Consider the following 56,605-nt stretch of genomic DNA (forward strand, 5'->3'; position numbering starts at 1 on the left):
AATCTGAGATTAGTTCACGAATCGCCGGTTCTTTTCCATCTAGATAATAACCGTAATGACTACTTTTGACATGAACCCCGTACTTAGGCAGTTCAGCCGCCATTAACAGAAAATCATTAAAAATCGTATTTTGACTGACCGCCAGCTTCTCCGAGAAATAATAAGCTGTGAGCGCACGCTTTGACATAAACAAATCAATCATCATCTGCTTCATCCGCATCCGCTGGTTCATCGGTGAATTCAGACGCTCCTTTGACTGAAGCAGCTGCCTGAGCTCGTGCCGCCTCTCATCTGAGCAAAAAATACAATAACCTTTTCCCCTGCGAGCACTTAGCTCTTCCCCTTGTTCACGCAGCCAGCACCGAATCTGCTCCATTTCGCTCTTGATTGTCCGGACACTGAGCGCAAATTCCTCCGAAAACTGCTTTGAAGAGGTAAACCCGTCCAATTTTAATAGAGAAATAAGGATACTGATTTGACGCGGCGTCAATCTGGTTCTGTACATAAATATATATTTCTCCCTGGAATTTCCATTCAATCGCTCCATTCTCCTCGTGCGCCGTCACCTGTCTAGGCTAAGACAATCAAAGCACGGCAGAGGCTATTTTCATTATTTTTTAATTCTTTTATATTTTATTATAAACTAATTATACAATGAATGCCTGTGAATTAAAATACAAAATTTCTGCACTTGTACTAGTGCAAATTTGCCGGCTTTTTAAACACATGAAGTCATTCTGACTTTTTTGATAGCTTGCAAGAAAAAAACTCGCCCAAAAAGCGAGTTTTTCAAAAGAAAATCTGAATAATCTGGCCAAATACGCAAGCCTGTCCTGATTTCAAACAAAATCTTTCAGTTTTTTCCGAGAATTTTCGACAATCTCCTTCGGATAGTCTAATTTCTCGAGTGTGACGATTGCATTTGTCTTATTGGAAATTCCTGACCTGATTTTGTAATCATTTTTCCCGTCACCGTTGAAATCACTTGTAAAATAATAATTGCTGCTGAATTTTTTTCCTGTTTTTATTAATTCGATGTCATGTGTGGTAATCATATATAAACAATTTTCACGGCTCAGCCACTCCATCAGGCTCACGCCGATAGAAACGCGTTCAGCCGAGTTGGTTCCGCTGAAGATTTCGTCCAGAAATAAATAGTGAAACTCTGAATCTGAAATTTTATCTAATAATTCTTTGATGCGTCTTCCTTCTGCTACAAAATGGCTTTCTTTCACGAGCACATTGTCGCCGATATTCATTGAAGTGGCTATGCCGCCGTAGGACAGTGAAAATTCTTTTGCTAGAGCAAAGTTCAAGCTTTGAGCTAAAAGGAGATTGACGGCGATTGTCTTCATAAATGTTGATTTTCCGGAAGCATTGTCACCGCTAATCAGGATATTATCTGTGAAATCTATCGAATTACTGACCGGTTTCTCCAGCAGAGGATGATAAATTTCTGACGCTTTCACGCCTTTTGTCTCTGAGAATTCCGGGATGCAGTAACCATTGTCACAAAATTCCAAAAAACTGAGCGCCGCGACTGCAACATCAATATCAGCAATGATTTTCAGCATTTCTTTTATTGACGAATTATGTTTGTTTAATTTCTTTTTCAGCTGTGAAGAAGCAATAAACGGAATCATGAAAATGGCATTGAGATACTCAAATAAAACCGAAGTGTCCGAAAAGTCATTTTTATAATTAAATGCATAGCCTAAAACGTTCAGAAATTTGAAATATTTGAAATCTTGAGCAAGTTTATCCTTGTAGGGAAAGTCTATTTCGCTCATTTTCTTAGAAACATGAATCATTTGAACCAAATAGGACATCCGCTCTAATTCAAGTTCTAGAGTGTATTTTCTAAACAAATAGAAAATAATGTTAAATAAAACACTCGCAATAAACAGCGCCAAGCCCAGCATACCGTTGACAAGAGTCAGTAGAAGAGAAAGCAGCGGAAGAATTCCGAAGAAAACATAAAGTTTGTCATACTTCACATTTTCCGAGCCGGAATCGCTCACAATTTGAAAAGCCTGATTATTATTTTTCTTGCCCAGCCCGGCTAAAATAAACCTGAGCTTTTCCCTTTCAGCTTCATGACCTGAGAAATACGTTTTTAGGCTTTCAAAGTCATTGTCCTGAGAGAATTGAAGCAGGCGCATCCTCGAATAGAGCCGCTCAGCCCCGAGACTCGTCTGCGTATTATTGAGCTGCCAGTATACTTCCTGCAGATTCAAATTCTCCCAAGTTTCATCATCCACAAAAGAGTCAAAATCTTGACGGCTTTTTTGAGCAATAAGGCTGAACTGCAAGCTCTCCACGCTATCCTTTTTATGTCGCGTATGATGCAGATTTCCCCAGCTTTCGCTCAAATACTTCTTTAACTTTTTCTTCTCTAGCTGATGCATGAGCAAAAAAAATACTGCTAACGCAGCACCAAACAAGACAATTACATAAATCCATGGATACATTTTTATTTCCTTTTACTTCATTTCATTACAAAAAGCTGGCCGAGAAAAAAGCTTGTTCCAAGCAGAACAACGATATTTGCCAGAATTAGGACAAAATCTAAAGTTTTGTTGAAATATTTAGAGCAATACCTCAGGGCAGCTGAAGCCAGCAGCATTGTCACAGGTAACGCAAGCACATTAAATTTACTTCCGGAAGAAGCTTGATTTGTCAATATGAAACCAAAATTGATTTTTATCGTTTTCGGTAATATCAGCAGCAGAACAGCTGCAACCACAAATTCAAAGACTGTCCAGGCTACAAAGAAATTAATGAGGTACTCTCTTTTTATCATTTTTTAATCACGCTTGATTTGTCCTTATTTTACGAAAATCTGGGCATGTTGTCAATGAAATTTTGTTCGTTATACTTGAAAAAACTTCGTTTTTAAGTCGCAATGTTCGATATACTGAACACAGGTGACAAAATGATAAAAAGAACAAACTATATCGAACAGCTTAAGCCGAATTTACTAAAATAAAAAATTTACTTGGAAATTAGAATTTGTTTTAAACAAACACAGCCAGACCCACAATTCCGCTTAAAAGGCACTTGAAGAATTTTGTCAATGAATAGCGTTTGATTTTGCCATGATTGTACGATATAATAACTATATACCGTACAAAGGAGAAACATTATGACATTAGCAACCAGCCAATCAAACTTTCGTGCCAAAATGAAAGATTACATGGACTATGTCGTGCGTGAAGCACAGCCAGTCTATATTACCCGTGCAGACGACGAGAATGCTGTCGTTTCCAAACAGGAAATTTACAATAAACTCGTTGCTTTTGCTAACAGTGTCCCCGGAACAGCTTTACACGCCGGCCTTGAGGCAGACTTGATTGAAGCAGGCATTATCCGCTGGGAGGGGAAAGCGTATGACTCAGTTCAGGACATGATGGAGGAGATTGTAGACGAAAAACATGCAGCTAATCGTCCTGCCTCTCCAAAATAAATTACTAAAAAAGCACTCAACGCGCTTTTTTAGTTTTAAACAATCGGGACCAGAAGCCGCGATTCTGCTCTTCACGCAGCTCCAGCATCAATTGCTGCTTATCCTGCAGCGCGGCCGCAGTGAGCTGCTGCTGCTGGTCGAGTTGCTTGTCTTTCTGGGCAATCTGGCGGTCTTTAGCCTCTATCTGATTGCCCAGCATCTGCAGCTGCTGGTCTTTGGCCACGACTTGTTCGTGCAGGCGCTCGATTTCGGTGTCTTTGCCTTCCATCAGGCTTGACAGCATGGCGAAAATGGTCTTGTCCTGGCCGCTCGCGAGAGCGGGTTTGTCGACGACTTCCTGCTTGGCTGTCACAACCTTGCCGTAAAGGCGCTCAAGCTCAGCCACCCCCTCAGAGTTGACCACGGTGACGCCTCGGTCGTTTTTCTCGACAAAGTCGTCTTCGAGCGCACGGACACGGTTGTTCATGGCCTGACGCGAGACCCCGAAAAGCCCCGCAAGTTCAGTAACTGTTTTTGTTTCCATTATTAGTATTATATCCAGCTGGCTCGGGCTTGTCAAGCTGCTGTCTTTCTGCACCGTTTCACGGCGCCAATGTTCCATTATCTGCAGAATTTCGCAGAAAATTCAAAGCAAACAAGAATAAGTTCTCAGAGCTTCTCCAGTTCTGCGTTCAAAAGCTGCTGCGCCACTTGCGGATTCGCCTGCCCTTTAGTCGCTTTCATCAGCTGGCCTATCAGCGCTTTGGCTGCGTTCTTGTTTCCGCCTTTGTAGTCATTGATTGACTTTTCGTTTGCGGCGAAGACTTCCTGGATGATTGGAATCAGCTGGGCTGGGTCTGAAATCTGGACAAGTCCGGCCTTTTTGACGAATTCTTCAGCGGAGCCGCCGTTTTTCGCCAATTCGACAAAGACGCGCTTGGCAATTTTGCTGGAAATAGTGCCGTCAGCAATGAGTTTCAGCATTTCGGTCAGGTTGGCCGGTGTCAGCTGGATGTCTTTGAGCTCAAGGTTTTCTGCATTCAAATACTGGGCAATGTCGCTCTGCAGCCAGTTGGACACGAGTTTGGCGTCGCCGCCCAGTTTCACGGATTCTTCAAAGAAGTCGGAAACCTGCTTGGAAACGGTCAGCTGGCGGGCATCATAATCGGACAGGCCGAATTTCTCTACGTAGTCGGCACGACGTTCAGCGGCGAACTTCGGTAAAGTCGTTCTGACACTGGCAATCCAGTCATCTGAAATCTCAAATGGGCCAAGGTCGGGCTCCGGGAAGTAACGGTAATCGCTGGAGCCTTCTTTCACGCGCATCAAGATGGTCTCGCCAGTTTTTTCATCGTAACGGCGAGTTTCCTGACGGATTTCTCCGCCTGCACGTAAAACTTTTGCCTGACGCGCCACTTCAAATTCCAGGCCTTTACGCACGTAGTTAAAGGAGTTCAGGTTTTTCAGCTCGGTCTTGACGCCGAACTCGTCCTGTCCGTAAGGGCGCAGGGAAATGTTGGCGTCGCAGCGCATGGAGCCTTCCTCCATCTTCACGTCGGAAATGCCTGTATAAAGTATGATTTCACGCAGAGCGTTCAGATAGGCGTAGGCCTCTTCAGGCGAGCGCATGTCGGCCTCGGACACGATTTCAATCAGCGGTACGCCTTGACGGTTCAAGTCGACAAAGCTGTAGCCGCCCGTGCCGTGCGTGTTCTTGCCGGCATCTTCTTCCAGATGGGCACGCTCAATGCGAATCAGCTTCTTCTCGCCGTCGGGTAGCTCGATTTCAATCTTGCCGTCATAGCCGATGGGCTCGTCAAACTGTGAAATCTGGTAGGCCTTGGGATTATCAGGATAGAAATAATTCTTGCGGTCAAAGTGCATGCGCTGGTGAATGTCCATCTGCAGCGCCAGAGCGGCTTTGATGCCTGACTCAATCACGCCTTTATTCATCATCGGCAGCACACCCGGCAGGCCCCAGTCAATCAGGTTCGTGCTGGTATTGGGCTCCTGTCCGCCGTAGGGCGTGGGGCCGGGGCTGAAAATCTTCGAGTTGGTATTTAGCTCAACATGGACTTCAAGTCCGATAATTGTTTCAAAATTCATGTGATATTACACTCCCTCCTTGAAAATCAGCGGTTTCTCTGTGTGAAAATCAGTGGTCTGCTCAAAAGCGTCCGCCGCCTGGAACATGGTCTCTTCGTCAAACGGCTTCGCCACAAGCTGCAGGCCAATCGGCAGACCATTGACAAAGCCGGCCGGCACTGAAATGCCCGGCAGTCCAGCCAAGTTGACCGGAATTGTCATCATGTCGCCGCGGTACATGGTCAGCGGGTCGTGATTCAGCGTGCCGAGATTATAGGCCGCAGTCGGTGCCGTCGGCCCCAGAATCAGGTCATGGTCGGCAAAAACTTTCTTGAAGTCATTGATAATCAGCGTCCGCACTTGACCGGCTTTCTTGAAGTAAGCATCATAGTAACCGGCGCTCAGGCTGTAAGTCCCCAGCATAATACGGCGCTTGACCTCTTCGCCGAAGCCCTCGCTGCGGGATTTGACATAGACATCGTCCAGATTGGCAATGTCGTCTGCACGGTAGCCGTAACGAATTCCGTCGAAACGCTGCAGGTTCGAGCTGGCTTCGCTGGACGCCACGATATAATAAACCGCCACGGCATATTCACTATGCGGCAGTGAAACTTCGTCAATGATGGCGCCTTGTGCCTCAAGCACCTTGGCAGCTGCCAGAATCTGGGCTTTCACCGCAGGGTCTACCCCTTCGCCCAGCTGTTCTTTGACAATTCCGATACGTAAGCCTTTGATAGACTGACCCATTTTCCCAGTGAAATCAGTTTGTCCTCGGTCTGAAGATGTGCTGTCGTGCGCGCCGTCAAATCCTGCAATGACATTTAACATTTGCGCAGACTCGCGCACGGTTGGGGCAAATGGACCAATCTGGTCAAAAGACGAGCCGAAAGCTATCAGACCGAACCTGGACACACGGCCGTAGGTCGGTTTTACCCCGACTATACCGGAAAATGCTGCCGGTTGACGGATTGAACCGCCGGTATCGGAACCCAGGGACAAGCGCACCTGTCCAGAAGCCACAGCTGAGGCCGAGCCCGAACTAGAGCCGCCGGGCACTTTTGCCAAGTCCCAGGCGTTTTTCGTCGTCTTGACGGAAGAATTCTCGCCGGAGCCGCCCATGGCGAACTCATCCATGTTGGTCTTGCCGACCATAATCATGCCTGCCTGCTTGAATTTTTCGACCACAGTGGCGTCATAAGGAGGCTGCCAGCCGGTCAGAATCTTTGAAGCCGCGGTCGTTTCGATTCCTTTGGTGACGATATTGTCTTTGACTGCGAGCGGAATTCCGTCTGTCAGGACGTCGGCGCTGACACCGCGTTTGTCCACTTCTGCAGCCGCAGCCAGCGCTTCGTCTTCTGTGATTTTCAAAAATGCGTCAACCTGGGGTTCACGTGATTTGATATCGGCCAAAGTTGCTGCTGTCAGCTCTGCGGCAGAGATTTCTTTTGAGACGAGCAATTCATGCAGCTCTGTGATTGTTTTATCGTTAAAAGACATTAGGCATCACCTCCACCTTCTAGAATTGCCGGTACTTTGATGAAGCCGTCCTCGGTTTCAGGCACCTGCGACAGCAAGAGCTCGCGGTCAGCCGCGGGTGCTGCGATGTCTTCGCGCCAGTGGTTGAGGTTGTCGGCCGGGTTTGACGTGAACGGCACGCCCTCTGTGTCCACCTCTCCCAGCTGCTCAAACATGGTGATGATTTTGCTGAGTGTTTCTGTGAAAGCGTCGATTTCATTATCTTCAAACTTTAACTTGGCCAAGTCTGCAACGTGCTCGGCGTCTTGTCTGGTTATTGTTGACATTGATTCTCCTTTGAATAGCGTTCGCCCGAGGGCTCGGCTTTTTGGAATAACGTTCGCGCAAGCGCTCGGTTTTAGAATAGCATTCGCCCGAGCGCGAGGTTTTGGAATTCTAACTGAGTTCAGCACGCCAGAAGCTAGGAGATTAGACGAAATGGAACCTGCCTTACAGGCAGAACCGCATTTCCCTAAATCTCTACGCTTCAAAACGGGCGTGCTTCACATCTTAACTAATTATACAAAAAAATCGGCAAAATTGCCGATTTTATCGATTTTTTACATGCTTAATGCAGGTAGCCGGCGAGTTTATCGTAAATTCCTTCGTTGACGACATGGAGGTAAGTCCCTTTCATGCCGAGTGAGCGGGATTCGATGATTCCAGCTGACTCAAGCTTGCGCAGGGCATTGACAATTACAGAACGTGTGATTCCGATTTTGTCGGCCACAACTGAGGCAGTCAATTGGCCCTCATTGCCGTTGAGCTCTTTTAAGATAGCTTGAACAGCCTTGAGCTCTGAATAAGACAAAGTATTTACCGCCATATTCAAGGCTGCTTCGCTGCGCAGGCGTCCTTCAATCTGCTCGACCTGCTTGTTTGAAAGCTGCACGCCCATCACAGATGCCGCAAGCTCAACCAGAACCAGCTCGTCATCGTTGAATTGTTTCTCGTCGCGCCAGAGGATTAAAGTACCGAGACGCATGCCAGAGCCGTAAATCGGCGCCAATGTCGTCACACCGTTCGGAAATTCAGCTTCCAGCTCGGTTGGATAGAGCGACAGCGGGTCTTCCACTGTCAAATTGGCCACAGTGTCATAAATACGCACCGCCATTTTGATGTAATCAGTAGGCAGCTGCCCCTGGTCAAAATAAGCTTTTACACGCTCATTTTTTGCATTGAAAGGAAGGTCATAACCAAGCAATTTACCCTTCGTGTCAATCACGCAAACATTAGCATCGACAACTTCAGACAAACGCTCGCAAACGCCAGTGTATGGGTACGTTTTGGAAAGATCAGTCACATCATCCTGCAGAATTGCAGTAATTTGACGTGTCTTCTCCAGTAAATTTGCCATTTTTCATCTCATTTCTGTAAAATATTATAACAAATTATATCACAGTGCTGAAAAAAAATCAACAGAATTGTCAGAAAATTGACAAGAGTTTTGGCTCAGATAATTGCCAATGCCTGCTCATCAGTCCTGGACACGCTGTACAGATTTTCGAAAAATTATTGTTTGAAGATAAGTTTTAACAAAAACTGTATCAAAAATGCGATGGCAACACTAATTATCGTGAAGATAATTACAATCGAAAATTTCTGAAGAGGTCTTTTTCTTCGCTCTTCCTCCTTGGCAATCTCGTCAAGCTGTTTTCCATCCATAAAAGCCACAATTTCCCGGTAAGTTTGAACGTCATTTGCCTTTTTCCATTTCTCCACCCTAAAGGCTAGTACCATTGATATTAGCCACAGCAGAGCCCAGATGGCCATTCCATATAAGCCGAGAAAATAAGTCAGCGGAACAATCGCTAAAATCACCACTACAAGCGAGACAAAGAACGCCACATTCAAGCGGTTAAACCCTTTTCTATCATCGCTCTTTGTTACTTTTTCCATCATCTCTAAATCCCCTTTCACCAGCTCATCCAGCGAAATTTCAAACAACTGACTCATCGCCAGCAAACTGTGAATATCCGGGTAACTCTTCTCAGTCTCCCAGTTCGAAACCGTCTGCCGCGTCACATAAACCCGCTCGGCCAGCTCCTCCTGCGAAAGCCCCATGTCCGCGCGATGATTCTTAATTTGTCTGCCAATCTCCATGTTGAGCTATTTCCTTTTTCTTTTTTGGCCAATGCCTATACACTGATTATAACTTGGCAGAGCCCATTCTGTCTAGCTAAAAAGCCCGACAACAGCCAAATAAGCTGCAAAAACTTTTTGACATCGCCTCACATCCGCTGCCCGCGCCCCCCGCGCCGGTGAACATTCACCCGAGAATTTGTGTGTGTATCTCGCCAGAAAATATTGTATAATGTGTTATAAACAAAAAATGACAAAATTATTTGACATTTCACATACAAGGAGGACCACCGGTGAAAAAAAGTGGTATATTGCTCGTCAACATCGGCTCGCCCAAAGAACCGACCAAAGCTGAAACCAAAAAATATCTGGCCAAATTTCTAGGAGACCCGCGCGTCATCAAAACACCGCGGGCGCTCTGGCTGCCCATTCTGCACGGAATTATACTGAACACGCGCCCTGCTAAATCTGCTAAGCTCTATCAGAGTGTCTGGCGTGAGGACGGCGGCTCGCCGCTGATGATTTATGCACGAAATCAGCAGGAAAATCTGCAGAAGCTGCATCCGGACAAAATTGTCGAGATTGCCACCTCTTACAGTGAGCCGTCAATTCCTGACACGCTGGACAAGATGCTCGCGCAAGGCGTCAATGACTTGACCGTTATTCCGATGTATCCGCAGTACTCCGGTACGACTGTCGGCTCAGTCTATGACGATGTGACACGTTATTTCAGGAAAAGCGATAAAATCATTACAGTCAAATTTGTCCATTCTTTCTACGAAAATGAGCAGTACATTGCCCATTTTGTCAAAAGAATTAAAGACCGGCTGGAAAAAGAGAATTTCGACGCGCTGTTGTTTTCTTATCACGGCATTCCTGTCTCCTACGTGAAAGATGGCGACACTTATCCGACAGAATGCGACGAAACGACCAAATTGATTATGGCTGGAGTTGGTGATTTTCCATTTTATCAGACCTATCAGTCAAAGTTCGGTCCGAGCGAATGGCTGACGCCGGCGACAGATGCGACCTTAAAATCCTTGCCGAAGCAAGGTGTAAAGCGGATTTTGGTAATTGCGCCGAGTTTTGTGGCGGACTGTCTAGAAACACTGGAAGAGCTGGAAGTTGAGAACAAAGGCTACTTCATGGAAAATGGCGGCGAGTATTTTGGCTATTTGCCTCCGTTTAATGAAGATATGGAGCTGGCGGAAATCTTTTCTGACTTGATTTAAATCAAATAGCAGCAAAAATCATTCAAGTGTGTTCAAAAGAGGTGAAACCATGGAAAATGTACAGGTTTCTACAAGAGTAAGCAAGGAAATTAAGGAAGCAGCTCAAAGAGTGTACGAGCGGCAAGGGCTTGATATATCTGTTGTGATTAAAATGCTGCTAACGAAGACTGCACGCGAAGGCAGAATTCCTCTTGATATAACAGGGCGCTCCTACTATGAAGAAATCGGCGATTCAATCAATCGCCTGGTGGATGAAAAGCTCCCCGAAGCTGCTCCTGTGAATTTAGAAAATCCGGAAAGTGTGAGGAATTTCTTTGATGACTGAGCCCAAACGCTACTCGATTTCTATTTCTAGGGTTAAGTTCGCGGATGGTACTGGCTCAAAAACTCGTCCAGTTTATATTTTGAAATTTGATGATTCAAGGGAAGTGATTTCGAGAATGACCTGTAGAGATTTCAAATATCTTAAAAATGGATTATTTTGCTCCTTTCAAAAATAGGGCGGCAAATAATCCGTTTTTTAGTTTTAGCCTCTATTCTATTTAATCCTAAACACCATGGCTGTCCGGCTGGCCAATGTCAGTTCAATCTGGCCATTTTCCTGCTTGAAATGGCTGCGCGGGCCGAAGCCGCCGAATTTGGCGTCGTCTGTGTCGAAAATCAGTTCTGCTGTGCCTTGGATGTCAAAGCGCATGTATTTTGTCTCTGTGGGGTGGAAATTGAATGCCAGCAGCAGGCCGCCTTTCTGAAAGGCTAGGATTTTGTCGTCATTCTGAATCCAGCGCTGCCGCAAGCTAGCGGTCTGCTCGATGAATTTGAATTCATGCTCTAGCGCGGTCATGGCGTTGTCAAAGGCCAGCAGGTATTGATAGCGGAGCTCAGGGTTATCTGCGAGGCTCCATTGCCGGCGGGCGTGCTGGAAGCTGTCTCCGTTGCCTGGTCTGGGGAAGTCGAGCCATTCGGGGTGTCCGAATTCGTTGCCCATGAAGTCCAGGTAGCCTTCGCCTGCGAGGCTGAAGGTGATGAGGCGGATTAGTTTGTGCAGGGCCATGGCGCGGTCGATGACGAGTGACTGGCTGTGGATGTCCATGGACCAGTACATTTCGGCGTCGGCTAGGCGGAACATGATGGTTTTGTCGCCTACGAGGGCCTGGTCATGTGACTCGACGTAGCCGATGTTTTTTTCGCCGGGACGGCGTGTGGTCAGCTCCCACCAGAGTTCCTGGAGGTTGAGTTGCTCGTCGGACTTGGTCTTCAGTTGTTTAATCCAATAGTCAGGGACTCCCATTGCTAGGCGGTAATCAAACCCTACGCCTCCCTCGCTAATCGGTAAGGCCATGCCTGGCATGGCCGACATGTCCTCGGCGATACAGGTAGCGTCTGGCTTGAAGCTGTGTATGAGCTCTGTGGCCAGCATCAGGTAGGTCACGGCTTCAACGTCGGTGTTCATCGAAAAGTATTTTGAATAGCTGTCGAAGCTTGTGCCTAGGCCGTGGTCGTGGTAGAGCATGCTGGTCACGCCGTCAAAGCGAAAGCCGTCGAATTTGTAGATGTCCAGCCAGAATTTCAGGTTGCTGAGGAGGAAATGGATGACTTCGTCTTTGCCGTAGTTGAAGAGCATGGTGTGCCAGGCCGGGTGCTCGCCTTCGTGGAAGAACTGGGAAACTGTGCCGTCAAAGAGGTTCAGGCCGTCGCCGACATTTTTCACGGCGTGCGAATGAATCACGTCAAGCAGGACGCGGATGCCCAGGCGATGTGCCTCGTCAATCAGCGCCATCAGCTCGTCGGGCTTGCCGAAACGGCTGGAAGCGGCATAAAAATTCGAGACCTGGTAGCCGAAGCTGCTGTAGAGCGGGTGTTCCTGGATGGCCATCAGCTGGATGGTGTTGTAGCCGTCGGCTTTGATGCGCGGCAGGACGTCGCGGGCGAACTCGCTGTAGGAGTTGATTTTATATTCCTCAGACGAAATGCCGATGTGCGCTTCGTAAATCAGCGGTGCTTCTGTCAGCTCTGGCTGCGGGTATTTGAACTGGTAGGTCGGCTGGTAGAGGACCTGCGCGAAGCTGATGTCCGGCTGCTGCTCGACGTAGTTGGCATAGGTGGGCACGCGCCAATTCGGCTGTCCGTTGATTATCAGTTTGACCTTGACACGCGAGCCTAGCGGCATTTTGCCTGGCACGCGAAGTTCCCAGTTGCCTGCACCGATTGGACGCAGCTCGTGCTGTGTGCCGTCCCAATCGTTGAAGTCGCCTACGAGATAAACTGCGCTCACAGCGGGGTTGGGCGCCCATTCGCGGTAGACCCAGCTGTCGGTCTCCTGGTGGAAGCCGAAGTATTTGTAGCCGTCGGCAAAGTCTGTCAGCGGTTTTTCAAAATTATCGCCTAGAAGCCGGCGCTTCGTGCGCTCGTATTCAAATACCCGGTGCTGCAGGTCGCCCTCAAACGGCTCTAGCCATGGGTCTCGCTCAATTATTTCCAGCTTTCCATTATCCATATCATCTCCTTTGAAAGTAACAATGTAAATGTAATTACTCTGATTATATCATTTTTTGTAAGGGTTTTCTAAAACGAACGAATAATTTTAAACCATTTTCATAAAATGTCTATATTTTTATTCAGCAAAAAATCCCGATTTCTCGAGATTATTTTTTAATTAATTGGTTGCCGAGGCCTTTGCTGATGTCCGATGTGTAGCTGAACTTTTTGGACTTCGCGTCATCAAGCAGCGCCTGCCAGGCTTTCCAGACACTGGCTTCAGAATAACGGGAAGACAGCTCGTAGGCTCGGTCAGACATGTGCTGCAGGAGTTCATCGTCTGTGAAGAGCTTGACTAACCGGTCCGCAAAGGCATCCACGTCATTATAACCCACGATATAGCCATTTTCACCGTCAACTGTCAGCTCGTTCGGTCCGTAATTGACATCCGTCGTGACCGCAACCATTCCGCGGCTCTGAGCTTCCATCAGCGAAAGGTTGAATCCTTCCATGATGGAAAAGAGGCCGTAAACTTGATGTTCTTTATGCAAACTCGGCACGTCTTCTGAATAACCGTATTGATGGACAGCTTCTTCCATTTTGTAGTCTTTAATCGCTTCATCAATCGCTTTTTGGGCTGAGTCATTGTCTCCGTGGTCAACGTAGCCATAGAAATCAAGCGTGATATCCGGAACTGTCTTGCGGGCTTCGCCAATTGCACGGATGATTTTGTCGATTCGTTTTTCCGGAGCGACGCGCGCAGTCACTAGTACGGAGTGTTTCTTGCGCTCAGCCATCGGCACATGTGCTTCCTCAAAAACTGCATCTGGAATCACGCCGACTGGAATTGTAAACATGTGACATTTAGGCTCAAAGCGTGCAATGACGTCATTGGTCTGTTTTTGTGTTGCTGAAATGACTGCATCGTAGCGGTTCATGTTGGTGAGGCCGTACTCGTAGAAATTGTTCATGACTGAGTGCATGACATCCTGGACATCGCCTGCATGGCTGTTATGCAGATGCATCACTTTGTAGGCAGGACGCTCCAATTCCAGAAGCGACCAGTCGCCCAAATGTGTCCTATCCAGAATGAAAATATTCAATTCTTTGTCAGACCAGTACTCGGCGTTAATTCGATTAAAGAAATGCTTCGTCAGTTCATCAATATTGCTGAACATATAGACGGCACCATTTTCGTCATAAGTAAGACGCCAGCCTGTCTTGACCAGCTTGCCTGTGCCGTCAATTTTGTTGAATGTTTCAAGTACTGGTTTTCCGTTGACGTCATACCAGACCTCTTCTCCGATTTTATTGTCAGGCGTATACCATTGCACCAGCGAGAGGAAGCCGCGGAAGTCATAATTGTCCACACGATAAAGATTGCCGAAAGCATCAAAAAGTTCTGTCATTGACACACGGCGCTCTTCATTTTCCTGATAATAGTGCACACGCGCCACCAGCATCTGTCCCGACTGAACAAGGTACTTTTTTTCTTCTTCCTGTTCAGTATAGGAGAGGTTGTCAACACCGAAGTCAATGTCCTCTACATGCAGAATCTTGGCCTCAACCTTTTCTGAGCGCTGGAAAAAATCGAACATACAGAGAATCTCATTATCAGCTACGCCTACTTCATTAAGAAAATAATGCAGACGCGGATTCCATTCACGAAAGACGAGTTTAAACGGCTCGCCGTGGTCTCGAAAAAGCTGGGCACGCTTAAGCTGGGCATGCTCAATTCCAGAGTTTTGCTGATTGAAGCTTGAATTGATAAAAAATTTCACGAGTTTGTCCTACGCTTTCACAAAGAGGTTGTTCACAAGTTGCTGGGTCTTATCCCACTGCTGCCAGGCTTTATCTGCACTGAAGTCCTGAGCGCGTTCATATGCAGCCTTGGAATAAGCAGCCTGCTGCTGCGGATTTGTCAGCAGATTTACAATGTCATCAGCCGCGGCTTGTATATTTCTAAAGGGAACAAGATTTCCATCACGTCCATTTTCAATCAGAACCGGCAGTCCATATTTAACCTTGTAGGCAACAACCGGCGTGCCGTAGCTCATTCCTTTCAAAACACTCATTCCAAATGCTTCGCCCTCAGAAGTGTTCAGCAGAACACCTGCTTTTAACAAGATTTCTGCCAGTTCAGATTCACTCTTATAGCTCGGAAAATCAACAAACTCTTTAAGTTTAAGGTCTTCTGCGCGCTTTTCAATCTGCTGAAGATAATTAGCCGGCGAAGCATAGCCATAATAGCTCAGCCTCACAAGCGGCAGTTTCTCATGAACCTTAGCCAGTATGTCCATATCCTCAACAGAACCTCTATTCGCAGAAATAAGCCCTATACAGACAATCGTCTGCTCACGCTGCTGAGTCGACGGGTCGCTCTTCACTTCTTCAGCGTACGTGTCGGGCAAAACCAGAATCTGCTTGAATTTATAGTATTTCTGAATCTCTTCTTTCTGCTGCTCAGTCGGCACGATGAGACCGTCAATTTTGTCTGTCCATTTGTTGAAAAGCGGCTCCAAATAAGGGACAATTTTGCGCGAAGCACCTGCCTGGCGATTATCGGCGGCGTGCGGGTTATGCAGATACTGCCATTTTCCCGCGGCTCCTTTGATTTTAATCATGGCACTCGTCAAGGCCGGACGGTCACAGATAAAGCTGGAGGCTTCTTTTTTAGCTAGCTCTGAGGCAAAAAAAACAAAAAGTTCCTCTTCTGTGTTAAAACGCCAATCTTTCCCCTGATAACCGAGGAGTTTCCAGCTGGTCGGCGCCAAAATACCATTCACGTTCATATGCGTCAGCTCGATTTTGGGCTGACCTTTGGCATCAAAGAAAACCTGAGGGCCGGTCGTTCCGTCAGGATGATAATATTGTGTAGAAGATTTGAAACCGCGACGGTCCCAAATATCACGCGCCACAACTACCATATTGTCATTGTACCATTCGATAGAGCCGATGAGCCCAACCGTTGCAGGCGCAATCAAGACCTTGGCAATCGTTCTGCCGTGATACTTAATCAGCGACTCATTGGCATCAATGGATTCAATATGATAAATATTTTTATTGACAACATCCGTGTAGCGTATGTCAACGTCAACTTTAGGCTGGTCTACGATTTCCTGAAAATAGTCGTACATGTTTAGGACGTCCGACGGCTCCAGGTCAACCCGCTCAATGTCGACCGCACTATTGGTATTGTAATTGCGTGTCAGAATCTTTGCAGGCTGACCATTTTTCTTGAACAGCTGCAGGCGCTTAATCGCAGAAAATTCCGTTCCGGAATTCAGTGTGAAAATATTCTCATTTAAAAAATAATTCATAGCTTCCTCGTTTATTGTCGAATACTTTAATCATTATATCATAAAACCAGCCAATTTAAGCTTAAAAAAATAGTAAAGTAAGCAAACTGATATTAAATAAAATAAACGAAATTTAAGTCTAGGTCCCTTTAAACAATTTACACTGTTTTGTAACACAAAGTCACCGCTTTTTTTGGTATGATTAGACTAGATATGGCAATTAATCATTCAAAAAAACAGCCCGTCATCTATGTCAATTCAGTTACAGACGGCCTAAAAGAGCCTGACATTAAGCAAAAGCTCGTTTTTGCCAAGCTGTCAAAGCCTAAATTTCTGATTTTTGCCGCTCATCAGCTTAAAAATATTCAAAGCGTTCGTTTAACCCAGCCTCTGATTGATGAAAATTTTTTATCTGCCAATGCAAGCACAAGCAGAGAAGTCACAATTCCGCTATCAATTTCCTCGCGTGATAAAATGCCTCATTTGCTGTTAGATGATGAATCCGTTTCAGATGATTTAATACTGTTCTTTCTGAATTCAGTAGAATTCCAGGCAACTGTCCAAAAATACAATCAAATTTTTGGACAAAACTTTCTGATTTTCTCTTCAGATTTGCCGAATATACAATTAAGTGTCGCAAATCCAATTAAATTTGACTTTGCTCAGCAGGATGAACTTCTCATGCTGGAGCAAAATAAAGTTCATTTTTATAAGCCCGAGCTGGAAAAACTTTTTCTTGGCGATGCTCCGGTTTATCTGAAAATGCGCAGCTATCTATCTTTCTTACTGATTGCCCGTTTGCTGCAGCTGCAGATAATTCCTAGCCCCGGGCTGACATTGACCGATTATTACCAGTTTCAGATTAACCTTGATTATACCGGAATTCCGGCTGATGCCGGCGAGTTTGAGTTGATGATTGAAAAAATCTTGACTCGGGAAGACTTATCTGACTTGGTAAAAAATGTCTCCTACAGCTATTTTAAACTTCGTAGACAGACTGTCTCAATTTCTCGTTACCGAGATGCTGACAGCGGAAAAATGTTAACTGAGCATGAAGTCAAGTCTGTCGCTTTACAAAATCCTGAAGAAAATTATTTCATTGACGCCAATGGACGGCGACGCACGACCTTTGAGCCTTGGAATTTCACAAGCGATGGTTATGAATTGCTGCTTGAGGATTTTGACCATGAAATTACAACAAAGATTTTAGTACATCAAAGCAGATTACAGGAGAAAAGTTACCAAGTCTCACTGACAACGACCTTTGAAGGCCTTGATGAAAATTTTTATAATAATTCTTTTACAAAGTCTCAGCAGCATAACATCACAATCAAAAAAAGTTATCAGGTTGACCAGATAACAAAGGAAATTATCACAGATTCAATCGAATACTCTTCAAACTCTGAAGAAATCGAATTGTTACACAATGGAGATTTTCGTCTAAAAGTTCCAATTCCACCGGAATTTAAAGACTACCTTCTGCTTGACTGTATTTTTGACCAGCAGACATTAAATGTCAATGATACTGCGCCATTAGAGCTGAAATGCCAGCTGATATACCAAAAGAAACCGAGCCGGATTCTGCTTAAGTTCTTGGACCTTGATGACGAGCAGCAAAAAGTTTTGCTTACTCAAACACTTGAAGAGCTGCCGCTGACCCAGCGTGAACTCTCTCTTGAATTTTCAGAGAACTATCAGCTGCAGGGCGGACCTCTCAAATTAGTCTTTCCCGCCAAACCTGACAGTCAAGAGGAAGTTTCTATCGGATTTAGACATAAGGTTGAAGAAACCACTAAAGAGGCAACATTCACGGTTAATTTTGACGGACTTCCCATTCCACGGCCTTTTGTGCAAAAAGTTCCTTATCTGGAAAGCCGAGACCTTGTGACGGGCATAATAAAGAAAAACTCGGATAATCCGACTGTTTCATTTAGCGCGCCTGAAGTAACGGGCTACGAACTTCTTGACAAGCAGCTGCAGACAATTTCATTCGATTTCGGAGCCAACGGCTTTGAAGATGTTGATTATACCTTGCGCTATCAGCAAATTCCAATCGAAATTCCAGTTAAAGTAATAGACGAAAATGATGGAAAAACTCTTGAGAGCTTCTCAGTATTCGGCTATCAAGGTGAGCCTGTTAAAACTAACTGGAAAATTCCTGAAAATTATGAATGTGTCTCGTCAGATTTGCAGGACGATATGTACTTTGATATTGATAAAAATCAGACGATACAAATTATTATCCGGCGAGTTTAGATTTTCGAATGAATAATAAAAGACAACTCTAAAAACTGCTTTTTCGTTAGAGCTGCCTTTTATTTTTTTGTAGCTGTTTTGCTTGACTATTCGGTCACCCAGGCTGACAAATCAACCAGCGGTGCATCGTTCCAGAGTTTCTCCAAGTTAAAACGAAGTCGTGTGTCACGGTCAAAAACTGACACAATGATATCGCCCAAATCCATGAGTACCCAGCCTGAATCCGGCTGTCCTTCGATTTTTCCGCCGACTTCAATGCCTGCTTTGTGCGCCGCTTCGTCAATCGAGTCAACAATAGCGCCCAGCTGGCGGGAATTCATGCCTTCCATGATGACAAAATAGTCTGCGATGCCTGAAACCTGTGACACGTCAAGTGCCACAATGTCCATTGCTTTTTTGTCATCGGCTGCACGCACGATTGTTTCTAATAGTTCTTTTGTCTGCAAATTTTTCTCCTTGAAATAGCATTCGCACAAGTGTTCGGCTTTGAAATAGCATACGCACAAGTGCTTAGCCGCATTTATTGTTCTTATTATACCATACCCGTAGTTGACTATTGATAATTCAGCTGTAAGATGTTATAACAAAGCTATGAAAACGAAATTACAGATTAATCCTTTGTCCGCCTCCGGCTCCAAAATCGAGGGACTGCAGGTTATCAATGCTAAGCAAGTAACTGATGACCGCGGAACAGTGCGGGAACTTTATCGCACGAGCAGCTATGCTGAAATCCTGCCGAGCTCTGTTTCTGCCTGGAAGCAGGTGAATTTGACGCGAACTAAGCGCGGTGCGGTGCGCGGACTTCATGGCGAGGCCATGTCAAAGCTAGTCACAGTTGCCTCCGGCTCAGCTTTCGGCGTTTATGCGGACACGCGCCCTGACAGCAAGACAGCCGGCGCCGTTGCAACGGTTCAGCTTACACCAGGCGTCCAGGTATTTGTGCCACAAGGCGACTGCAATGGTTTCCAGGCACTTGACGATAGCACGGAATATCTGTACTTCTTCGATAATGAATGGGCTCCGGGCATGACCGGCGTAGCTTTAAGTCCGCTGGATGCCAACTTAGGCATCGAGTGGCCGATTCCGATTGATTCAAATGACCTTGAGCAAATCTCAGAAAAGGATGCAAAAGCACCAAGTCTGCGTGAAGTACTCTCGCTTCAGCCGAAAAACAATCAAAAATCCGAGTGACTTCGGATTTTTTTAATCTCAAAAATTCTTCACAAATTTTTTCTGCATATGGTCCAGAGCATAACCGTGTTTTTCGTAGAATTCATGGGCCAAACGGCGCTGCTCGCCTGAATGCAGAAAAACTTGACTCACAGCCCGTTTTCGAATCTCGGTTTCAATCGCTTCAATCAACTGCCCGCCAATCCCCTGAGCTTGAAATTCTTCGTCCACGACAAGCCCTAAGATACCGTATGCCTGCTGGACGCATAAAGTCTCATATGCCTCCGCCTCAACAAAGCCATGTGCGCTCCCGTCCACTTCGGCAACCAGCAGGATGTGGCCTTCTTTGGCAAGCAGTCTTTCCAGACGCTGTGAAAATTCTTCCGCGTCTGCAGGCGAATAGCCCAGCACGCCTGTCAATCGCATCAAATCTGTCAAATCACGCGCTTCAGCATTTCGAATCAGCATGTTCATTCTCCTTTTTCTGAAACTGAAAGACTTCCGATGTAGGAATTATAAGTCTCCAGCGTCTGCGGATAAATCGGCTGATGACGCTCGACCAAATATCCAATTGTACGCAGCGTCTCAAAAGCCACAGCCTTATCCAGCGATTCGTCCGCCAGTTCACGCGCTTCATTGACCCCTGGGAAATCCCGGCCGGGCTCGATGTAATCCGCCACGTAGATAATTTTGTCCAGAAGAGACAGCTCCTTTGCGCCCACAGTGTGCACCTCAATGGCATGCAGAATCTCCGCATCATCCAAACCAAGGTCTTCCTTAATCTTCAGGAAACCGACTTTGCCGTGCCAGACGGCATTGCTCCAGTTTTTCAGCTCAGGGTCCAGCTGATATTTGTCAATCAGCGCGAGAAAGTCCGCATCGGTCAGCTCTTTGGCATAGTCGTGCAAAAGCCCGGCCAGGCTGGCCGAGTAGATGTTCCCCATGTAGCGCTTCGCGAGCTCAGCGGCCGTTTTCTCGACTGACAGCATGTGCAAAAAACGCGACGGCTTGACCATCGTCTGAATCTTTGCCAGCAGCTCATCTCGGGACATCCCCAGCTCCTCATAATAATCAAACATTTTTCTGATAGAGCCCTTCTTTTTTGATATAAGCCAGCACCCGCGGCGCCAGCAGGAAGTTCGGCGTGAAGCCTTTGGCGATTTGCTCGCGGATTTGCGTGCTCGATACGTCCATTTGGGGGCAATCAACCCAGAGGATGGGATAGCTCGTCCCCGCACGGTAACGCGGTCGCTGGACACCGACAAAAGTCACTAATTCAAGCAGTTCGTCAATGCGCGGCCAGCGGGATAAAGACCCAATCATGTCGCCCCCGATGATGAAGTACAGATCTGTGTCAGGAAACTTCTTCTTTAAGGTTTCGACCGACTCAAAGATGCCGCAGGAGGCGCCGCAGCGCGCTTCTTCAACAGACAAATTACCTTTTCCGCTCGTTGCCAGCTTAAGCATTTCAAGGACCGCATCCGTCGGGTTTTCCGGCAGAAAACGCACAGAATCCAAGTGCAGCTGCTGACGGACTTGGTCCGCAATGGTCAGATGCGCAATGTGCACAGGATTAAAAGCGCCCCAGAAAAGCCCTAAGCCGTGCTTATTCTTGCCCGTGCGCGCTTCAGTTTCAATCTCAACCTTGGTGAAAGGCGTTAACAAATCAACAGTCATCTAACTTTCAGCGTCCTTTCTGCAAAATTTTCAAACAGTAGTTTCAAGTGATTCATATCAACCGCACGTGTCCGAAGAAAATGAACAATCACGACCGTTTTGTCAATTACGACAAAAAAAATCAGGTATTGCTCAGAAATTGTAAAATACAGCTCATGGTTTTTGTCAGTGCTGAAGCCGATGCGAGCATCAAAACTCAGGGCCTCCTCAGGCTCAGGGAGCACAGAGGCAATGGCCGCCTGAATGCCCTGGGCAACCTCGACAGCCGGCTGTTTGTCCGAGTAAGTTTCAAGATAGAAACGGTAAATTTCATCAAATTCCTGCTGCGCCATTTTTGTGAATTCAAGCTTATAGGTCATATTTCACGTAGACCTCGTCGGCTTGCACAGTTTCACCGCCCTCTGCCTGGGCAATGCTTTCACGCAATGTCTCTTTCAAATCTTTGAGGAAAACTTCCGCGTTAATTTCTTCCTGGGTTTTCACGGGCACAGTCTTCGTCAGTACAATCTGGTCAATGACAGCATTAAAAACGCTCGGCAAGTCGCGTCCCTGGGTCTCCAGGAACTGTTTGGCTTCTTCCAGGCGCTCGCTGTTTGTTCTGAAATTGTAAATTTTGTCTTTTACTAGAGTTTCTGCCATGTGTTTTACCTCCGTATTACAAGAAGTATAACACTTTGAAACGGGGCTGTCAATCACAAGTTAAAGTTTTGTATCCTCGCCATAGCCGCTCTGCATGCTTCATCTAGGCCTCACCAGCCCTTTAACCCCTTGATTTCTTCTGAAATCTTCCGATTCTCCTTCTTCGCAGCCACTTTGAAAACGACCAGATTGCGGCCGATAATCTGAACTACGTCAATCCCCATTTCATCAATTAATTCTGCCAGTTCTTCGGCTTTTATGTCTGAATTCTGCAGAATCTGGACTTTCACGAGTTCACGCGCATCGCAAGCCTGGCGGATGCTGGTCAAAATGACATTTGACACGCCGCCTTTGCCGACTTGTACGATTGGCTTGAGATTCACTGCTTTTGCACGTAAGAAGCGTTTTTGTTTGCCTGTTAATTCCATAATATTACCTTTATCCCTGTTCGATTAATTTTCTGTAAGAATCTGCGTCAGCTCACGATTGTCATGTGCCACAAAATCTGGGTTTTCTGTGCGCAAAGCTTCCTCTGAGTGGCTGCCCCACGTGACCGCACACGTTCTGACACTGGCTGCTTTTCCCATCTGTAAATCAAATACAGCGTCGCCGACCATGACTGTCTCTGTACGTTCCAAGCTATGCTTATTGACAATAAAATCAATGCTTTCGGGGTGCGGTTTGTAATGTGTCACTAGGTCCGAGCCGACTACTTCTGTGAAAAACTCCGCGATGCCCAGGATTTCGAGGTTTCTGCGCAGGGCCTCGCTGTGCTTGCTTGACGCGACAAAAAGCTGTTTTCCGGCCTTTGTCAGGCTTGCCAGCATTTCTTTGGTTCCGGGGAAGAGGGTCAGATAGTCTGCCTCATAGTGCTTGTAGAGGCGGCGGAATTCGTCCAGCAGGTTTTTGAACTCTGTGTCTGATAACTCGCGGTTGGCCATTTTTTTGAAGGATTCTTCAATCGGAATGCCCATGTAATATTCCATGGTTTCAGCGGCGGGGACTTTTAGATTAAAGTGTTCAAAGGCCTCCTGTGTGGCGATGTTGCCGCAGCCTTTGGAGTCGCCGAGTGTACCGTCGAAATCAAAAATTATGTTTCTTAAAGTCATATGCCCTCATTTTATCATATTTCGAGATTTTCTTGGTTAGAATAGAAACATTTTTAAATTTGACAAGTAAATCATCGAATATACATTATAAGTACAGATACATCAGTATACTGTTTACTCACGAAACTGATTACAGTAATTAAGCGTATGATTCGTGAAGGGGAAGAGAGCCTAATGGGCTCTCTTTTTTACTTTTCTGATGTCACTTGACTACAGTTTCTCGAGTTTCCAGAGTTGCTGCGGAGCAATTTTTCCGGTGACCCGGTAAGCTGTTTCGCCCTCTTCGACGTTTTCAATCAGGGCGATTTGCCGGAGGTCCGGCAGTTTGTAGGCCAGCGTATATGGGATTTCTTTGTCGAATTTGACGAATAGTTTGTTCAGTTCTGACAGGACGGACTGTCGAAAAACCATGGGGCCGTTTTCGGATTTAATGGACATCTCAACTGCTGGTGTAATCGTATAGGCGAAATCTTCCGGCGCGAGGTCCATTTTATTGTAAATGGTCAGCTGCGGAATTTTGTCCATTTCCAATTCGGACAATAATTGCTGAACTGTCCGCTCATGGGCTTCGTGATAGGGATTGCTGGCGTCAATCACATGCACCAGTAAATCAACGTTGGCGGACTCTTCCAGCGTTGACTTAAAGGCCTTAATCAGCTCTGTCGGCAGGTCTTGGATAAAACCGACGGTGTCTGTCAGTGCCACTGTGAATTCGTCTTTCAGGCGAATTAATTTCGTTGTGGCGTCCAGTGTCGCAAAGAGCTCGTTTTTCTCGTACTGCTGCTGCTTGGTGTCAACTAGAGCGTTCAAAATGGACGATTTCCCTGCGTTTGTATAACCAATCAAACCGATTTTAAAGATGCCGGATTCTAGGCGCTTTTTGCGGGCGATTTCTCGTGATTTTTCGATTTTCTTGAGTTTGCGCTCGATGTCTTCAATTCGCGCTTGAATGTGCCGGCGGTCTGTTTCCAGCTTGGATTCTCCTGGACCTTTGGAGCCGATTCCGCCTGCCTGGCGCGACAAGGCAATGCCGTGACCTGCTAGGCGCGGCTTCAAATACATCAGCTGTGCCTGCTCAACCTGCAGCATGCCTTCCTGAGAGCGTGCCCGCATGGCAAAGATATCGAGAATCAGCTGCATGCGGTCAATGACTTTGACGCCTAGGGCTTCTTCTAATGCCATGTTTTGTCTTGGTGACAGGCGGGCGTTAAAAATTACGGTGTCGATTTCACGCGCATCCACAGTCATGGCTAATTCTTCCAGTTTCCCCGTGCCGACATAGGTTCTGGCGTTGGGTTTTTCTAGTTTCTGCGTCGCTAGAGCTGCTACTTCTGCGCCTGCTGTGACGGCCAGCGAAGCTAGCTCTTCAAGGGCTGAGCGGAACTTCTCTGCGTTTTCAGAGCTTTCTACACCGACGAGGAGCACTCGCTCCGGATTTTCTTTTGTTTCTATCATGACTCCTATTCTAGCAAATCTTTGTCGTTTTAGAATATTCTTTTATTTTTTTTCCTTAATTTCGGCAAAAGCAGATATAAAACAATTTCGTTATCGTCAATCTTTTCAACCCTTTTTGTCAGCTTAGAAAAACCGTACTCTTTGTAGAAGTTCTCGGCTTCTTTGTTCTCGGGCTCAATCGTCGAATAGATTTCTTCTGTATTGTACTGCTTAATCAGGTAATTAGCGGCTTGTCGAAGCGCTTTTTTGCCGTAGCCTTTTCCCTGGTAGCGCTGATCAATCATCAGGTGCCAGATTTCGTAACGCTCTTTTTCGGATTCAAAGGCTGGCATGATTAGGCCAACCATTTCACCTTCGTCTTCGTACTCACGTTCTTCGTCTTCGTCTATCTCGTCACCATCCTGCACGTAGAAATCGTGCGCATAGGCAGCAAACGGCATTGCCGAATAGGGATAAAGCCAGGCCTCAGCTAGGACAACGTCATTCGGCTTAGTGAAAACTGCCTGCGACTCAGTAACACTAAGATTCAAACATTCTTGATAATTTTTTTTATCAATTTTCCTTAATTCAATCATTTTAACATACATTTTATTTTCCTCTTTCGAATAGGCTCACTTTCACGCCAGGGATGCCCGTGCTATCAGAACATATCGAATGGCCAGTACCTACTCCTAGGTTTAGGACCTGGTTTGGCACGTTTCTTCGGCTCTGGGGCCGGCATTCGGATTGGCTCTCCTGTCACCAGACACATCTCATCTTCGCCGTCCTCAGTTTTGCCTGTCGGCTCAAAATCGAAGCTTGCATAAAGCTGTTTTGCGGCCTTGTTTTCCCGTTCAACAGTCAAATAAATCTCTCCTGCCTGAAATTCTTCAATCAGATAGTCAATTGACAGCTGCAGTGCTGCTTTCCCGAATCCTCTTCCCTGGAAACGCTGATCAATCATTAGGCGCCAGAGACCATAGTGGAATTTTTTCTCGTCATAAGACAGCATCACAAATCCTACCATCTGATTACCAGCATAGACCGCAAATGGCAGCGACTCGTAGCGGAAGATACCAGCTTCGGCTAGTGAAACTGCGTTCGTCGCAACGAAAGTGCTTTGCTGCTCTGTGACTTTGAGATCCAAACATTCTCTGTAGTTTTCTACAGTAATTTTCCTTAACTCCGTTTGCACATTTTCCTTAAATATACTCATATTTCCTCCAAATATAATAAAAGTTCCAAGTTGAGTTCATCCTCAAAATCAATTTTGTTATTAATCCGAATCCTGGAAAGACGGTTTTTTCTATAGCGCCGGAATTAATCAGAAGTCCCACACAGAGCGAAATCTAGATATATGAGAAGTTTTCTTCTTCAGCATGCACGCCCAAATTTACAGCTTCCCAGCCTTTCGCAGCCGTGATACGCGCGGTTTCATCGAACAAAAGCTGATTTTTCTCAATCTGAGTGGTCGCCTGGATGACTGCGATTTTTATTTTCTATCTCTTTTCTTTCAGAATCGTCACCGTGAGCCGCTCATACCAGAGCTTGCGGCTGCCGCTTATTCCGGCAATGACGATGTCAAGAATCGGCAGGAAGCCGATGCCGAGGGCAATCAGAATCAGCAGGAAATTCGATCCGATTTCTGCCTCCGGCACGGTGCCTGAACGTTGAAGCAGAAACAGGAGCAGGAAAAGCGGCAGTACATTCAATAATGAGACAATTTGTCTAAAAACGACTCTCAAGCGATTTTTCGGCAGAATTTGTATTTTCAAGATGATTTGCCCGAGGCTGCGTCCAAAGACCAGCGGAATCACCAGGAAGACAAGCGCGATGGACAGGTAGAAATTAATGAAATAAGCCACTACAAGGAAAGCCGCCACGTCAATCAGCCAGGCAATTCCCCGTCGCGTCAGTGAAATCTTGCTGGACTCCGACTGCACCGCATCCAGACTCGGCAGGACCCGTCTCAGCAGATAAGCCAGCCCAAAGCCGAGAAGCGCTCCTGCCGTGTTCAGCATCAGGTCATCCACATCGAAAAGCCGGTAAGGCCGCGGATAAAGTCCGAATAAGGCCGAGCGCTGAATCAGTTCAAAAGATAAGGTCAGCAAGAAACTGGTGATGAGCACAAATGTGAACTTTCGCTTGAACAGATAACGCAGATAAATGCCGAAAGGCACCGTCAGCAGGATATTGAAGGCTGGCTGGATGAAGCTCGCATTTTTCAACGCCGCCAGCCAGGTGTGCGGGTCGGTCATTACGAATGGCGAGGCTTTCAGAAACTCACGCACAAACATGAATGGGACAAGGTTTTGCTCAGGACCTGTGAATTTCGCAACCTCTGCCGGGTCCGGCAGCGGGAAAATCGTCAGCGCATAAGCGCAAATCAGATAAAGAATGAACGAGAACTGTACAAGGAAGCGCCAAGGGGCAACACGACCGCGTCTGCGGTACTGGACAATCATGTAGGGAATCAGCGCAATCAGCAGAAATGCGAAGAAAAGTAAAACGCCGATTTGTATGGATTGAAAATAGCTCGACACGTTTTACCTCCTTTATTTTGCTCTTTCCTGTGTTACAGGCTTTTTCTCAGTTCATTTTCAGGTCAATTTCGTCATATACCCACTGCTTTGCTGCGTAGCTGTCAAAATCTGCCAGCCAGACACCCGTTTCACGCTCACGGAAGTCCGCATTTGTCTGAACTTCGATGGCTCGCGATTCTGCCAGGGTCATCACCGTGTCTACGGCGCGCTTGTAAGGACTGGAGAAGATTGCGTCAATGCTGATATTCTCAAAAACTGGTACCAGCGCGCTTGAGCGCGTTTTTCCCTCTTGGGTCAAAGGGGCACCGAAATCTTCGTCCTGGACGGAGAAATCCCGAATTGAGTGGCAGATGAAGTAAACTGTGGTCATTTTTCAGCCTCCAAATCTTGGCGCATTATCCAGTCCATCCCGCCTACTCGTACGTTTTCCATCGTTTTGTATTTCTCAAAACCTGTTTTTTCGTAAAATCCCACGGCTGATTCACGCGCTTCAACGATGCAGCGTTTGAAGTTCTGCCGCCGAAGATCGTCTAGCAAGGCTGCGGTAAGGGCCTGGCCGATTCCTTGTTTCTGCCTGTCGGCACGGACCGCAAAGGCACAAAGTTGTGCAATTCCGGGCTCCGGAACGTAATAGTTGACCGTCGCAAGCAATTCGCCATTTTCAAGCGCTCCGAAGAAAAAGTTTTCGGTCTCGTAACTCAAATCCTCATCGTAAATTGAGAGCCCGAACGGCTGGCGAAGCACCAGATTGCGCAAGGACAAAGTCTGCTCATAGAGTTGCTGGTCGCTGCGTCGATATGTGGTTATCTCCATCGTCAACCTCTCAAAACCTTAATAAATAAAGGTTCCGTCGAGATTTCAACTTCACCGCCCAAAGGAAATGTGAAAATCGGCTGAGTATGTCCAAAATCAACATCATAAATCACCGGAATTTTGTGCAATACTGGATATTTGTCCAAAATGAAATGCAGAATTTCCTCAGTCATCTCAGTTTCCCGCGGAAAACGGCCAATTACCAGGCCTTGCAAGTCCGGATTAATCTGCAGAAACTGCGCCAGCTGTCGGTCAAAGTTGAAAATGTCATCTTCTTCAGCAGTCTCGAGAAAAGCAATCGGCGCCTCAACCTTGGTCAAAAACTCCGTCCCCGCCTGCAGAAAATAAGTGCCGAGATTCCCGCCGGTAATCGTTCCGCTGGCCTTTCCAGCCTGGTAAACCTTCCACTCATTTTTGAGCGGACGGCGCGGCTGCGTCTTGTCAAACCAGAGGTCGCTCGTGTAGACATCGCTGGCCCGCAGCTCGTACTGCTCTTGCGTCAAGGCCCGAACCCAGCTGGCCGACTGAAACTCCTGCAGCTCATCCATTTTGAAAGACGAGTAGGCAGGCCCATAGTAGGTGACCAGGCCAGTTTTCGCGAAAATCGCATTGTGCAGGCTGGTTGTGTCAGAATAACCGCAGAAAATCTTCGGATTGGCCTGGATAATGTCCCAGTCGATGTGAGGCAGCAGCTCGTTGCAGTTATAGCCGCCGATTGTCGTCAGCACAAGCTTGACATTCGAGTCAGTAAAGGCCGCGTGCAGGTCTGACACTCGTGAGGCGATGCTCGCTGAGCTCAGCAAGTCATCTTCGAGAATGTGCTCGCCGAAGGTGACCTTGTAGCCCAGTGCCTCAAGCCTTTCCTTGGCAGGCAGGTTGTCCTCAAAGCCTCCGACGCGGGCAATGGATGAACTTGGTGAAAGCACACGGATTTCATCACCAATTTGCAGCTTTTCAGGATAAATTTTATCCACTTTGTCCCCTTTATTATAAATGAAAATTATCTAAAAATGTTATTTTGTACTCAAAGATTTTCATCTTTCAAATATTGTAACATAGAGTACACAAAAAAGCCGGCTTCAACCAGCTTCTACGCTTGTTCCGCTATATTTTCACGAACTATCTGCTTGTGTGATTTGCAAGTTTTCCAGTGATATGGTCGATATGAATCAGCACAATCGCCAGCTTGCCGATGCGAGACGGATAAGTATAATCATGAATCATTTCGTCTGTCGTTGTCGAATCCACTGCTTTAGTGAACTTAAGAAGATAAGGATATACCGCGTCACCTTCAATGACTTCCGCATGCCCGTGAACTGAAACAGATAAAAAGTTGGCGGTGAATTCACCTAGATTGATATTTTCGCTGTCAACCACGAAAAATGAAACATTCGGATGCTGGCGAATATTATCCATTTTTTCGCCGAGTTTTGAGCTGTGGAAAATTAGAGTGTCATCGTCCAGCAGGCTGTAGTTGACCGCAGTCGCTCTGGGGTCACCTTCCTCATTCACTGTGGCAAGTATGCCATAGTCGTTTTTGCGTAAAACTGCCAGTGCTTCTTCAGTAGAAGTTGCTTTACGCGGATGTCTCATGTCTCTAAACATAATTTTTCCCCAATCTCAATCGCTCAATATTGAGCGAAAGTTTTAAATTAAAGCCTTGCGAATCAGAACATCAACGCCTGCAGGTGCCCAAACGGCAACTGTGGCTTTTTGAGGGACGCATACCCAGCCCAGCCCTGCAACCACAAGGTCTGATTTGTCTTTTACGGTAAATTCTTTACGGACTAATTTTTCCGGCACGCTTGGCTTCAGCAGCCCGCCCGCATGTCTTTCGTAGAAGTCATCTGCGCCTGAAAGTTTTGTCCGCTGAATTTCAAGCTCATTGTCAAAATAGGTGGTCACGCCCTGTTTTTCCGACTTAATGAGGTCAAATCTTGCCAGTCCGCCGAAAAATAGGGTTTGTCCCGGGTCAAGCTGGAAGGTCTTCGGTTTTATCTCTTTTTTCGGCGAGATGAGGCTCAAATCTTTCGGGTCGAGATAATGCGCCATCTGGCCTTTGCGAATGATTCCCGGTGTGTCAATCAGGACGCACTCGTCGTCGAGCGGGATTTCAATTTTATCAAGTGTTGTCCCCGGAAAACGGCTTGTCGTCACCACATCGGAAAGACCTAGCTGGTGCTCAATCATGGCATTGACCAGTGTGGATTTGCCGACGTTGGTAACGCCCACAATATAGACGTCGCGCCCGCGACGATAGGTCTCTATCAGCTCAAGCAGCGTGTAGACATCATATTCGCGTTTAGCTGACATCACGAGAATGTCTTTGGCTTTGATACCACTCGCTTTTGCCTGCTTTTTAATCCATTCTGTCAGTTTTACATCATTGACAGATTTGGGTAAAATGTCACGTTTATTTGCAACCAAAAAAAGATTATTTTTCCCGACATAGCGCGATAAGCCTGAAATCATTGAGCCATTCAAATCAAATACGTCAATAACATTGACAACTAAGGCATCTTTGTCTGCAATCCCGAGTAAAATTCTTCTGAAATCATCGTCCGACAGAGAAGCCGGCGCAATCTCGTTATAATTGCGCAAACGGAAACAGCGCTGACAGTAGACCGTAATTCCTTCTTTATCGAGCGTTGCCTTCGGCACATAGCCTAGTGCCTCGGGATTTTCAGACTGAATGATGGCGCCGCATCCAATACAGCGCAGCTCTTCTTGATTTTCCATAAAATGATTATAACACAAGTCTTCCCCTTTGTCGCCTTTGTTTTACTGGGTTCCTGCGCTGGCTTTGTCTATAAGAAAAAAGTCCAACTCAATCGGACTTTTAATCTCTTTTATTTAAACGGTCAAGCTCTTACGACCTTTAGCACGACGAGAGGCAAGCACACGACGGCCGTTCTTTGTTGCCATACGCGCACGGAAGCCGTGAGTTGTCTTGCGGGGTTTCTTGTGGGGTTGATATGTACGTTTCAATTTAATTTTATCCTTTCTCTATACTTCATGCCTTTGACATGCTTTTCCATTATATATTATGTGTCAAGGTTTGTCAAACATATTTATTCGGGTGAGACGACGATGTAACGATGTGTCCCTTGGCCTTCGGAGTGACTGTCCACTCCCGAAATGCTGGAGAGTCTGTTATGGATGATTTTTCGCTCATGTGCAGGCAAATCACTGATGTAGACCGTTTCTCCTGAGCTTACCACCCGCTCTGCGGCACGATTGGCCAGACTGATGAGATAACGCTCACGCTTTTCATGATAATCGCCGACATTAACACGGACTTCAATGCGATTGAACGAAGACACGCTCGCAAGTGCTTTGGCTAAAGTATCCAAGGCATCAAGGATTTTACCGTGTTTACCAATCAGCAGCGCATCATGATTGGACTGCAGGCTGAAATTCAGCACATCGTCAACTTTTTTGCAGCTGATTTTTACTTTTATGCCCATGCCGTCAATGATTTTGGTCAAATAGTCTGAAATCTTGCTTATCAGCTCTGCTTCGCTGATTTCAGTTTGTCCGGCTTCAGCGTTATGAGCTGGTGTTTCTGCAACTTCATGGCTAGGCGCTGTTACGATTTCCTCAATCGGCTCTGCTTTGACAGTTTGAGTGATTTCGTCAATCTTTTCTTGTCTTTCTTCTTCTGTCAAGTTGTAGTCATCTGTGATTCCTGCTTTACGCACGGCTTTGATGACTTTGTTGAGGCGCAATGTTGCTTCCATGGCGCTTTCGGCCTTGTCAATTTCCATGTCGGACTGATCGACATTGCGAGTGGCCATGCGGTCAGCACGGCGTTTCGTTTCTTCGCGAATCGGTTCAATACTGACGCGCGCGCGTTTGCGTCCAACCCCCAGAAAGCCGTTAGATTCACGCTGCTCAATTTCGATATGCGCATTTTCACGCGCAATTCCTTCGCGCTTTAATCCGCGCGTTATTGCTTCTTCGACTGTGTTCCCTGTATAGGTAGCCATTTTATTACCTCTCTTGAAGATAAATTTTTTATTAAGTGCATTTCCGCTTGAAGCTAGTAAACAGATTCTAAGCGCTTTCCCCCACCACTGTGGGATAAGTCGGAGCCTGCCTGACGACAGGGCCTCGATTTCTTATCTTCGCCGACTTGCGGTTTTGAATGTCTGTTTTCTATGCTTCATAACGAGCATGTTTCACGTTTTATTTTTTCCTGGTCGCTTTTCTCAGCGCACGCTCACGCGCCTTTTCCTTGTCAATTATCGCCTGCTGCTTGGCATTGCGCGCTGCGATGATTTTCCAGGGATTTGCAAATACCATTGTCTGGAAAACCTGGAAAGCATTGGAGATTACCCAGTAGAGCGAAACACCGGCCTGGAAGCTCATGGCAAAACCAAAAATCATAATCGGCATGAGGATGGTCATTGACAGAGTCATCATGTTGCGCTCAGGCGCTGACCGCATCATCAAGTAGGAGCTGAGGAAAGTGAAGATTGCCGCCAGAATCGGCAGAACTAATGTCGGGTCTTTCTGAGTCAAATCCAGCCAGAGGAATTTTGTCGGTACATCCCAGATTTTGACAAAGTCAACATTGACCAGGGCTTGATACAAAGCCCACAGGAACGGCATCTGCACCAGCACTGGCAGACAGCCCATGTAAGGATTGATGTGGTTCTCCGCGTAGAGCTTCTGCTGCGCTTCCTGCATCTGACGGCGCGACTCTACGTCTTTGCCGGGAAACTGTGCCTGCAGCGCTTTCAGCTGGGGCTGTATCTCCTGAGTTTTCTGTGAAGACTTAATCTGGAGATTCATCAGCGGCATCAAAGCGGCACGAATAATAAGCGTGACGAGAATAATACCAAGTCCAATACTACCGCTAAAACTCAGCCAGTGAATAATCTGCGCAAAGCCGTAAACGATTTGGTTCCAGAGTCCTGTCGAGCTGCTAGTTAAGCCTGGTTTAGAACAGGCTGACAGTAAAATCAGACCAATTGCCGCGAGGGCTGTTAATTTAATTTTTTTATGTTTCTTCTTCATTTTCATTTCTAATAACATTTGATTTTCTAAGCAGGTGAGAAAGGTTCTTCTTAACTGCCGCAAAGTCATAACTCTCTACACCTTTACGTGCAATGATGATAAAGTCCGCGTCTATCAGCTCAGAATCTGCCGTGATTTCCCGCAGCGCGGCGCGGATATGCCGCTTAACCCGATTTCTGGTCACCGCATTGCCCAGCTTTTTACTGACCGACAAGCCAGCCCGAAAATGCGTCAGCTCATTTTTCCTCTGATAAATAATAAATGCACGGTTTGCGAAAGAATTTTTCGCCTTAAACAGTGCATCAAAGTCACTGGATTTTTTGACTCGAAAAGACTTTTTAATGCCCAAAAATGCTCCCTCATAAGCGTTATCCCTTGCATTATATCACATTTTGACTTTAATTGCATGTATTTATTAATTTTGTCTGCCTAAAAATAAAAAAGCAAAGCGATAAAGCCCTGCTGCGAGTAAAAATAAAGGAGCCAACGAGATTTGAACTCGTACACCTGCGTAAACAGGTTCGACGGATTTCGAGTCCGTTGCAGTACCGGATTGTGCCATGGCTCCAAGTTTACTGGAATATTATATCATAAATTCTTTTGTTTGTGTTGTGTTTGTCGTGAATCTTGAGAGCTATCCTACTGGCATGGGCATGCAGGATTTGCCGTTTTGTGTTATAATTTTAGAATAATTAACTATTTAAAGAAGCGAAATAATTAAATATGACAAAGTTGTTAGATACTCTACAAAATAATTTAAAAAAATATTCAGATAAAGAACTTCTCGTTTCTCTGGTCGAGAATCGAAGCTGGACGGGGGCTGAACTGGCAGGCACAATCGAGCAAACGCGAAAAATCCTCTCGGAGGCAAAAATCGGGGCAGATGATGTGGTGGTTCTGGCCTTGTCGAACACTGCTCTATATCCGATTTTAGAGCAGGCGCTCTGGGAATTAGGGGCTGTGCCGCATCCTCTGGCGCCGTCTACTCCGCTTCCTATTATTGAGGCTGAACTTGCGGAGTATGATTATAAATCGCTGATTGTGGATGAGGGATATGCCGGGATTTTTGTGCAGGATGAGTCGTTTGATAATTTTTCATTTACGGTTGATAAAATTTTTGTTCATTTTTTTGTACGAAAGGACAAAACTCCAAAGTTTCCGTCGACGCGCTCAGAGGATGATTTGGCGCTGATTTTAAATACCTCGGGCACTACTGGCAAGCCCAAACGTGTTGGAATCAACTTCCGCAAGATTTGGCTCGCTGCCCAGATTAATATGCAGGCGCACCATGTCGATGACACCAAGACCGGGCTTGTCATCATGCCGATGTTTCATGTCAATGCGCAGATTGTCTCAACGGTGACGACGCGAGTGGCCGGCGGAAAACTGGTCATTGCTGAAAAGTTTTCGGCCAGAAGATTCTGGAAAGACGCCGCGGATTATCAGGTTGACTGGACCTGTGTGGTGCCGACAATCGTTAAAATACTCGTCGAAAATCAGAATTCGCGTGAGGAATTTGAAAAATACCGCGGACAAATTCGGCTGAGTTTTGTCAAGTCTTCTTCTTTTTCACTGCCGGAGAATTTTATCGGCGCTTTTGAGGAGGATTTCGGCGTGCGGGTCATGGAAGGCTACGGTATGACGGAGGCGACAACCATTGTGACGGTCAATCCGCTGGACGCGGCAAAAATCGGTTCTGTCGGGACGTCTGTCGGTACAGAGATTAAGCTTTATGACCTCGCGAAGCACGAAATCTTTGAGGACCCGAATCGGGCGGGCGAGGTCGTTTTAAAGGGTCCTCGTGTCATGGAAAGTTACATGGATCCCAAACCGGACTCGCATGTTGATGGATGGTTCCGTACGGGGGATATCGGGCGCTTCGATGAAGAGCATTATCTCTTTATTGTCGGCCGTATCAAGGAAATCATCAATCATGGCGGGGAACATGTGGTGCCTGCGCGCGTGGAGTCTGTCTTGTCGGTCGTTGATTTTGTGAAAGATGTGGCCGTGATTGGGCTGCCGGATTCGCTCTATGGCGAGGAAGTTGTGGCGGCTGTGATTGCTGATGGAAATGCGGGAAATCAGGAGGAGATGCGGGAGAAGCTGAATGCCAGGGCTCTGGAAACGCTGGCTAAACATGAGCGCCCGGCAAGGTATTTCTTTGTTGAGCATTTTCCTTTGAATCCGACGGGGAAGGTTCTGCGCGAGGCGCTGGCCAAGGAGATTCAGGAAGAGTTAGGGAAGGAGGCGGGAAAAGGTGCCTGAGAAAAAGAAAAAATATCTTTACGAAGTTGACCTTTTGAGAATCATTTTCATTTTTGGTGTGCTGATTAATCACGTTTCCACGAAATTCAACGCCGCGATTCCGAACGGCCAGATACAGAGCACCTTTTTATACGGCTCCCACCTGGCTTTTCACTTCACACGAATGGGATTCATGTTTGTGACGGGGCTGGTTCTGTTTTTAAATTATTATTCCAAAAAATTCAGCGTCCTGGGATTTTGGCGAAAACGCTTCTTCGGTGTCATCTGGACCTACTTGATTTGGATTGCGATTTATACTTTTTCCAATCAGCTGGGCGCGGGGACGCTTTCCTGGGGAAATTTCTGGAAAGAGACGCTGCATGTCTGGCAGTTCGGCGATGAGTTTTACATGTACTATATCCTCGTTGTCCTGCAGCTCTACGTGATTTTTCCGTTTTTAATCTGGATGTTCAAAAAGTTCGACCACAAAAAAATTCTGATTATTTCATTTTCGTTTCAGTTTATTCTGTTATTCTTTATAAAATATGGTTTACCGCATATTGATACATCAAACTGGCTCTGGTGGTTTAAAAACTACGGTTTCAACATCATTGTCTACCAGTTTTACTTCATCTGGGGAGGCTACACGGCGATTCACTACAAGACCGTCATGGCCAAGCTCGTCGAGTGGCGGCGCCCATTGGGCTGGGCAACCCTGGCCTTTGCACTCGGGACTGTCGGCTTGTTCTTCTATAATCAAAACATCCTGCACCTGTCCATGGCCAAGACCGAAATCGTGCATCAGCCCTACATTTTCATCTACGACATTGTGATTATTTCCTGGGTTGTCTCGCTGGGACTGCTTTACGCGGAAAAAAGGCAAGCTGGCCGCTTGCCTGCCTGGGTAGAGCCATTCATCAGTCTGGGCGCTAAAATCGCTTTCGGAATCTATTTAAGCCAGACAGCCACATTGTCAGTGCTAAGATGGGTCATCAAAGCATTGCCAGTCTCAGGCTGGGGACTTGTTGCCCTTTTCCCCATCGGCTGGGTTTTCACAGTCGCAATCACGTTTCTACTTTGCTGGTTTTTCTACAAAGTGCCGCCTTTCGGCCTGCTCATCGGCCGGCCGCAGTGGCATATTAGTCATTTGTGGAAAAATAAGATGTGAAGCAGGCCCGTTATGAAGCGTAGAAATTACCCCCTAAAGGAGAAAGCGACTTCTAAGCGCTAAAGCGCTAAGAATCTGCTTACTAGCTTCTGGCGTGCTGAACTCAATTAAACCAGCATTAAAAATAGAAAATATATACTATAACAAAAGAGGTAAAAAATGCTTGCATACGACTTTTTAGACACTAAAAAAAATTCGTCCGATTCAAACGGCGGAAAAACAATGGTTATGGACAAAAATCTGGGATTGTCTCGTGTAGATGATTTATTGGCCACCGCAGGGAACTACATCAGTTTCGTCAAATTCGGCTGGGGAACTTCGGCTACAATGAACCGCGAGCTTGTCCAGGCCAAAACGGAAAAATACCGTGAAGCCGGAATCATTGCTTATCCTGGCGGTACCTTGCTTGAAATCGCCGTTTTAAACGACAAATTCACCGAATTTTTAAACGAGTCCAAAGAACTAGGATTTACGGGTATTGAAGTGAGTGACGGTTCAACCAAGATTTCATCCGAACAACGTGCTGAAATACTTGAACAGGCTCGTGAAGCCGGCTTTTTCGTCCTTTCTGAAGTCGGCAAAAAAAATCCCCTGCTGGACCATGAATTCACCGTGGCTGAACGCTTGACGCAAATCAAAGACGACCTGGCAAACGGCGCCGAATATGTCATTCTTGAAGCCCGTGAAGCCGGCAAGAACATCGGTATTTATGACAAAGAGGGCGCAATCATCACGGCTGAACTGGATGCGCTGGCGACCGTCGGTGTGGACAAACTCATTTTTGAAGCGCCACTGAAAGACCAGCAGGTAGAATTGATTCTGAAATACGGCCCTAACATCAACCTCGGCAATATCTCGACCGATGACGTGACAGCTCTGGAGACGCTGCGCCGCGGTTTGCGCGGTGATACAATAGGCAGAGTCTGAGCTCAGTATTTTTTCGCACATTTCAGCAAAAATGTGCGAAATACGATGACCGAAAAAGGGAATAAATGGACAAATATAGAAAAATAGTATTGGAATTAACATGAAACGTATCTTTATCATTCGGCACGGAAAAACGGTTTTCAACAGAGAAAAACGGCTGCAGGGCGTTGGGGCGGACAGTCCGCTGATATTGAATGAACAGGAACTGCGAAAATATGACCAGCTGGCAGCTTATCTCAGTCAATATCATTTTTCACAAGCATACTCCAGTCCCTTGCCGCGCGCACGCGCAACTGCAGACCTCATTCTCGAAAGACTGACAAACAACTCAGAGCTAGGAGCTCAAACGATTGACGACCTGCGGGAAATCGCCTATGGTCAATGGGAAGGCCAAAAGCGGGAAGACCTTATCAAAGACCATTTTTCACTTTTCCAGAAAGTCTCGCGCCGGGAAAATGACCCTGAGCTGCAAGCACTTGGCATTGAAGACTTCCGACTTGCCGGGCAAAGATTCGCCGCCGCAATCCGCAGAATCGCCCAGAATCTTGGCCAAGACGAAAACGCCCTCGTATTCGGGCACGGCGGCATCAACCAGCTCGGAATTAAAACGCTGACTAAAAACGAAAACTTGCTGGGCGTGAGAAATCTTTCAACCTCAATCGTCACAGAGCTCACCGACGGTAATTTTGGACTTGACGTCTATAATCAGACCGCTTATCTGGATGCGGTTGACCTTAATGAAGGGAATGTTTCGATTTGAACAGTTGAGCTGAAAATGTATTGAAATTTAGTCGTTGTTATCAACGGCTTTTTTGCTCGATTTTTACGTTTCCTGCAATTTCAACCAGCTCGTCATAAAGCTGCAAGCCAAACTCCTGATTGGTCTGATAGGCGGTCACGATTTCCAGGATTTGCGGCGAGTAAGTGAGCTGCAGCAGATTCCAGGAAAAGCTCATGGCTGCAATCTCGCTCAAGGAGCGCAGGTGCGACTTTTGCTGGTGGCCGAAAATTTTCCAGAGGTTGACCGTTGTGGTCTGTGTAAAAATGTTCGAATCTTGACTTTCAAGATGATGGAAGATTTCGTGCGAGAGGATGATGTTTTTTGTGGTTTCCAGCTTGAGTCCCAGGGCTTCGTGGGCTTCGCGCGAATCCAGTTTTTCGAGAGCGTCTGCCATGAGGGTGATTTCGCCGGTGCCGGAATTGTCTGTGTAACGTGCAAGCAGAATGTAGCCTTTTACAGAGTCTGTCAGTTTCTCTTTGACGGTAATGCCTAGGGCTTCTGTGATTTCAGAGGGCGTTTTACCGGCGAACTGGTGTGCGATTTCACGCGCTTTGTCTTTGCCGCACTGGAGCGCTTCTGCAATCAGCCGCTGTCGTTCGCTTGACGTGACCTTTTTCTGGAGAGCATCACGCCGGAACTGATACTCTCCAAATGTGAGGTCGTCAAATGTCTTCAAAGTTTGGACGATTTGCTTGAGTTTGGGCTCAAGATTGTTGGACGTTTCCTGAGACAACTAAAATCTCCTGTTCTGGTTCTAGGTTTGAAACTTCAAGATCCATCAGCAGTTCCAGCTGATCGAGTTCTGTGGCTTCAAAGTCGCTGACGCGTGCGCCTAAGCACATGTAAAATTCCGGCCGCAGGATGACTTCCGAGCGGTAAACAGCCATGTCTTCCCAAAGCGCCTCTACTGGATTAAGGTAGTCTGCGGCTTTGATTTTCACGCACATAGCATTTCCGCGCTGTACTTTGATAAAGCCTTTTTTATCTACAATGCGGACTGGACCTGGTTTGCTGCTGCAGCCTTTTTCACCCACAACAAAGAAATGATCAGTCTTCGCGATAACCTCAACTTGCTCCGGCGCAAGGCGCATGTCTTCTGAGGCGAGCTCAATGGCCTCGGCTTCGTCTACTTCTTTGGTCAGGTCAGTTGTCTTGACTTCTGTTGAGCCTGTGGCAATAGCAGTCACTTTTGAGGTCTGCGGGTCTATTTCAATGTGAATTTCGACTGAGTCCGGAGTCGCCCCTGATTCCACAGCTTTATTCAGAGCTTCATTCTTGATTGCTCGTATGTCTTCTTTGCTCGGAGACGGGATAATGCGTTCGACAACGTCTCTTACCATGGCTAGCGCCACACCGATGGATGAGATGACTTCGGCATTTTCAGGAATTGAATATTTTACTCCCATTTTGTTTGAAAAGTAGGTAATCAATGAGGCAGCGCCGCCGCCGACTCCAACAAGTGAGATTTGGTCTTTTTCAAGTTTATATTTGTCTGCGAGTTCAAGGATAACCGGCTCAATCTTGGCATAGGCGCGTTCCATAATTTGTGTGGCAATGTCTTCTACTGTTACGCCAGCCATATCTGCAAGCGGCTGCATGGCTTTGCGGGCGGCTTCTGCATTTCCGTAAGAGAAATGTTCTTTGCCGACAAGACCGAGTACGTTGGCCGCGCAGGAGTTGGTGATGGCATATTCTTTGCCGTTATCGCAGACAATTTTAACATAATCGTCCGGATCGCCGGGGCGTGGTGAGAAGAATTCTACACGCGGATTGACAATGTTGTCTGTGTCTGTAAAGACGGCATACTCCAAATCCGCAATGTGGGCGGAACGAGGGCCGACATCTTTGACGCCGGATTTGTCTGCACGAATCATGGAACCGCCGGCACAGCCGAGAACACGGACATCTAGTGAAGAGATATAGGTCGGATGCCCGCCGACGATTGAATAGTCAATGGCTGGACGGCCGTTACGGATAACGCCGATATTGGTGGTTGTTCCGCCGACTTCAAAGTAAACACCGTTTGAGGCACGTAGATACATCAATGAGCCCATGACGGAAGCGGCAGGCCCAGACAGCATAGTCAGAACTGGACGCTTTTTCATTTCGTTGATTTCCATGACGCCGCCGTCGCCGCGCATAATCATCAGTGGGACAGTGACGCCGGCTTCGCGGACAGAGGCTTCTGTCGACTCGGCTGTATCCAGCATTTTAGGCAGGATTGAGGCATTAATGGCCGCTGTGCGGGTACGGCGTGTCAGGCCATAAAGTTTTGTGATGTCGGAGGCCATAGTGGTTGGGATGTCGCGCTTGCTGGCCGCCTCATAGATCAGCTGCTCCGGTTTGGCGTCATCTACGCCGAAGGCCATGGATGAAACGAGTACGCCGGCGCCTTTATCGTTCACTAGGTCAGTAATTACTTTTTCGACGTTTTCGGCGTTTAATTCTTTCATGGGGATAAAAGAATTGACGATGGAAATTTTCTTGTTGTTGCCTAGGTCGATGTCGTCAAGTTTTGTCTGGCGTTTGGCCAGCCAGCCTTCAATTCCGCCTTTGGCCATGCCGATGACGCCGACTTTTGCTACGTCGCCTTCGATGAGGGCATTGGTGGCTTGGGTTGTGGAGTGCGCAACGAAGACAACTTCGCTGGGTGAAATGTTATTTTCTCTCAAGCAGTTTTCAAAAGACTCTACAACACCAGCTGCCACACCTTTGGGATGGTGGTGCGTCGTTTTGACAGAAGACTTTCCGATAACTTGCTGCGTAGCGTTGTCGATTGCTACGGCTTTTGTGTGGGTACCTCCGACGTCGATACCCATTCTGACAGTACGTGCCATATGTTTTGGTTCTCCTTACTTTTTACTGCGTTCTGATTTGATAATTTATGTGTTTATAAATAATTCCGTTGAAAACGAATAACTCAGGGAAAGTGTGTTCGGCTGAGTTATCCGCTCTGTTTTTGTTAATTTTTAGCCAGTTGGTGATTTCTGGTTCTGGGACTTTTGTTCCGCTGCTTAATTAGATTCTAGAATTGGCTGCCGTACAGGATAAATGTAACGATGATCATGATGGCGCCGACCAGGTAGCCTGTTGGGATGGAGCGTTTCATGTATTCTTTGGCGGATACTTTGGTATAGCCGAGTCCCCAGGCAACCCAGGATTGTGTGATGTCCAGGTGCTGCGGTACGATGGTTGCAATGGCGAAGATTGGGAACATGAAGGCAACGCCGGCATGCGGGTTTGCGGCTGCTACAACGGCTAGAAGTGCTGCACCTGAGCCTACGAGGTTCGTTGGTCCGCGGAAAAAGCCTAGTGGAATGAGAACTGCAAACATGATGGTGAGGACGATAGCTGAGGTTGGGATGATGTCGCCGAATATGGCTGTGAAGTATGGTGCTGAGAAGGCAGCTGCGTTGTTAAACATGGCCAGCATGAGCAGAAAACCAATCATTGGTGCAACATCAACTGCACCGTCTGAGAAGAATTTTGCCAGTTTGCGGCAAACTTCTTTGAAACCGCCCTTGAACAGACCTGTCGTCAGCATGGCGTAAACTGCTGCAATAATGAAGGCCAAGATAACTGGGAATCCTTTGAAAGCCAGAATCAAGATAACTGGAAGAATGATTGCAATCCATGAGTAGGCAGGTGCGTCTTTGCCGTTGTCTGCTGAAACGGTTGCAGCCATAGCATATGATTTTTTCCGGCCGAGTGAAAGGTTTGAAACGAGGAGCACAACGACCAATGTCACAACCGTGCCAATAAGCGCAATTGGGGTGTAATCATTGAAGCTGTAGTTTAAAACATCTTTATAGAATGTTGCAAAGATACCTTGGTACTGCAGGAAGTTTGTAACATTCCACAAAATACCAGCCATGATAGAGCCCATGAATGCAAACATCGCAACTGGCGACGGGATACCCAGCGACATGAAAATCGGAAGCACGATTACTGCAATGGCGATAACCGGACCAATACCTGTCATCGTTGTAAAGATAATCGCTGTGACGATGCAAAGCAGACTCATCGTAATACGGGGCTTATCACCGCCGAGTTCAACTACTTTACGAATCAGTGTTGCCGCAATACCTGAATCCATCAGGACACGGCCAAAGAATGAACCGAAGAAGATGTTGACCAGGATGGATTGAGCAAATCCAGCAGGACCGTTCTGGAAAACCTGATTGAGTACTGGGATGAGGGCGTTACCCGTGGTGTTTGCGACTTTAGAAGTCGCAGCAGCCGGATTGAGCAGGGCTGTAATGGCAGAGTTCGGCTCAATTGCATTGCCGATCAGCGCCAAGGCCGTCCACAGTGTTGCCATGATAAAGAAGCCGACCATCAGGTTATAGCCCTTTACACAGTACCACACCATGAAAATGAAGGATAAAATTAATAGTATCCCTATGGTGATTGTCATTTGAGAATCCTCACTTTCTCTGAAAGAATTTTTTATTAATTACGCATATGATTGCATATTAAACATTTGATTGCGGCCGTTTTGCTTTATATATCGGCCTGGTAGCGGTTTTTTTGATAAAAATGGTGAAGCGCTTCGCGAGTTGGGTATCCATCGTTGTCACCTGGCGACTGGACAGCCAGAGCACCAACAGCACAGCCCCGCCTAATTGCCACTTCAAGTGTTTTACCTTCCAAGAGGGCACTTTCAAGACCTACAGCAAAGCCGTCGCCGGCTCCAACCGTATCAATGACATTGTCCGCCTTGAATCCAGGAATCGTCAGGCTCTCACCTGTAATTGTTTTAACATAAGCACCAGCAGCTCCGAGTTTGACAATGACTGTCTCAGTGAGCCCGCCTTGCTGTTTCAGATAAAAGTCTGCAATTGCTTCGGGATTGCCTGAACCTGTCAGGATTTTACCTTCACTTATTCCCGGAAGGACGATGTGACTGTGCCTGGCCAGCTCATTTAAGGTTTCAGCCATGATTTCTTGAGACTTCCAGAGTGCCGGACGAAGGTTCGGGTCAAAAACGGTTGTCACATTATGCTCTTTCAGCTGATGATTCAGTTCGCGGAATGTCTTCAGCGAGAGTTCTGATAAAGCTGGAAAAATACCGGATAGGTGAGCGATTTTCACATCGTCAAATTTAACTGAAATCAGGTCCGCCTTCGTCATGCTGGCTGCCGCGGAATTTTTTCTGAAATAAGAGACAGCCGGATCTCCTTTGCTGAGCTTTTGCTTGAGGTAAAAACCTGTCAGTTTTTCCGGGTTTATGAGCAGATTTTCTGTTTCAATGCCTGCTTCTGCGGCTGATTGGGTAATGAAGCGGCCGAAGGGATCATTCCCAACTTGGGAGAGATAGGCCGCTGTATGTTCTAACCGGCAGATGCCGATGGCCACATTCAGCTCGGCACCTGCCAGGAATTTTGAGAAGTGCTGTGCATCATCAAGTGATGTGTCTATATCTTCGGACGCTAGGACGACGAGCGCTTCTCCAATCGTTAGAAATTCTGCCATAGGCTGTCCTCGCTTATCATTTTTATGTTCATTTCTTGAAAAATCCGAAATAATCGTGTGCGTTATTGTACGCGATGTCTTGAACCACTTTTCCTAATAGTTCTAAATCATTTGGTACACGTCCTTGTTCTGATAGATGACCAAAGAACTCACAGAGCACGCGGCGGAAGTATTCATGGCGCGGGTAGCTGAGAAAACTGCGCGAATCAGTCAGCATGCCTACGAAATTGGTGACTAAGCTCTGCTGCGAAAAGACTTTCAGCTGCTCTTGCATATACTCGGCCGTGTCATTGAACCACCAGCCGGCACCGAGCTGCAGACGCTGCTTTGTGCCGCCCTGGAAACACTGCATCATTGTCGCGAGCTGCAGCCAGTCATTCTGATTCAGTGAATAAAGAATTGACTTCGGAATGATGCCTTCGGTGCTGGCCTTTGTATAAAGCTTCTGCATTGCATCAACAATGTCAGGCTGTGTGCCCATCATGTCAAAACCTGTATCAGCGCCGATTTTCTCAAACATCACAGGATTCACGCTCCGAACGGCATTGAGATGAAACTGCATGGTCCAGTCAAATTCAGTGTTGAGCTTCATCAGGACAAGCATGAGTTTTGTGACATACTGAGAGATTTCGAGTTCTGTCAGTGCTTCATTTTTCACCGCCTTGGCAATGATAGCGTCAACTTCAGCTGCTGTTGCCTCTTCATAATGGAAAGTTTCCAGTGAATGATCTGACAATGAACCGCCCATTGAACTGAAGAATTCAAAACGCTGGCGCATGGCGGCTTCAATGCCGGACATACTGTCTATTTTTTGTTCTGACACTTGGCTGAGTTTGTCCAAATACTCACCGTAGCCGTCAAGTTCCAGATGAATCAATTTGTCGGGACGTAGTGCCGGCAGGACTTTGAAGCCATTCTCAGCCTCGTCTGACTGAATCAGTTTGTGGAAATGAAGATCATCCGCTGGATCATCTGTTGTACAGATAGCTTTGACATTTGAGCGGCGAATGAGGCTGCGCGGCTTAAAGTCCTCGGTCTGGAGCAGCGCATTGGCTTTTTCCCAAATTGCAGGTGCAGACTTCGTTGTCAGTTTTTCATTGATACCGAAGAAACGGCGGAGCTCAAGATGTGTCCATTCATAGAGCGGATTGCCGAATGCTTTTTCAATCGTCGCGGCCCAGGCCAGGAATTTATCGTAGTCATCGCCATTGCCTGTGATGAGTTCCTCTGCTATGCCGTTAGCCCGCATGAGACGCCATTTGTAGTGGTCACCGTATGTGCCGTCATTCAGCCAGATGCGCGTGATATTTTTATAATTCTTGTTTTCGTAGATTTCGACGGGGTTGAGGTGGCAATGGAAATCAATGATGGGCATGTTTTCCACATAATTGTGGAAAAGTTTTTTTGACATTTCACTTTCCAGCAGGAAGTCGTCTGATAAAAATTCCATTCTCTATTCCTTTCTTTTTCTAACACATAAATTATTTCTGATTGTTTTTCTCGATTGCTTCCCAGAGACCATTGAGGTACATGGCACCAAGAGCACGGTCATATAGTCCGTAGCCTGGTCGGCCTGTTTCTCCCCAGATCATGCGGCCGTGATCAGGGCGGATGTAGCCGTTAAATCCGTTGTCATACATTGCTTTGAGGATTTTGTACATGTCAAGCGAGCCGTATTCTGACTTGTGAGGCGCTTCATAGAAGTCGTATTTGCCTGAATCAAGGTATTTGATATTGCGCACATGGGCAAATGGGATGCGGTCGCGTTTTACAAACTCCGCCATGATGGCATAGACGTCATTGTCCGGATCCTCGGCAATTGAACCTGTACAGAGTGTGATGCCGTTTGAGGGGCTGTCCACCGCATTGCAGATCCAGTCGAGATCTTCGCGATTTTTGACGACGCGCGGCAGGCCGAACATGCTGTAAGGCGGGTCGTCAGGATGAACAGCCATCTTGATGCCGACTTCTTCACAGGTAGGGATGATTTTCTCAAGAAAATACTTGAAATTCTCGCGCAGTTTCGCTTCATCCACGTCTTTGTAGGCTGTGAAGAGGCGTTTTACCTCGGCTAAGCGCTCAGGCTCCCAGCCGGGAAGTGAATAACCGCCGTCAGCCGCCTGTACGCGGTCAATGATTTCCTGCGGGTCTTTCGGAATGTCCTTTGAAATGAAAGCCATTGTCTGGGAACCATCTGCCAGGCGATAGTCCAGGTCCGACTTCAGCCAGTCAAATACAGGCATGAAGTTGTAGCAGATGACTTCAATTCCGAATTCGGACAGATTGCGAATTGTTGTCTTATAATTCTCAATGTACTGGTCACGCGTTGGTAAACCGATTTTGATGTCGTCATGAATGTTGACGGACTCGATGACTTTTAGCGTCAGGCCTGCAGCTTCGACTTCTTCTTTGAGAGCTTTGATGCGTTCTTTGGGCCAGACTTCTCCGGCCGGGATGTCCATTATCATTCCCACTACACCCTTGATGCCTGGAACTTGCGCGATGTCCTGCAGTTTGATTTTGTCGGCGTTTGAGCCGAACCAGCGGAAGGTCATTTCCATTTTAGAATCTCCTATTCACATTGTTTATTTAGTAATCTTTGCCATGTTCCTGAAGCGCTTTCTTCAAAGTTGCAAGAACTGCCCCTTTTCCAGCCGTCATTTCCGCGAAGTAATTCTCAACTTTATCTGCCAAGCCGATTTCATACATGTCTTGCGGAAAAATTGAACGGTTGGATAAAATCGGCGCCAGAATTTCATGTACATTCTGCACACTTCCGTCAAGTTTGACATTTTCTACATAAGCTTGAAGTTCGTCCATAAGCGGATCCGGACTCGGCGTAAATGCTTCAAGCGCATCATTTTTCCCCGTCAGATAACGGCACCAGGCCGCAATCACCAGCGGAATGAACTCAAGTGAATCCACCGACAAATCCGGATTTGCGACATAGTGCCCAATTGTCACGCCATAACGAACCGGAATTTTCTGTGACGTATCTGCTGCAATCCGCTGCGGCGTGTCCGGGATATTCTTATTCGGCAGACGTTTCGTCAACAACTGTCCAATAAAGTCACGCGGGTCAATAATTTTCGGATCCTTAACCACAGGCAGCGCCTCGCCATAGCCGAGATTCTTGATTAGAGCCAGCAAGTCCGAATTTGCGACCTCTTCCGCAATCGACTGATAACCAAGCACTGAGCCGAAAATCGCCAGCGCCGTATGCAGCGGATTTAGACAAGCTGTCACTTTCATCTGATCCGCATCATTAACCGTTTCACGATCTGTCAGGATTACGCCAGCCTTGTCAAGCCTTGGCCGGCCATTTGGAAATGCATCTTCGATGACCAGATAATGAACTTCTTCCGTGTTCCCGAAAGGCGCGATATTGGTATGCTTAGCAGTGTGGAAAATTTCAGTGTTTTCAAATCCATCCGCCGCAAGCCTCCGGCCCACTTCCTCTGAAGGATTCGGTGTGATTCGGTCAATCATTGACCAGGGAAAAGTCACCGATTGAGTATTTGTTAAATAGTCAATGAACCCCTGCTCAACTTTCCCGTTTTCAAGCCAGCCGCTCGCAATGGTTAAAACTGCCTCTTCGAGTTTTTGGCCATTTTCCGAGAAATTGTCCGTGCTGACCATTGCAATCGGGTATTTTCCAGCCTGGTAACGCGCCAGGAGCAAATGTGCCACAGCGGCCATATTCGTCTTCGGGAACTCAGTGTTTGTCAAGTCTTCCTGTGCCTGAGCGGTCAAATTTCCCTGTGAATCACGCAGTGAGTAGCCTTTTTCAGTGATTGAAAATGTCGCAAACTGCAGTGAGGGCTGAGTAAAAATCTCTGTCAGTTTTTCCCAGCCCGTCCTGTTGACAGCATTGAAGTAAATACTGTCCGCCACACTTGCGACAAGCTCTTTATCAAAAGTCCCGTCTGATTTCATAGTCACTGCCAGGAAACGATTGTCATTTTCATGATAAATCTTGTCAATCACTTCATCATCATAGGTTTCTGCCACAATGACGCCGGATTTCATCTCTCCCTGATTGAGCAGCTCCTGCGCAATCACCGCATGGAAGCAACGGAAGAGATTGCCGCCGCCAAAATGCACCCAGATTGGCTGGTTTTCAGCTTCTGCAGTGATTTCTTGTTGATTGTAAGCCGGCAGCTGAATGCCAGCTTGTTCAAATTTTTGTGCATTTAATAAATAATTGTCCTGTAATTTGACCATTTCATTACTCCTTTGGAATAGCATTCGTCAAAAACTAATTTAACCGTTTTCCGAAACCGATTTACTAAAATATATCATTTTCTTTTTTACTTGTCAAGAATAAAGTAGGCGCTTTCACAAATGCACAAAAAAAGGCGCAGATTTTCGTTCTGCGCTCAAATATATCAATTTTCGATTATTTACCTGCCGGAAATCACCTTGTCAGATCAATTCTCTTGCCCAGCTTATCCATGATAAAACTGCCAATGAACAAACTCGCAAACTCGCCTAATATCAAAGTCAGCCAAGTCCACCAAAACGGAGCACCAGCAATCACCTTCAGTTCAATCGCAATTGTAAACATACTTGCTGAAAAGAAAAGCGCAAAGAACAGAAATGCTTTGTTAATCTGACCTTTCCAGAAATACTGATCTTTATAGCGGTTGAACAAGAGCACGCCAAGACTAAGGAAAACCAGCGTTGAGAGTCCGCCGACAATCACATCTACCAGAGTGAAACTCAGCAGATTTGAAATCATACAGCCGATTGTCACAGCAATAATGTATTTTTTATTGAAAAAAGCTGTAAAATTCAGCATCTCTGATATCCTGAACTGAACAGGACCATAGCTGATTGCGCTTAGTCCGGGTGCCATAGTTAAAATCACATATAGCGCGGCAACAATAGCAATCGTGACAATGTCGTAGACTTTTGAATTTTTCAAATTTTTCTCCTTTAGCAAGTCATCAGAATTTTTCTGATGCTTGTTTGTAATATGCTCAGGCAAAGGTACAAGTCCTGAGGGTCGCGTTTTCGCAACGTTTCTATTCTAACAGATTTTTCCAAAAATTCAAAGTAAAAAAACACTGATTGAGCTAATCAGTGCTCTCAAAATACTGCATTTGCTCACTTGATTGTCCAGCCGCCGTCTATGGGAACGACCGCGCCTGCCATATACGAAGCTTCCGGGCTCGCCAGAAAGAGCGTGAGCTGCGCCACTTCTTCCGGTTCAGCCCAGCGCTTAGCCGGCGTTTCACGCGCCACCCACTGTGCCATCTCCCCGCCGTTCTCCTCAAAATCCGCCGCGTTCATCGGAGTTTTTATCGCCCCGGGCGCAATGCCCAGCACCTGAATCCCGTGCTGCGCCTCGTCCAGAGCCAGCTGCTTCGTGAAGCCGATAATCGCGTGTTTGCTCGCCGTGTAGGCAATTCCCCCGCCGCCCGCGACAAGCCCCGCAATCGAAGCCATATTGACGATGACGCCGGATTTCTTCCTTTTCATGCCGGGCAAAAATGTCGAGGTCATGAGATAGACAGAGTCAAGGTTAGTGCGCAAAATCTTATGCCAGAATTCAAAATCCGTATGCGCGATGTCAGCATAAGCGTCCAGAATGCCTGCCGTATTGCAGAGAATGTCAATTTCACCGACTTCATCGGCTAAATTCCGAACCTCCTCCGGATTCGAGACATCACAGATTTTGCAGCTTAACGCAGGCGTATCAGAATTCAAGGGTGAACCGTTAAGGTCAACAGCAACAACCTGAGCACCTTCTACCAAAAATGCTTTCGCCTGGGCCAGACCAATCCCTGAGCTTGCGCCCGTCACCAGAACTTTTTTATCCGCAAATCTCATCATTTTTCGTCAACCAGAACCCAATCGTCTGCCAGCACATCACATGGCGTCGGCGCCCACATCGAAAATCCTTCGCCCTCACCCGCAACATTAATCAGAAAATACGGCGTCACATCAAGCTTTTCGCCGCTTTCTAAAATGATTGAATCATAGAGTTTCACATAGTTCTCCGCGCCCGACCAGCCTGTGGTCCGCACGATTTTTTTGCCCGCCTTCAGCAGGGGCAGTGCTTCTTCAAAAGTCATTTTTTTCTCCTTGGAATAGCATTCGCTCAAGAGCTCGGCCTTGTTTAGATTTCATTGATCCATTATAGCAAAAACTTACTTACCAAGCGCACCACTTGACAGCTGTGAAAGTTGTGCTATAATAAAAGCATAACAAGATACTCATGTACCACGAATCCCTCAGTTGATGCTACAACTGAGGGATTTTTTTCACTTATTCAAGCGTCGCGGGGCAATGCCTAGGCTACTTGTCTCTGCGATTGTACCATTTCGCAAAGATAGTGACCACAATTCCAGCAATCGCTGAAACCGCAATCTGTTTCAAGATACTCATGTTCTCACCCCCTCCCTAGGCAAGGAAGTGCCACTTAAAATTATATCAGCTTGTCAGATCTAAAGCCATTCTCAAATGGCCATTCCGTCCATTTTCGGAGACTCTGTGTAAAATTTCGCACTTGAATTTTCACAAAAGAAAAGCTATAATAAACAAAACCTTTAAATAAGTCCAGAGAGGCTTGCAAGGATACGAGAGTTTGAAAAACTTTATATAATCAGTGGAGACCAGTTCTATCTGGGGCTTTTTGGAAAGTTCGCGTTTACGCGGCATGGCTGTCGGCTGATTTATGAATATGAACTGAGTACACTTGCAGGTTTCCTGCAAGTGTTTTTTTGCGAAAAAGAGAGGAAGAAAATGAAGCGATTACTGATTTTAGAAGACGGGCAAGTCTTTGAGGGCGAGGCTTTCGGAGCGGACAAAGAGGTCACGGGCGAGCTGGTCTTCTCGACGGGAATGACGGGCTACCAGGAGTCCATCACGGACCAGAGCTACAACGGGCAGATTCTGACTTTCACCTATCCTTTGGTCGGAAATTACGGGATTAACCGAGACAACTACGAGTCGATTGCGCCGACGACGAAAGCGGTGGTCGTCAAAGAATTTGCTCGGAGGCCGAACAACTGGCGCTCGCAGATGAGTCTGGATGAGTTTTTAAAGGGAAAAGGGATTCCTGGAATTGCTGGGATTGACACGCGGGCGCTGACGCGCATTATCCGCCGGCATGGGACGATGAAGGCCTCCTTGGTGGGCGCGGAGCACAGTGTTGAGCATGCGTTCAGTCAGCTGAAAGCCAGTGTGCTGCCGACAAACCAGGTAGAACAAGTCTCGACTACACGGGCGTATCCGGCTCCGGGCACAGGACGGCACGTGGTCGTGATTGATTTCGGGCTCAAGCACTCGATTTTGCGTGAATTATCCAAGCGAGACTGCGACTTGACCGTACTGCCTTACAATACGGATGCCCAGACCATTCTTGACCTGCAGCCGGACGGCGTCATGCTGACAAATGGGCCTGGCGACCCGAAAGACGTGCCAGAAGCGATTCAGATGATTCAGGGCATTCAGGGTAAAATCCCGATTTTCGGTATCTGCCTTGGTCATCAGCTCTTCAGCCTGGCCAACGGCGCTGACACGTTCAAGATGAAGTTCGGGCACCGCGGCTTCAACCATGCGGTCAAAGAACTGGCCACAGGCCGCATTGACTTCACCTCGCAGAATCATGGCTATGCGGTTGCCCCTGAGAGCTGCAGCCCTGAGAAGCTCGTGGTCACGCATATTGAGATTAATGACCAGACAGTTGAGGGCGTGCGTCACCGCCATTACCCGGCCTTCTCCGTGCAGTTTCATCCGGACGCAGCCCCTGGTCCGCACGACGCAGCGCATTTGTTCGATGATTTTATGGACATGATGGACAAATTCAAGATGTGAAGCACGCCCGTTTTGAAGCGTAAAGATTTACCCCTAAAGGGAAAGCGACCTCTAAACCGCTAAAGCGGTAAGAGTCTGCTTAGGAAATCGAGGTTCTGCCCGTAGGGCAGGTTCCGATTTATCCCACGGCGGTGGGGAAAGCGATCTGTAAGCGGCTGAAGCCGCAACAGCCTGCTTTTCTAATCTTCTAGCTTCAGGCGTGCTGCGACTCGACTAGGCGCTTCAGCGTCGTAGCGAGAGTCGACAACAGCGTCCGTAGGACGCAGACAATTTCAGAAGCCTTAGCTTCTAGAAATTGCCAGAGCTTTAGCTCTGTGTGAACTCAGTTATATAATGAAGGGAAAGAAAATGCCAAAAAGAAAAGACATCAAAAAAATCATGGTCATCGGCTCAGGCCCGATTATCATTGGTCAGGCAGCCGAATTTGACTATGCCGGCACACAGGCTTGCCTCGCTCTGAAGGAAGAGGGCTACGAGGTCGTGCTGGTCAATTCCAACCCTGCCACCATCATGACAGATAAGGAAATCGCAGACAGGGTCTACATTGAGCCGCTTACGCTGGAGTTTGTTTCGCAGATTCTGAGAAAAGAGCGTCCGGACGCGCTGCTGCCAACCCTCGGCGGGCAAACGGGTCTGAACATGGCCATGGAACTCTCGCGGACTGGCATTCTCGCCGAGCTTGAGGTCGAGCTGCTGGGGACAAAGCTTTCCGCGATTGATCAGGCAGAGGACCGCGACTTGTTCAAGCAGCTGATGGAAGAGCTTGACCAGCCGATTCCTGATTCTGTAATTGTCCACACGGTGGACGAAGCGCTGGACTTTGCGGAGAAAATCGGCTACCCGCTCATTGTGCGCCCGGCATTCACACTCGGCGGCACCGGCGGCGGCCTCTGCGACAATGAAGGTGAGCTGCGTGAAATTACAGAAAACGGCCTGAAACTTTCACCGGTCACTCAGTGTCTGATTGAAAAATCCATTGCCGGCTTCAAAGAAATCGAATACGAAGTCATGCGCGACTCAGCAGACAATGCCATTGTCGTCTGCAACATGGAAAATTTCGACCCGGTCGGTGTGCATACAGGCGATTCCATCGTTTTCGCGCCGAGCCAGACCCTGTCTGACGACGAATACCAGATGCTGCGCGACGCCAGCCTTAAAATCATCCGTGCACTGAAAATCGAGGGCGGCTGTAATGTCCAGCTGGCACTAGACCCGCAGAGCTTCAACTACTATGTGATTGAAGTCAATCCGCGTGTGTCCCGCTCGTCCGCGCTGGCCTCCAAAGCCACCGGCTACCCGATTGCCAAACTGGCCGCTAAAATTGCGGTCGGCCTGACCCTGGACGAGATGAAGAATCCGGTCACCGGCACGACTTACGCCCAGTTTGAGCCTGCGCTCGACTATGTCGTAGCCAAGATTCCGCGCTGGCCTTTTGACAAATTTGAAAAAGGCGACCGCCACCTGGGCACGCAGATGAAAGCCACGGGCGAAGTCATGGCCATCGGGCGCAACATTGAAGAAAGCCTGCTCAAAGCCGTTCGCTCGCTGGAAATCGGCGCCTCCCACAATGAGCTCCCAGAGCTGCAACAAGTCTCAAACGAAGTCCTGCGCGAGAAAATCGTCAAGCCGCAGGACGACCGACTCTTCTACCTCTCAGAAGCCATTCGCCGCGGCTGCACTATCGAAGAGCTTACTAATCTAACAAAAATTGACTTATTTTTCCTGGATAAATTATTGCATATATGCGAGATTGAGCAAGCCCTCAGCCAGCATAGCGGCGACCTTGAGCAGCTGAAAATCGCCAAGTCAAACGGCTTTTCCGACAAAAAAATAGCTGAACTCTGGCAAATGTCCGCTGAGGAGATCCGGGAAATCCGCCTGAAAAACAAAATCACACCTGTCTATAAAATGGTCGACACCTGCGCCGCCGAGTTCGAATCCAGCACCCCCTATTTCTACGCCACCTACGAATGGGAAAACGAGTCCATGCGCAGCGACAAGGAATCCGTCCTGGTTCTAGGCTCAGGCCCCATCAGAATTGGACAGGGTGTCGAATTTGACTACGCGACCGTCCACTCGGTCAAGGCTATCCAGAAAGCCGGCTACGAAGCCATCATCATGAATTCCAACCCTGAAACAGTCTCGACCGACTTCTCGATTTCGGACAAGCTCTACTTCGAGCCACTGACGCTCGAAGACGTGATGAACGTCATTGACCTGGAGCAGCCGAAGGGCGTGATTGTCCAGTTCGGCGGGCAGACGGCGATTAATCTGGCGGAGCCGCTGGCAGCCGCTGGCGTCAAGATTCTCGGTACGCAGGTCGAGGATTTGGATCGTGCGGAAGACCGCGACCTCTTTGAGGCGGCGCTTCATGAGCTGAACATTCCTCAGCCTCTAGGCGACACGGCAACAAGCGAGGCAGCAGCGGTCAATATTGCCAGTAAAATCGGATACCCTGTCCTTGTGCGCCCGTCTTACGTTTTGGGCGGCCGAGCCATGGAAATTGTCGATAACGAACAAGACTTGCGCTATTACATGCGCACAGCTGTCAGGGTCAGCCCTGAGCACCCTGTGCTGATTGACCGTTACCTGCTCGGGAAAGAGTGCGAGGTGGATGCCATTTCTGACGGTGAGCATGTCCTGATTCCTGGCATCATGGAGCATATAGAGCGTGCCGGTGTCCACTCTGGCGACTCCATGGCGGTTTATCCGCCTCAAACATTGTCCCGGAAAATCCAGGAAAAAATCGCGGATTATACACAAAAACTGGCAATTGGTCTAAAATGTTTCGGTATGATGAATGTGCAGTTTGTGATTCATGAGGACGAAGTTTACGTGATTGAGGTGAATCCGCGGGCGAGCCGCACGGTGCCCTTTCTGTCCAAAGTCACAGGGATTCCGATGGCTCAGGTGGCGACGCAGCTGATTCTGGGCGAGAGTCTGGAGGGGCTTGGTTACGCGGACGGTTTGTATCCTGAAAGCGCGCAGGTTCACGTTAAAGCGCCGGTCTTTTCCTTCACGAAGCTGCAGAAAGTCGACACTTATCTGGGGCCGGAGATGAAGTCGACCGGTGAAGTCATGGGGAGTGACTATTCGATGGAGAAGGCGCTCTATAAGGCTTTCGAAGCCTCGGGGCTGCATGTCAAGGGCTTCGGCGCAATTCTCTTTACGATTGCCGACGAAGACAAGGCGGAGGCGCTGAACTTAGCGAAACGCTTCAGCCGAATTGGCTATTCTCTGATTGCGACTTCCGGAACGGCACAGTATTTCAGCCAGGCAGGCCTTTCTGTGCAGGTAGCGGACAAATTGTCCGAGGCTGTAAATGGGGAGAACACGGTCATCGACCTGATTCGCAAAGGACAAGCCCAGGCAGTTATCAATACCATCGGCCGCAACCGAGGCGCCGCAGAAGCTGACGGGCTGAGTATCCGACGTGAGTCGGTGGAGCACGGTGTGCCTTTGTTCACGGCGCTGGACACGGCACGGGCGATTCTGCGGGTGCTTGAGAGCCGGTCGTTTGCGACGGAAGCGATTTTTGAGTAAGCTGTGCAAAAACTCAGATTTTGAAGTTTATCAAAATCTGAGTTTTTAGTCATTTTCTTCAGAAAATAATCTTTTACACTCACTGCAAATTACAGAAGAGCCGGTGAATTCGCGTGTCATGCGGACTTCTACTTGACATAGATTTTGATTAAAGTATAACTGAATAAACACAAGAAACAGAGTTTTCTTTCAGTTATATCTTAATGAATCTTTGAAGTTAACGAAACCCAGATATGCCGCCTATTTTAATCTTTGACAGCCTCCTCAGACGAAACAACACACGAGAAAGTGGAGCATTCAGCCTTGAAAAACCTAATCTTTATTATTAGAGACAACTCTTTCTTATAACTTAAATTTCCGGGTAGCTGTTCAATAAGTAATTTTCAGCCGCCTGGCTCCAAATACCGTCTGTTTCAGCTAAAATTTTTCCTAATTCGGAATCGCTTGCGACATCTGAAAGCTTCGTCAGCTCCGCTTGTTTGTGCGTATAAATCAGTTTTTTTCCGCCGCCGATTGCAGGCTGATTCAGTGTTGTTTCTGCCACGGCGTCCAGTCCCAGGATGTGTGTCACAACATTAGCGACGTGTACCTGCTTGTTTTCAATCAGTGCTACTGCTTTACGCATATCCTCTGTGCTTCCGCCTGATGTGCCGACGAAGTGAGTAAAGGAATAGTGAACATCATAAAAGTTGACGTTGGCTGAGAAGTGCTTGTCCTGCGGTCCTGCAAAGAAGTTCAGACAGCCGTCCGGATTCAGCAGCTCTGCCGCATCCGTTACAACGCCTGCCACCGGCACCAGAACAAACACATCATCGAATCCAGCCGAGATTTCCCGCAATGCATGAACTTCGTCCTCCACATCTGCAACATTGACGTAATGAACTTCTACACCGTTCTGGCTAGGATAAAGTTTTTCTGCACGTACCAGTTTTTCTGCGTCTTGATCCGTTACCACCAGTTTTTTCGGCTGCACAGGTCCATGCAGCGCGTAGTCAATTGCCAGCAAGCCCATCGGGCCGGTTCCTCCCATAATCAGGAGATTCCCGTCTGCTTTGATACCCATTTGATGTTCATAGCTGCCTTCTTTTAAATGGTAATTTGCTTCAAAGCCGCCGATGACGCACGACAGGGGCTCAACCAGCGAGCCTTCGAAGTATGTCTCGCCATTGTATGGGATCAGACAATCCTGATTCATCACGTCTTCGGAAATAACGATGTATGTTGCATCTCCGCCTGTGTACTTATAAGAATAGCCTGGGCAATCCGGACGGTCGGGCAGCTGCAAGTTTGCCTGCAGAACGTAGCGCTCACCTTTTTTGTACTTGTCTGCCCACTTTGCACCGACTTCCAAGATTTCTCCGCAAAATTCGTGTCCGATGATGATAGGATTTTCCGCCAGATCATTTGGCGCTTTTTTGTGATCTGCTCCCAGTTTCGCCAGTTTCCACGAGGACATGCAGATGCTGTCTGTGACGACTGAAGCTAGAATCTCGTTTTCTGTGATTGGCGGCAGGTCAAATTCTTCTAGGCGCAAATCTTCTTTTCCATATAAGCGTACTGCTTTAGTTTTCAATTCATTCTCCTTTTTAAGTTAAGCTAAAATTTTCAGCCAGTATCCGAGGATTCCTACCGCAAATAATGCGAATATCAGCACAATCGGATTGACTTTTTTCTTCAATAAATACATCATCAGCAAGGTCAGACCTAAAGCCGGCAAGCTTGGAATCAAATCATTCAGGACATTCTGAATCGTTGTTGTTACCATTTTCCCGTCTGGACCTTGTGTTTTGGATACAACGAGAGGAATATTAATTGTTGTCCATTTTGTTACCAGAACTCCCATGATG

57 protein-coding genes, 1 tRNA gene and 1 riboswitch (2 of these 59 only partly in view) are annotated in these 56,605 nt (G+C 47.1%); of the genes, 11 read left to right on the forward strand and 47 right to left on the reverse strand.

Translation table 11 applies throughout. The features are described from left to right. The 3 genes from ACYQ2E_RS04840 to ACYQ2E_RS04850 form a co-directional block, all read right to left on the reverse strand. Positions 1-505, reverse strand: partial view of a BglG family transcription antiterminator gene (locus ACYQ2E_RS04840; RefSeq protein WP_460016942.1) — the beginning only. 1,334 nt of this gene lie to the left of the window's left edge; the window shows 505 of its 1,839 coding nt (coding positions 1-505); it begins with the start codon at positions 503-505; its stop codon lies off the left edge, out of view. Positions 506-839: 334 nt separating this feature from the next. After that, a complete protein-coding gene (locus tag ACYQ2E_RS04845; protein WP_460016943.1) occupies positions 840-2,471 on the reverse strand; it encodes a MutS-related protein in 1,632 nt (543 codons plus the stop codon). A 17-nt stretch (positions 2,472-2,488) separates the two neighbouring features. Beyond that, positions 2,489-2,803, reverse strand: a complete 315-nt coding sequence (locus ACYQ2E_RS04850) for a hypothetical protein (RefSeq protein WP_460016944.1) — start codon at positions 2,801-2,803, stop codon at positions 2,489-2,491. 342 nt (positions 2,804-3,145) lie between these two features. Between ACYQ2E_RS04850 and ACYQ2E_RS04855 the strand changes: the two genes are divergently transcribed. After that, positions 3,146-3,466, forward strand: a complete 321-nt coding sequence (locus ACYQ2E_RS04855; RefSeq protein WP_460016945.1) for a hypothetical protein — start codon at positions 3,146-3,148, stop codon at positions 3,464-3,466. A gap of 16 nt (positions 3,467-3,482) precedes the next feature. On the opposite strand, the gene ACYQ2E_RS04860 is transcribed toward ACYQ2E_RS04855, so the two are convergent. From ACYQ2E_RS04860 to ACYQ2E_RS04885, 6 genes are all read right to left on the reverse strand, one after another. Beyond that, positions 3,483-3,989 (reverse strand): DUF536 domain-containing protein, encoded by a 507-nt coding sequence (locus ACYQ2E_RS04860; protein WP_460017004.1) that lies wholly within the window; start codon positions 3,987-3,989, stop codon positions 3,483-3,485. A 125-nt stretch (positions 3,990-4,114) separates the two neighbouring features. After that, a complete protein-coding gene (gene gatB, locus ACYQ2E_RS04865) occupies positions 4,115-5,551 on the reverse strand; it encodes an Asp-tRNA(Asn)/Glu-tRNA(Gln) amidotransferase subunit GatB (RefSeq protein ID WP_460016946.1) in 1,437 nt (478 codons plus the stop codon). A 6-nt stretch (positions 5,552-5,557) separates the two neighbouring features. After that, positions 5,558-7,027, reverse strand: a complete 1,470-nt coding sequence (gatA, locus tag ACYQ2E_RS04870) for an Asp-tRNA(Asn)/Glu-tRNA(Gln) amidotransferase subunit GatA (protein WP_460016947.1) — start codon at positions 7,025-7,027, stop codon at positions 5,558-5,560. Beyond that, positions 7,027-7,332 (reverse strand): Asp-tRNA(Asn)/Glu-tRNA(Gln) amidotransferase subunit GatC, encoded by a 306-nt coding sequence (gatC, locus tag ACYQ2E_RS04875; protein ID WP_460016948.1) that lies wholly within the window; start codon positions 7,330-7,332, stop codon positions 7,027-7,029. Before gatC ends, gatA begins: the two co-directional genes overlap by 1 nt. Positions 7,333-7,613: 281 nt before the next feature. Continuing rightward, entirely contained in the window at positions 7,614-8,402 is a 789-nt protein-coding gene (gene codY / locus ACYQ2E_RS04880) for a GTP-sensing pleiotropic transcriptional regulator CodY (protein ID WP_460016949.1), read from the reverse strand. A gap of 155 nt (positions 8,403-8,557) precedes the next feature. Further along, positions 8,558-9,148, reverse strand: coding sequence for a helix-turn-helix domain-containing protein (locus tag ACYQ2E_RS04885; protein WP_460016950.1), 591 nt, complete (start codon positions 9,146-9,148; stop codon positions 8,558-8,560). Positions 9,149-9,420: 272 nt separating this feature from the next. Between ACYQ2E_RS04885 and hemH the strand changes: the two genes are divergently transcribed. After that, the gene (gene hemH / locus ACYQ2E_RS04890; protein WP_460016951.1) at positions 9,421-10,359 is read left to right on the forward strand and encodes a ferrochelatase; all 939 of its coding nucleotides are present in this window, start codon (positions 9,421-9,423) and stop codon (positions 10,357-10,359) included. A gap of 49 nt (positions 10,360-10,408) precedes the next feature. Further along, a complete protein-coding gene (locus ACYQ2E_RS04895) occupies positions 10,409-10,684 on the forward strand; it encodes a type II toxin-antitoxin system RelB/DinJ family antitoxin (protein WP_460016952.1) in 276 nt (91 codons plus the stop codon). A 213-nt stretch (positions 10,685-10,897) separates the two neighbouring features. Here ACYQ2E_RS04895 and ACYQ2E_RS04900 read toward each other — a convergent pair whose 3' ends face one another. From ACYQ2E_RS04900 to asp1, 3 genes are all read right to left on the reverse strand, one after another. Then, positions 10,898-12,853: an alpha-amylase family glycosyl hydrolase gene (locus ACYQ2E_RS04900; RefSeq protein ID WP_460016953.1), complete on the reverse strand. Its 1,956-nt coding sequence runs from the start codon at positions 12,851-12,853 to the stop codon at positions 10,898-10,900. Between the two features lie 148 nt (positions 12,854-13,001). Further along, positions 13,002-14,615, reverse strand: a complete 1,614-nt coding sequence (locus ACYQ2E_RS04905) for a glycosyltransferase (RefSeq protein ID WP_460016954.1) — start codon at positions 14,613-14,615, stop codon at positions 13,002-13,004. A gap of 9 nt (positions 14,616-14,624) precedes the next feature. Then, on the reverse strand, positions 14,625-16,154 hold the full coding sequence (asp1, locus tag ACYQ2E_RS04910) for an accessory Sec system glycosyltransferase Asp1 (RefSeq protein WP_460016955.1): 1,530 nt from the start codon (positions 16,152-16,154) through the stop codon (positions 14,625-14,627). 192 nt (positions 16,155-16,346) lie between these two features. Between asp1 and ACYQ2E_RS04915 the strand changes: the two genes are divergently transcribed. Next, complete coding sequence (locus tag ACYQ2E_RS04915) at positions 16,347-18,389, forward strand: hypothetical protein (RefSeq protein WP_460016956.1); 2,043 nt, start codon at positions 16,347-16,349, stop codon at positions 18,387-18,389. 86 nt (positions 18,390-18,475) lie between these two features. On the opposite strand, the gene rsfS is transcribed toward ACYQ2E_RS04915, so the two are convergent. Then, positions 18,476-18,835: a ribosome silencing factor gene (gene rsfS, locus ACYQ2E_RS04920; RefSeq protein ID WP_460016957.1), complete on the reverse strand. Its 360-nt coding sequence runs from the start codon at positions 18,833-18,835 to the stop codon at positions 18,476-18,478. A gap of 145 nt (positions 18,836-18,980) precedes the next feature. Here rsfS and ACYQ2E_RS04925 point away from each other — a divergent pair, with 145 nt between their 5' ends. Further along, on the forward strand, positions 18,981-19,580 hold the full coding sequence (locus ACYQ2E_RS04925) for a dTDP-4-dehydrorhamnose 3,5-epimerase family protein (protein ID WP_460016958.1): 600 nt from the start codon (positions 18,981-18,983) through the stop codon (positions 19,578-19,580). An 18-nt stretch (positions 19,581-19,598) separates the two neighbouring features. Here ACYQ2E_RS04925 and ACYQ2E_RS04930 read toward each other — a convergent pair whose 3' ends face one another. The 21 genes from ACYQ2E_RS04930 to ACYQ2E_RS05030 form a co-directional block, all read right to left on the reverse strand. After that, positions 19,599-20,027 (reverse strand): N-acetyltransferase family protein, encoded by a 429-nt coding sequence (locus tag ACYQ2E_RS04930; protein ID WP_460016959.1) that lies wholly within the window; start codon positions 20,025-20,027, stop codon positions 19,599-19,601. A gap of 2 nt (positions 20,028-20,029) precedes the next feature. Next, positions 20,030-20,638 (reverse strand): bis(5'-nucleosyl)-tetraphosphatase (symmetrical) YqeK, encoded by a 609-nt coding sequence (yqeK, locus tag ACYQ2E_RS04935; protein ID WP_460016960.1) that lies wholly within the window; start codon positions 20,636-20,638, stop codon positions 20,030-20,032. Continuing rightward, a complete protein-coding gene (locus tag ACYQ2E_RS04940) occupies positions 20,631-21,236 on the reverse strand; it encodes a nicotinate-nicotinamide nucleotide adenylyltransferase (protein WP_460016961.1) in 606 nt (201 codons plus the stop codon). Before ACYQ2E_RS04940 ends, yqeK begins: the two co-directional genes overlap by 8 nt. Then, positions 21,233-21,595, reverse strand: a complete 363-nt coding sequence (locus tag ACYQ2E_RS04945) for a type II toxin-antitoxin system RelE/ParE family toxin (RefSeq protein ID WP_460016962.1) — start codon at positions 21,593-21,595, stop codon at positions 21,233-21,235. Before ACYQ2E_RS04945 ends, ACYQ2E_RS04940 begins: the two co-directional genes overlap by 4 nt. Then, the gene (gene relB / locus ACYQ2E_RS04950; protein WP_460016963.1) at positions 21,585-21,875 is read right to left on the reverse strand and encodes a type II toxin-antitoxin system RelB/ParD family antitoxin; all 291 of its coding nucleotides are present in this window, start codon (positions 21,873-21,875) and stop codon (positions 21,585-21,587) included. Before relB ends, ACYQ2E_RS04945 begins: the two co-directional genes overlap by 11 nt. Positions 21,876-21,985: 110 nt before the next feature. Further along, complete coding sequence (gene yhbY, locus ACYQ2E_RS04955; protein ID WP_460016964.1) at positions 21,986-22,303, reverse strand: ribosome assembly RNA-binding protein YhbY; 318 nt, start codon at positions 22,301-22,303, stop codon at positions 21,986-21,988. A gap of 24 nt (positions 22,304-22,327) precedes the next feature. Further along, positions 22,328-22,984: an HAD family hydrolase gene (locus tag ACYQ2E_RS04960; RefSeq protein ID WP_460016965.1), complete on the reverse strand. Its 657-nt coding sequence runs from the start codon at positions 22,982-22,984 to the stop codon at positions 22,328-22,330. Positions 22,985-23,194: 210 nt separating this feature from the next. After that, complete coding sequence (gene hflX, locus ACYQ2E_RS04965) at positions 23,195-24,439, reverse strand: GTPase HflX (protein WP_460016966.1); 1,245 nt, start codon at positions 24,437-24,439, stop codon at positions 23,195-23,197. Positions 24,440-24,468: 29 nt separating this feature from the next. Beyond that, positions 24,469-25,026, reverse strand: a complete 558-nt coding sequence (locus ACYQ2E_RS04970) for a GNAT family N-acetyltransferase (protein WP_460016967.1) — start codon at positions 25,024-25,026, stop codon at positions 24,469-24,471. A 53-nt stretch (positions 25,027-25,079) separates the two neighbouring features. Then, positions 25,080-25,634, reverse strand: coding sequence for a GNAT family N-acetyltransferase (locus ACYQ2E_RS04975; protein ID WP_460016968.1), 555 nt, complete (start codon positions 25,632-25,634; stop codon positions 25,080-25,082). 283 nt (positions 25,635-25,917) lie between these two features. Next, complete coding sequence (locus tag ACYQ2E_RS04980; protein ID WP_460016969.1) at positions 25,918-26,961, reverse strand: VanZ family protein; 1,044 nt, start codon at positions 26,959-26,961, stop codon at positions 25,918-25,920. A gap of 46 nt (positions 26,962-27,007) precedes the next feature. Continuing rightward, positions 27,008-27,331, reverse strand: coding sequence for a histidine phosphatase family protein (locus ACYQ2E_RS04985; RefSeq protein ID WP_460016970.1), 324 nt, complete (start codon positions 27,329-27,331; stop codon positions 27,008-27,010). Next, positions 27,328-27,774, reverse strand: coding sequence for a GNAT family N-acetyltransferase (locus ACYQ2E_RS04990; protein ID WP_460016971.1), 447 nt, complete (start codon positions 27,772-27,774; stop codon positions 27,328-27,330). Before ACYQ2E_RS04990 ends, ACYQ2E_RS04985 begins: the two co-directional genes overlap by 4 nt. Before the next feature lie 2 nt (positions 27,775-27,776). Continuing rightward, complete coding sequence (locus ACYQ2E_RS04995; protein WP_460016972.1) at positions 27,777-28,748, reverse strand: S66 family peptidase; 972 nt, start codon at positions 28,746-28,748, stop codon at positions 27,777-27,779. 145 nt (positions 28,749-28,893) lie between these two features. Beyond that, a complete protein-coding gene (locus tag ACYQ2E_RS05000; RefSeq protein ID WP_460016973.1) occupies positions 28,894-29,379 on the reverse strand; it encodes a pyridoxamine 5'-phosphate oxidase family protein in 486 nt (161 codons plus the stop codon). Between the two features lie 42 nt (positions 29,380-29,421). Then, entirely contained in the window at positions 29,422-30,513 is a 1,092-nt protein-coding gene (gene yqeH / locus ACYQ2E_RS05005) for a ribosome biogenesis GTPase YqeH (protein WP_460016974.1), read from the reverse strand. 114 nt (positions 30,514-30,627) lie between these two features. Then, complete coding sequence (rpmH, locus tag ACYQ2E_RS05010; RefSeq protein ID WP_460016975.1) at positions 30,628-30,762, reverse strand: 50S ribosomal protein L34; 135 nt, start codon at positions 30,760-30,762, stop codon at positions 30,628-30,630. A gap of 83 nt (positions 30,763-30,845) precedes the next feature. Continuing rightward, positions 30,846-31,763: an RNA-binding cell elongation regulator Jag/EloR gene (gene jag / locus ACYQ2E_RS05015; RefSeq protein ID WP_460016976.1), complete on the reverse strand. Its 918-nt coding sequence runs from the start codon at positions 31,761-31,763 to the stop codon at positions 30,846-30,848. A 199-nt stretch (positions 31,764-31,962) separates the two neighbouring features. Further along, the gene (locus ACYQ2E_RS05020) at positions 31,963-32,796 is read right to left on the reverse strand and encodes a YidC/Oxa1 family membrane protein insertase (RefSeq protein WP_460016977.1); all 834 of its coding nucleotides are present in this window, start codon (positions 32,794-32,796) and stop codon (positions 31,963-31,965) included. Then, complete coding sequence (gene rnpA / locus ACYQ2E_RS05025) at positions 32,780-33,139, reverse strand: ribonuclease P protein component (protein ID WP_460017005.1); 360 nt, start codon at positions 33,137-33,139, stop codon at positions 32,780-32,782. The genes ACYQ2E_RS05020 and rnpA overlap by 17 nt, the downstream gene beginning before the upstream one ends. A gap of 135 nt (positions 33,140-33,274) precedes the next feature. Next, positions 33,275-33,364: transfer RNA gene (locus ACYQ2E_RS05030), tRNA-Ser, on the reverse strand. Between the two features lie 155 nt (positions 33,365-33,519). Between ACYQ2E_RS05030 and ACYQ2E_RS05035 the strand changes: the two genes are divergently transcribed. The 4 genes from ACYQ2E_RS05035 (at position 33,520) to ACYQ2E_RS05050 (ending at position 37,895) form a co-directional block, all read left to right on the forward strand. Then, a complete protein-coding gene (locus tag ACYQ2E_RS05035; RefSeq protein WP_460016978.1) occupies positions 33,520-35,061 on the forward strand; it encodes an AMP-binding protein in 1,542 nt (513 codons plus the stop codon). Beyond that, positions 35,054-36,208 (forward strand): acyltransferase, encoded by a 1,155-nt coding sequence (locus tag ACYQ2E_RS05040; RefSeq protein ID WP_460016979.1) that lies wholly within the window; start codon positions 35,054-35,056, stop codon positions 36,206-36,208. The genes ACYQ2E_RS05035 and ACYQ2E_RS05040 overlap by 8 nt, the downstream gene beginning before the upstream one ends. A 159-nt stretch (positions 36,209-36,367) precedes the next feature. Continuing rightward, positions 36,368-37,135, forward strand: coding sequence for a phosphosulfolactate synthase (gene comA / locus ACYQ2E_RS05045; protein ID WP_460016980.1), 768 nt, complete (start codon positions 36,368-36,370; stop codon positions 37,133-37,135). Positions 37,136-37,235: 100 nt separating this feature from the next. Beyond that, complete coding sequence (locus ACYQ2E_RS05050; protein WP_460016981.1) at positions 37,236-37,895, forward strand: histidine phosphatase family protein; 660 nt, start codon at positions 37,236-37,238, stop codon at positions 37,893-37,895. A 40-nt stretch (positions 37,896-37,935) separates the two neighbouring features. On the opposite strand, the gene ACYQ2E_RS05055 is transcribed toward ACYQ2E_RS05050, so the two are convergent. From ACYQ2E_RS05055 to ACYQ2E_RS05105, 11 genes are all read right to left on the reverse strand, one after another. Beyond that, positions 37,936-38,649, reverse strand: a complete 714-nt coding sequence (locus ACYQ2E_RS05055; RefSeq protein ID WP_460016982.1) for a hypothetical protein — start codon at positions 38,647-38,649, stop codon at positions 37,936-37,938. Next, positions 38,621-40,753 (reverse strand): hydantoinase/oxoprolinase family protein, encoded by a 2,133-nt coding sequence (locus ACYQ2E_RS05060; protein ID WP_460016983.1) that lies wholly within the window; start codon positions 40,751-40,753, stop codon positions 38,621-38,623. The genes ACYQ2E_RS05055 and ACYQ2E_RS05060 overlap by 29 nt, the downstream gene beginning before the upstream one ends. A gap of 188 nt (positions 40,754-40,941) precedes the next feature. Then, positions 40,942-42,333 carry a citrate transporter gene (locus ACYQ2E_RS05065; RefSeq protein ID WP_460016984.1) on the reverse strand — a complete coding sequence of 464 codons (1,392 nt, stop codon included), beginning with the start codon at positions 42,331-42,333 and terminating at the stop codon, positions 40,942-40,944. Positions 42,334-42,419: 86 nt separating this feature from the next. Next, positions 42,420-43,391 carry a sugar kinase gene (locus ACYQ2E_RS05070; protein WP_460016985.1) on the reverse strand — a complete coding sequence of 324 codons (972 nt, stop codon included), beginning with the start codon at positions 43,389-43,391 and terminating at the stop codon, positions 42,420-42,422. Positions 43,392-43,419: 28 nt separating this feature from the next. Next, the gene (gene uxaC, locus ACYQ2E_RS05075) at positions 43,420-44,841 is read right to left on the reverse strand and encodes a glucuronate isomerase (RefSeq protein WP_460016986.1); all 1,422 of its coding nucleotides are present in this window, start codon (positions 44,839-44,841) and stop codon (positions 43,420-43,422) included. Positions 44,842-44,872: 31 nt separating this feature from the next. Further along, positions 44,873-45,952 (reverse strand): mannonate dehydratase, encoded by a 1,080-nt coding sequence (uxuA, locus tag ACYQ2E_RS05080; protein ID WP_460016987.1) that lies wholly within the window; start codon positions 45,950-45,952, stop codon positions 44,873-44,875. Between the two features lie 28 nt (positions 45,953-45,980). After that, positions 45,981-47,615, reverse strand: coding sequence for a mannitol dehydrogenase family protein (locus ACYQ2E_RS05085; protein WP_460016988.1), 1,635 nt, complete (start codon positions 47,613-47,615; stop codon positions 45,981-45,983). Positions 47,616-47,808: 193 nt separating this feature from the next. After that, positions 47,809-48,318 carry a QueT transporter family protein gene (locus tag ACYQ2E_RS05090; RefSeq protein ID WP_460016989.1) on the reverse strand — a complete coding sequence of 170 codons (510 nt, stop codon included), beginning with the start codon at positions 48,316-48,318 and terminating at the stop codon, positions 47,809-47,811. Further along, positions 48,316-48,431: riboswitch (PreQ1 riboswitch) on the reverse strand. Its footprint overlaps the gene before it by 3 nt. Positions 48,432-48,500: 69 nt before the next feature. After that, positions 48,501-49,226, reverse strand: coding sequence for a 3-oxoacyl-ACP reductase (locus tag ACYQ2E_RS05095; protein WP_460017006.1), 726 nt, complete (start codon positions 49,224-49,226; stop codon positions 48,501-48,503). Further along, entirely contained in the window at positions 49,226-49,471 is a 246-nt protein-coding gene (locus ACYQ2E_RS05100; RefSeq protein WP_460016990.1) for a DUF2829 domain-containing protein, read from the reverse strand. The genes ACYQ2E_RS05095 and ACYQ2E_RS05100 overlap by 1 nt, the downstream gene beginning before the upstream one ends. A gap of 223 nt (positions 49,472-49,694) precedes the next feature. Further along, a complete protein-coding gene (locus ACYQ2E_RS05105) occupies positions 49,695-49,784 on the reverse strand; it encodes a type I toxin-antitoxin system Fst family toxin (protein ID WP_460016991.1) in 90 nt (29 codons plus the stop codon). 357 nt (positions 49,785-50,141) lie between these two features. Here ACYQ2E_RS05105 and ACYQ2E_RS05110 point away from each other — a divergent pair, with 357 nt between their 5' ends. Continuing rightward, positions 50,142-51,215, forward strand: a complete 1,074-nt coding sequence (locus tag ACYQ2E_RS05110; protein WP_460016992.1) for a carbamoyl phosphate synthase small subunit — start codon at positions 50,142-50,144, stop codon at positions 51,213-51,215. Positions 51,216-51,563: 348 nt separating this feature from the next. After that, the gene (carB, locus tag ACYQ2E_RS05115; protein ID WP_460016993.1) at positions 51,564-54,758 is read left to right on the forward strand and encodes a carbamoyl-phosphate synthase large subunit; all 3,195 of its coding nucleotides are present in this window, start codon (positions 51,564-51,566) and stop codon (positions 54,756-54,758) included. Between the two features lie 349 nt (positions 54,759-55,107). On the opposite strand, the gene ACYQ2E_RS05120 is transcribed toward carB, so the two are convergent. Further along, on the reverse strand, positions 55,108-56,331 hold the full coding sequence (locus tag ACYQ2E_RS05120) for a zinc-binding dehydrogenase (protein ID WP_460016994.1): 1,224 nt from the start codon (positions 56,329-56,331) through the stop codon (positions 55,108-55,110). Positions 56,332-56,349: 18 nt separating this feature from the next. Beyond that, a protein-coding gene (locus ACYQ2E_RS05125) for a mannose/fructose/sorbose PTS transporter subunit IID (RefSeq protein WP_460016995.1) crosses the window boundary here: on the reverse strand, positions 56,350-56,605 show its 3' end. 590 nt of this gene lie beyond the right edge of the window; only the last 256 of its 846 coding nucleotides appear in the window; the start codon falls outside the window, past its right edge; the stop codon is at positions 56,350-56,352.

It is taken from the genome of Lactovum odontotermitis (genome assembly GCF_054658595.1).

Bases quoted from the DNA above. Each gene is read 5' to 3' on its own strand.
- relB (WP_460016963.1), bottom strand. From the start codon at position 21,875: ATGGCAGAAACTCTAGTAAAAGACAAAATTTACAATTTCAGAACAAAC.
- codY (WP_460016949.1), bottom strand. From the start codon at position 8,402: ATGGCAAATTTACTGGAGAAGACACGTCAAATTACTGCAATTCTGCAG.
- yqeK (WP_460016960.1), bottom strand. From the start codon at position 20,638: ATGTTTGATTATTATGAGGAGCTGGGGATGTCCCGAGATGAGCTGCTG.
- uxuA (WP_460016987.1), bottom strand. From the start codon at position 45,952: ATGGAAATGACCTTCCGCTGGTTCGGCTCAAACGCCGACAAAATCAAA.
- gatA (WP_460016947.1), bottom strand. From the start codon at position 7,027: ATGTCTTTTAACGATAAAACAATCACAGAGCTGCATGAATTGCTCGTC.
- gatB (WP_460016946.1), bottom strand. From the start codon at position 5,551: ATGAATTTTGAAACAATTATCGGACTTGAAGTCCATGTTGAGCTAAAT.
- ACYQ2E_RS04945 (WP_460016962.1), bottom strand. From the start codon at position 21,595: ATGACCTATAAGCTTGAATTCACAAAAATGGCGCAGCAGGAATTTGAT.
- ACYQ2E_RS05105 (WP_460016991.1), bottom strand. From the start codon at position 49,784: ATGAGTATCTTGAAACAGATTGCGGTTTCAGCGATTGCTGGAATTGTG.
- ACYQ2E_RS04885 (WP_460016950.1), bottom strand. From the start codon at position 9,148: ATGGAGATTGGCAGACAAATTAAGAATCATCGCGCGGACATGGGGCTT.
- ACYQ2E_RS05095 (WP_460017006.1), bottom strand. From the start codon at position 49,226: ATGAGATTTGCGGATAAAAAAGTTCTGGTGACGGGCGCAAGCTCAGGG.
- ACYQ2E_RS05065 (WP_460016984.1), bottom strand. From the start codon at position 42,333: ATGACAATCACCATAGGGATACTATTAATTTTATCCTTCATTTTCATG.
- ACYQ2E_RS04845 (WP_460016943.1), bottom strand. From the start codon at position 2,471: ATGTATCCATGGATTTATGTAATTGTCTTGTTTGGTGCTGCGTTAGCA.
- ACYQ2E_RS05085 (WP_460016988.1), bottom strand. From the start codon at position 47,615: ATGGTCAAATTACAGGACAATTATTTATTAAATGCACAAAAATTTGAA.
- gatC (WP_460016948.1), bottom strand. From the start codon at position 7,332: ATGTCAACAATAACCAGACAAGACGCCGAGCACGTTGCAGACTTGGCC.
- ACYQ2E_RS05110 (WP_460016992.1), top strand. From the start codon at position 50,142: ATGAAGCGATTACTGATTTTAGAAGACGGGCAAGTCTTTGAGGGCGAG.
- ACYQ2E_RS04895 (WP_460016952.1), top strand. From the start codon at position 10,409: ATGGAAAATGTACAGGTTTCTACAAGAGTAAGCAAGGAAATTAAGGAA.
- ACYQ2E_RS04930 (WP_460016959.1), bottom strand. From the start codon at position 20,027: ATGCTGATTCGAAATGCTGAAGCGCGTGATTTGACAGATTTGATGCGA.
- ACYQ2E_RS04925 (WP_460016958.1), top strand. From the start codon at position 18,981: ATGAAAACGAAATTACAGATTAATCCTTTGTCCGCCTCCGGCTCCAAA.
- ACYQ2E_RS05070 (WP_460016985.1), bottom strand. From the start codon at position 43,391: ATGGCAGAATTTCTAACGATTGGAGAAGCGCTCGTCGTCCTAGCGTCC.
- ACYQ2E_RS04975 (WP_460016968.1), bottom strand. From the start codon at position 25,634: ATGAGTATATTTAAGGAAAATGTGCAAACGGAGTTAAGGAAAATTACT.
- ACYQ2E_RS04990 (WP_460016971.1), bottom strand. From the start codon at position 27,774: ATGGAGATAACCACATATCGACGCAGCGACCAGCAACTCTATGAGCAG.
- ACYQ2E_RS05020 (WP_460016977.1), bottom strand. From the start codon at position 32,796: ATGAAGAAGAAACATAAAAAAATTAAATTAACAGCCCTCGCGGCAATT.
- ACYQ2E_RS05050 (WP_460016981.1), top strand. From the start codon at position 37,236: ATGAAACGTATCTTTATCATTCGGCACGGAAAAACGGTTTTCAACAGA.
- ACYQ2E_RS04960 (WP_460016965.1), bottom strand. From the start codon at position 22,984: ATGACTTTAAGAAACATAATTTTTGATTTCGACGGTACACTCGGCGAC.
- yqeH (WP_460016974.1), bottom strand. From the start codon at position 30,513: ATGGAAAATCAAGAAGAGCTGCGCTGTATTGGATGCGGCGCCATCATT.
- ACYQ2E_RS05060 (WP_460016983.1), bottom strand. From the start codon at position 40,753: ATGGCACGTACTGTCAGAATGGGTATCGACGTCGGAGGTACCCACACA.
- carB (WP_460016993.1), top strand. From the start codon at position 51,564: ATGCCAAAAAGAAAAGACATCAAAAAAATCATGGTCATCGGCTCAGGC.
- asp1 (WP_460016955.1), bottom strand. From the start codon at position 16,154: ATGAATTATTTTTTAAATGAGAATATTTTCACACTGAATTCCGGAACG.
- ACYQ2E_RS04985 (WP_460016970.1), bottom strand. From the start codon at position 27,331: ATGACCACAGTTTACTTCATCTGCCACTCAATTCGGGATTTCTCCGTC.
- yhbY (WP_460016964.1), bottom strand. From the start codon at position 22,303: ATGGAATTAACAGGCAAACAAAAACGCTTCTTACGTGCAAAAGCAGTG.
- ACYQ2E_RS04850 (WP_460016944.1), bottom strand. From the start codon at position 2,803: ATGATAAAAAGAGAGTACCTCATTAATTTCTTTGTAGCCTGGACAGTC.
- hflX (WP_460016966.1), bottom strand. From the start codon at position 24,439: ATGATAGAAACAAAAGAAAATCCGGAGCGAGTGCTCCTCGTCGGTGTA.
- ACYQ2E_RS04855 (WP_460016945.1), top strand. From the start codon at position 3,146: ATGACATTAGCAACCAGCCAATCAAACTTTCGTGCCAAAATGAAAGAT.
- ACYQ2E_RS04970 (WP_460016967.1), bottom strand. From the start codon at position 25,026: ATGTATGTTAAAATGATTGAATTAAGGAAAATTGATAAAAAAAATTAT.
- ACYQ2E_RS05000 (WP_460016973.1), bottom strand. From the start codon at position 29,379: ATGTTTAGAGACATGAGACATCCGCGTAAAGCAACTTCTACTGAAGAA.
- comA (WP_460016980.1), top strand. From the start codon at position 36,368: ATGCTTGCATACGACTTTTTAGACACTAAAAAAAATTCGTCCGATTCA.
- uxaC (WP_460016986.1), bottom strand. From the start codon at position 44,841: ATGGAATTTTTATCAGACGACTTCCTGCTGGAAAGTGAAATGTCAAAA.
- ACYQ2E_RS04940 (WP_460016961.1), bottom strand. From the start codon at position 21,236: ATGACTGTTGATTTGTTAACGCCTTTCACCAAGGTTGAGATTGAAACT.
- ACYQ2E_RS05035 (WP_460016978.1), top strand. From the start codon at position 33,520: ATGACAAAGTTGTTAGATACTCTACAAAATAATTTAAAAAAATATTCA.
- ACYQ2E_RS04900 (WP_460016953.1), bottom strand. From the start codon at position 12,853: ATGGATAATGGAAAGCTGGAAATAATTGAGCGAGACCCATGGCTAGAG.
- ACYQ2E_RS04915 (WP_460016956.1), top strand. From the start codon at position 16,347: ATGGCAATTAATCATTCAAAAAAACAGCCCGTCATCTATGTCAATTCA.
- jag (WP_460016976.1), bottom strand. From the start codon at position 31,763: ATGGCTACCTATACAGGGAACACAGTCGAAGAAGCAATAACGCGCGGA.
- ACYQ2E_RS05100 (WP_460016990.1), bottom strand. From the start codon at position 49,471: ATGACTTTTGAAGAAGCACTGCCCCTGCTGAAGGCGGGCAAAAAAATC.
- ACYQ2E_RS04860 (WP_460017004.1), bottom strand. From the start codon at position 3,989: ATGGAAACAAAAACAGTTACTGAACTTGCGGGGCTTTTCGGGGTCTCG.